Source organism: Massilia frigida (assembly GCF_011682175.1).
Classification (GTDB): domain Bacteria; phylum Pseudomonadota; class Gammaproteobacteria; order Burkholderiales; family Burkholderiaceae_D; genus Telluria_A; species Telluria_A frigida.
The window spans coordinates 1-57671 of sequence record NZ_WHJG01000021.1 but is presented as its reverse complement, the minus strand read 5'-3'; the positions used below and the strand labels follow the sequence as shown (position 1 = coordinate 57671).

34 protein-coding genes and 1 pseudogene (1 of these 35 running past the window's edge) are annotated in these 57671 nt (G+C 65.9%); 14 read left to right on the top strand and 21 right to left on the bottom strand.

Annotated elements, in window-relative coordinates; all coding sequences use genetic code 11:
- On the top strand, positions 1 to 151 hold the end of the coding sequence (locus tag F2P44_RS19680; RefSeq protein ID WP_167088750.1) for a sensor domain-containing diguanylate cyclase. The gene continues 1391 nt to the left of window position 1, outside the view; the window shows 151 of its 1542 coding nt (coding positions 1392–1542); the start codon falls outside the window, past its left edge; its stop codon occupies positions 149 to 151.
- A gap of 62 nt (positions 152 to 213) precedes the next feature.
- Here the strand turns inward: F2P44_RS19680 and F2P44_RS19675 are convergent, their stop codons facing one another.
- From F2P44_RS19675 to F2P44_RS19665, 3 genes are all read right to left on the bottom strand, one after another.
- Entirely contained in the window at positions 214 to 3291 is a 3078-nt protein-coding gene (locus F2P44_RS19675; protein ID WP_167088749.1) for an efflux RND transporter permease subunit, read from the bottom strand.
- A complete protein-coding gene (locus F2P44_RS19670) occupies positions 3288 to 4388 on the bottom strand; it encodes an efflux RND transporter periplasmic adaptor subunit (protein ID WP_167088748.1) in 1101 nt (366 codons plus the stop codon). Before F2P44_RS19670 ends, F2P44_RS19675 begins: the two co-directional genes overlap by 4 nt.
- A gap of 83 nt (positions 4389 to 4471) precedes the next feature.
- The gene (locus tag F2P44_RS19665) at positions 4472 to 5089 is read right to left on the bottom strand and encodes a TetR/AcrR family transcriptional regulator (RefSeq protein WP_167088747.1); all 618 of its coding nucleotides are present in this window, start codon (positions 5087 to 5089) and stop codon (positions 4472 to 4474) included.
- Between the two features lie 110 nt (positions 5090 to 5199).
- Between F2P44_RS19665 and F2P44_RS19660 the strand changes: the two genes are divergently transcribed.
- Positions 5200 to 6648: an efflux transporter outer membrane subunit gene (locus tag F2P44_RS19660; RefSeq protein WP_167088746.1), complete on the top strand. Its 1449-nt coding sequence runs from the start codon at positions 5200 to 5202 to the stop codon at positions 6646 to 6648.
- Positions 6649 to 6695: 47 nt separating this feature from the next.
- Here the strand turns inward: F2P44_RS19660 and F2P44_RS19655 are convergent, their stop codons facing one another.
- From F2P44_RS19655 to F2P44_RS19615, 10 genes and pseudogenes are all read right to left on the bottom strand, one after another.
- On the bottom strand, positions 6696 to 16886 hold the full coding sequence (locus F2P44_RS19655) for a Tc toxin subunit A-related protein (RefSeq protein ID WP_167088745.1): 10191 nt from the start codon (positions 16884 to 16886) through the stop codon (positions 6696 to 6698).
- A 156-nt stretch (positions 16887 to 17042) separates the two neighbouring features.
- Entirely contained in the window at positions 17043 to 17246 is a 204-nt protein-coding gene (locus tag F2P44_RS19650; RefSeq protein ID WP_167088744.1) for a hypothetical protein, read from the bottom strand.
- 24 nt (positions 17247 to 17270) lie between these two features.
- Positions 17271 to 23132 carry a toxin TcdB middle/C-terminal domain-containing protein gene (locus F2P44_RS19645; protein WP_223165062.1) on the bottom strand — a complete coding sequence of 1954 codons (5862 nt, stop codon included), beginning with the start codon at positions 23130 to 23132 and terminating at the stop codon, positions 17271 to 17273.
- 392 nt (positions 23133 to 23524) lie between these two features.
- Positions 23525 to 25153 (bottom strand): annotated as a pseudogene (locus tag F2P44_RS36610) (SpvB/TcaC N-terminal domain-containing protein); the annotation flags it as partial.
- A gap of 571 nt (positions 25154 to 25724) precedes the next feature.
- Positions 25725 to 28184 (bottom strand): apolipoprotein N-acyltransferase, encoded by a 2460-nt coding sequence (gene lnt, locus F2P44_RS19640; RefSeq protein WP_167088743.1) that lies wholly within the window; start codon positions 28182 to 28184, stop codon positions 25725 to 25727.
- Between the two features lie 5 nt (positions 28185 to 28189).
- Positions 28190 to 28879: a hypothetical protein gene (locus F2P44_RS19635; RefSeq protein ID WP_229423633.1), complete on the bottom strand. Its 690-nt coding sequence runs from the start codon at positions 28877 to 28879 to the stop codon at positions 28190 to 28192.
- Between the two features lie 17 nt (positions 28880 to 28896).
- Positions 28897 to 29985, bottom strand: coding sequence for an SGNH/GDSL hydrolase family protein (locus F2P44_RS19630; protein ID WP_167088742.1), 1089 nt, complete (start codon positions 29983 to 29985; stop codon positions 28897 to 28899).
- 211 nt (positions 29986 to 30196) lie between these two features.
- Positions 30197 to 33220 carry a ligand-binding sensor domain-containing diguanylate cyclase gene (locus tag F2P44_RS19625; RefSeq protein WP_167088741.1) on the bottom strand — a complete coding sequence of 1008 codons (3024 nt, stop codon included), beginning with the start codon at positions 33218 to 33220 and terminating at the stop codon, positions 30197 to 30199.
- Between the two features lie 350 nt (positions 33221 to 33570).
- On the bottom strand, positions 33571 to 33882 hold the full coding sequence (locus tag F2P44_RS19620) for a cupin domain-containing protein (protein WP_167088740.1): 312 nt from the start codon (positions 33880 to 33882) through the stop codon (positions 33571 to 33573).
- Positions 33879 to 34481 carry a DJ-1/PfpI family protein gene (locus F2P44_RS19615; protein ID WP_167088739.1) on the bottom strand — a complete coding sequence of 201 codons (603 nt, stop codon included), beginning with the start codon at positions 34479 to 34481 and terminating at the stop codon, positions 33879 to 33881. The genes F2P44_RS19620 and F2P44_RS19615 overlap by 4 nt, the downstream gene beginning before the upstream one ends.
- Before the next feature lie 79 nt (positions 34482 to 34560).
- Here F2P44_RS19615 and F2P44_RS19610 point away from each other — a divergent pair, with 79 nt between their 5' ends.
- A complete protein-coding gene (locus F2P44_RS19610; RefSeq protein WP_167088738.1) occupies positions 34561 to 35538 on the top strand; it encodes a GlxA family transcriptional regulator in 978 nt (325 codons plus the stop codon).
- A 38-nt stretch (positions 35539 to 35576) separates the two neighbouring features.
- Here F2P44_RS19610 and F2P44_RS19605 read toward each other — a convergent pair whose 3' ends face one another.
- From F2P44_RS19605 to vioA, 6 genes are all read right to left on the bottom strand, one after another.
- A complete protein-coding gene (locus F2P44_RS19605) occupies positions 35577 to 36758 on the bottom strand; it encodes an MFS transporter (protein ID WP_167088737.1) in 1182 nt (393 codons plus the stop codon).
- 113 nt (positions 36759 to 36871) lie between these two features.
- A complete protein-coding gene (vioE, locus tag F2P44_RS19600) occupies positions 36872 to 37468 on the bottom strand; it encodes a violacein biosynthesis enzyme VioE (protein WP_167088736.1) in 597 nt (198 codons plus the stop codon).
- Between the two features lie 10 nt (positions 37469 to 37478).
- Positions 37479 to 38594 (bottom strand): flavin-dependent violacein biosynthesis monooxygenase VioD, encoded by a 1116-nt coding sequence (vioD, locus tag F2P44_RS19595; RefSeq protein ID WP_167088735.1) that lies wholly within the window; start codon positions 38592 to 38594, stop codon positions 37479 to 37481.
- Entirely contained in the window at positions 38594 to 39883 is a 1290-nt protein-coding gene (gene vioC, locus F2P44_RS19590; RefSeq protein ID WP_167088734.1) for an NADP-dependent violacein biosynthesis oxygenase VioC, read from the bottom strand. Before vioC ends, vioD begins: the two co-directional genes overlap by 1 nt.
- Positions 39884 to 42901, bottom strand: coding sequence for an iminophenyl-pyruvate dimer synthase VioB (gene vioB / locus F2P44_RS19585; protein WP_167088733.1), 3018 nt, complete (start codon positions 42899 to 42901; stop codon positions 39884 to 39886).
- Entirely contained in the window at positions 42898 to 44205 is a 1308-nt protein-coding gene (vioA, locus tag F2P44_RS19580; protein ID WP_167088732.1) for a flavin-dependent violacein biosynthesis tryptophan-2 monooxygenase VioA, read from the bottom strand. Before vioA ends, vioB begins: the two co-directional genes overlap by 4 nt.
- Positions 44206 to 44794: 589 nt before the next feature.
- On the opposite strand from vioA, the gene F2P44_RS35630 reads away from it, so the two are divergent.
- The 11 genes from F2P44_RS35630 to F2P44_RS19525 all read left to right on the top strand — a co-directional run bounded on the left by F2P44_RS35630 (position 44795) and on the right by F2P44_RS19525 (position 54841).
- Positions 44795 to 45067 carry a hypothetical protein gene (locus F2P44_RS35630; protein WP_229423631.1) on the top strand — a complete coding sequence of 91 codons (273 nt, stop codon included), beginning with the start codon at positions 44795 to 44797 and terminating at the stop codon, positions 45065 to 45067.
- 161 nt (positions 45068 to 45228) lie between these two features.
- Entirely contained in the window at positions 45229 to 45627 is a 399-nt protein-coding gene (locus tag F2P44_RS19570) for an acyl-CoA thioesterase (RefSeq protein WP_370662723.1), read from the top strand.
- A 413-nt stretch (positions 45628 to 46040) separates the two neighbouring features.
- Complete coding sequence (locus tag F2P44_RS19565; RefSeq protein WP_167088730.1) at positions 46041 to 46544, top strand: hypothetical protein; 504 nt, start codon at positions 46041 to 46043, stop codon at positions 46542 to 46544.
- 34 nt (positions 46545 to 46578) lie between these two features.
- Positions 46579 to 47415 carry a S8 family serine peptidase gene (locus F2P44_RS19560; protein ID WP_167088729.1) on the top strand — a complete coding sequence of 279 codons (837 nt, stop codon included), beginning with the start codon at positions 46579 to 46581 and terminating at the stop codon, positions 47413 to 47415.
- Positions 47412 to 48353: a cyanobactin maturation protease PatG family protein gene (locus F2P44_RS19555; RefSeq protein WP_167088728.1), complete on the top strand. Its 942-nt coding sequence runs from the start codon at positions 47412 to 47414 to the stop codon at positions 48351 to 48353. The genes F2P44_RS19560 and F2P44_RS19555 overlap by 4 nt, the downstream gene beginning before the upstream one ends.
- Positions 48354 to 48364: 11 nt before the next feature.
- Positions 48365 to 49267, top strand: coding sequence for a hypothetical protein (locus F2P44_RS19550; protein WP_167088727.1), 903 nt, complete (start codon positions 48365 to 48367; stop codon positions 49265 to 49267).
- Between the two features lie 68 nt (positions 49268 to 49335).
- Positions 49336 to 49602, top strand: coding sequence for a hypothetical protein (locus F2P44_RS19545; RefSeq protein WP_167088726.1), 267 nt, complete (start codon positions 49336 to 49338; stop codon positions 49600 to 49602).
- 11 nt (positions 49603 to 49613) lie between these two features.
- Complete coding sequence (locus tag F2P44_RS19540) at positions 49614 to 50549, top strand: prenyltransferase/squalene oxidase repeat-containing protein (RefSeq protein WP_167088725.1); 936 nt, start codon at positions 49614 to 49616, stop codon at positions 50547 to 50549.
- 205 nt (positions 50550 to 50754) lie between these two features.
- Positions 50755 to 51000: a hypothetical protein gene (locus tag F2P44_RS19535; RefSeq protein ID WP_167088724.1), complete on the top strand. Its 246-nt coding sequence runs from the start codon at positions 50755 to 50757 to the stop codon at positions 50998 to 51000.
- Between the two features lie 236 nt (positions 51001 to 51236).
- Positions 51237 to 54203 (top strand): M12 family metallo-peptidase, encoded by a 2967-nt coding sequence (locus F2P44_RS19530; protein WP_229423630.1) that lies wholly within the window; start codon positions 51237 to 51239, stop codon positions 54201 to 54203.
- Between the two features lie 80 nt (positions 54204 to 54283).
- On the top strand, positions 54284 to 54841 hold the full coding sequence (locus tag F2P44_RS19525; protein ID WP_167088723.1) for a cohesin domain-containing protein: 558 nt from the start codon (positions 54284 to 54286) through the stop codon (positions 54839 to 54841).
- Between the two features lie 301 nt (positions 54842 to 55142).
- Here the strand turns inward: F2P44_RS19525 and F2P44_RS19520 are convergent, their stop codons facing one another.
- Together F2P44_RS19520 and F2P44_RS19515 are read right to left on the bottom strand one after the other, a co-directional pair.
- Entirely contained in the window at positions 55143 to 55820 is a 678-nt protein-coding gene (locus F2P44_RS19520; protein ID WP_167088722.1) for an IS6 family transposase, read from the bottom strand.
- 126 nt (positions 55821 to 55946) lie between these two features.
- Positions 55947 to 56966, bottom strand: a complete 1020-nt coding sequence (locus F2P44_RS19515) for a hypothetical protein (protein ID WP_167088721.1) — start codon at positions 56964 to 56966, stop codon at positions 55947 to 55949.
- Positions 56967 to 57671: the final 705 nt, after the last annotated feature.

Here is a 57671-nt window from a genome sequence, read left to right as displayed (position 1 = left end):
GGACGGCATCACCGCGACGGTGTCGGCCAGTGTTGGCGTTGCAGCCTTTCCAGCGTCTGCCGTCAGTACGGATGCCTTGCTCAATCAGGCCGATCAAGCGATGTACCAAGCCAAGGCTCTGGGGAAACGACGCTGTTGTATGGCTGCGTAGGTCCTCGCACGGTTTCGCTCGTTACATCGGTTGCAACGCAAGCGCAATGCGCTTGCGGCTGCTTACTTACCGCTAGCGCCGGCCACGCCGGGCCAGATCTTGAACCAGATGGCATACATGGCCGGCAAGAACACGAGCGTCAGGATGGTGCCGGCAAAGGTGCCGCCGATCAGCGTGTAGGCCAGCGTGCCCCAGAACACCGAATGGGTCAGCGGAATAAAAGCCAGGATCGCCGCCAGCGCGGTCAGGATCACCGGCCGGGCGCGCTGCACGGTCGCTTCCACCACCGCCCGGAATGGGTCCAGCCCTTCCTGTTCGTTGTGGTGGATTTGGCCGATCAGGATCAGCGTGTTGCGCATCAGGATGCCCGACAGCGCAATCAAGCCGACCAGCGCATTGATCCCGAACGGTTGTCCGAACAGCAGCAGGGTCGGCACCACGCCGATCAGGCCCAGGGGACTGGTCAGGAACACCATGACCATCGCCGAGATCGAGCGCACCTGGAAGATCAGGATGACCAGGGTGACCGCGAGCATGATCGGAAACAGCGGCAGCATGGCGGCCATGGCCTTGCCGGATTCCTCGATCGCGCCGGCCTGGTCGATGCGGTAGCCCGGCGGCAGCTTGTCGACGACGGGCTGGAGCCGGGCCGCGATGGCTGCCGACACGTCCGGCGGCTGCAAGCCCTCGGCAATGTCGCCGCGCACGGTGATGGTGGGCGTGCGGTCGCGCCGGCGCATCACCGGCTCCTCCATGCGCACCTCGACCGTGCCGACCTGCGCCAGCGGCAGGCGCTGCCCGCCGGCGCCGACCAGCGTGAAGTCGGCGATCATGGACGGGTCGAGCCGGGCGCCGCCGCCCGAGCGTGCCACCACCTGCACGGTGCGAATGTCTTCCCGCACCGCCGTGACCGGCACGCCATTGAGGAAGAACTGCAATTGCTGCGCCACCGCGCTGGACGTGAGCCCCACGGCGTGCAAACGGTCTTGCTGCAAGCTCAAGTGCAGGGCGGGCGTGCGCGTGCCCCAGTCGGTATTGACGGTCCGCATCATCGGACTGGCATCCATGACCGCTTGTACCTGGGCGGCGATGGCGCGCAGCTGGTCCGGGTCCGGTCCTGCGATGCGCCAGGCGACCGGGAACGGCGAATACGGGCCGAACACGAGCTGGGTGACCCGCACCCGCGCCCCGCTGGCAAGGCCAGCGGCGACGGCGGTGCGCAGCCGCAGTTTCAACGCGTCGCGCGCCTCCTGGCTGTCGGTGCGGATCACGATCTTGGCGAATGAGGGGTCGGGCAGTTCCGGTCCCATGGCCAGGTAAAAGCGCGGCGCGCCCTGGCCGATGTAGGCCGTGACGATTTTCGCGTCCTGCTGCCTGGCCAGCCATGCTTCGACCTGGGCCGTGGCGGCGCTGGTCGCGCCGATCGAGGTGCCGTACGGCATCTGCACCTCGACCAGCACTTCGGGGCGGTCGGAGATGGGGAAGAATTGCTTCTTGACCAGTGCCATGCCGAGCACGGCCCCGGCGAACAGCAGCACCACCGTGCCGGCCACCAGCCACTTGGCCCCGATCACGCGCGCCAGCACGCCGCGCAAGCGTTGATAGCGCGCCGTAGCGTAGAGCGCATCGTGGCCGCCCTCGACCTGTTTCAGCTCGGGCAGCAGCTTGACGCCCAGGTAAGGCGTAAAGGCCACCGCCACCACCCATGAGGCGATCAGGGCGATGCCGACGATCCAGAACATATTGCTGGTGTATTCGCCGGCGGTGGAACGGGCAAAACCATTCGGCATGAAGCCGACCGCCGTGACCAGGGTGCCCGAGAGCATGGGCGCGGCGGTATTGCTCCACGCATGGGCGGAAGCGGCGATGCGGCTGTAGCCTTGTTCCATCTTCACCACCATCATTTCGATGGCGATGATGGCGTCATCCACCAGCAGGCCCAGCCCCAGGATCAGCGAGCCCAGGGTGATGCGGTCGAAGTTCTTGCCGGTGGCGGCCATCAGCACGAACACCGCCGCCAGGGTCAGCGGCACGGCGGCAGCGACCACGATCCCCACGCGCCAGCCCATGCTCACGAAACACACCAGCATGACCACCAGCAGCGCGGCGAAGAACTTGACCATGAACTCGTCGACCGCCGAACCGATATTGACGGCCTGGTCGGTGACCTTGCTCAGGTCCATGCCCAGCGGCATGGCGGTATTGATCGCGCCGACTTCCTTGTCGAGCGCCTTGCCCAGGTCGAGTCCATTCCAGCCGTCGCGCATGACCACGCCCAGCAGCAGGGCCGGTTCGCCGCCGTTGCGGACCATGAAGGTGGCCGGGTCTTCAGCGCCGCGCCTGACCGTGGCGATGTCCGACAGGGTCACGCTGCGCCCCTGGGCCATGATCGGCGTAGCGCGGATCTTTTGCAGTTCGTCGAAGCCGCCGTCAACGCGGATGAACACCTGCGGTCCCTTGGTGTCCACCGAGCCGGACGGGGTGAGCGCGTTCTGGCTGGCGAGGGCGGCGAACACGTCGGCCGGACTCACGCCCAGCGTCGCCAGGCGCTCGTGCGAGAACTCGATATAAATGCGCTCCGACTGTTCGCCGACGATGTTGACCTTCTTGACGCCCGGTACATGCAGCAGTCGCTGGCGCAGCGTTTCCGCTTCGCGCACCAGCAGGCGCTGCGGTTCGCCCCTGGCCTTGAGCGCGTACAGGGCAAAGGTGACGTCGGCATATTCGTCGTTGACCATCGGCCCGATCACGCCGGCCGGCAGGTTGCCCGCCTCGTCGCCGGCTTTCTTGCGGGCCTGGTAGAACGCCGCCGGCACTTCCGACGGCGGCGTGCTGTCGAGCAAGGTGAGGGTGGTGAAGGCCAGCCCGGGGCGGGTGGTGGTCTCGGTACGGTCGTACCAGCGCAGCTCCTGCATGCGCTTTTCGATCTTTTCGGCCACCTGGTCCTGCATTTCCTTGGCCGTGGCGCCGGGCCAGGCGGTGATGATGGTCATTACCTTGACCGTGAACGCCGGGTCTTCCGCGCGCCCCAGCTTGAAGAACGAGATCAGTCCGGCCAGCGAAATCAGGCAGATCAGGAACAAGGTGACCGAACGCTCGCGCACGGCCAGCGCCGACAGGTTGAAACGGCCAGCGCTCATGGCTGCGCTCCCGCGCCGCCCGGGCCGGCGACCCGCACGGACACGCCTTCGCGCAGCAGGTGCGAGCCGAGCGCGACGATCCGGTCGCCCTGTTTGAGCCCGCCAGAGATGCGCGCGCCATCGTCATCGAGGCGCTGGAGCGCGACCGCCCGCCACGCTACCTTGGCCGGCTCGCCCTCGATGAGCCAGACGCCCGGCCCCTTGCCGGCGTCGGCCAGCGCGCCGAGCGGGATCCACAAGGCGCCCTGTGCGGCCGGGGGCGCGTGCGCGATCCGGATCGTGACCGTGCTGCCCAACGGGATGTTGGCCAGCTCGCCATCGAGCACATAACGCGCCTCGAAGGTGCGGGTCAGGCGGTCGGCGGCGTTGGAGAGCTGGCGCAGCGTGGCCGGCATGGCCGTGCCCTCCCTGCCGAAGATGGTGGCCCGGGCGGCCGAGCCGATCGCGGGCCTCAGCGTCTCGGGCAACTGGACGATCGCTTCGCGCCGTCCCGCCTGGGCCAGGCGGATCACGGGCTGGCCGGCACTGACCACCTGGCCGGGTTCGGCCAGCGTTTCCATGACGACGCCATCGGCATCGGCCACCAGCACGGCATAGCGGCTGGCGTTGGCGGCAAGCCGGGCCTGGGCTTCGGCTGCCCTGAGCTGGGCTTGGGCGGCCTGCGCCGCCGCCTCGGCCTGATCGTAGGCCGAGGCGGAGATGGCGCCGCTGCCGCGCAGGTCGTGATAGCGCGCCTGCTCCTGCGCCGTTTGCTGCGCGTGCGCGCGGGCGGCGGCCACCGCTTCCTGCTGGGCGCTGGCGGCAAGTGCCAGGTCGGCCGGGTCGATGCGCATCAGCGTTTGGCCGCGCTTGACGGTTTGGCCGGCGTCCACCAGCCGTTCCAGCACCTTGCCCGCCACCCGAAAGCCCAGCTCGCCCTGTACGCGGGCGGCGACGATGCCGGTGAAGGCTTGCGCGGCGGCCGGCGCATCCTTGACGATGGCCGCGCGCACCAGCGGCGCCCCGGTGCGTGGATCGGCGGGCGCCTTGTCGCCACAGGCGAGCAAGGCAAGCGGCAATGCGGACAGCAGAGCAGGTAAAACGATGTGGCGGCGCATGGAAATCCCGTGAAGACCCAGAAAGGATTTCATTTTGTGACTAGTGACTATTTTTGTCAAGCGTCACTTTCGACGCCGCGCTGTTACGGCGACAGACTGCGCAGCACCAGGCTCGATAGTTGTGCCGGGGCATCCTCGGTGTGATCGAGACTGTGCTGCAAGAGCAAGGGATTGAGGTAGGGCCGCATGACCAGGTAGATCGCCGTCGCAGCCTCGTCGAGCGGAGTCTTGCGTTCGAAGTCGTCGCTGTCGCGCCCCTGGCGCAGGATGTCTTGCAGCATCGCCTTGATACGCTCCTCGAACGCGCGCACCGTCGCCCAGCGCTCCGTGGCGGCCGTGGCCGCAATGTCATACAGCCTGCGGTCCTCGAAAAACAGGCGCAGGCTGGACTCGACGGCCGCCTTGAACATGCGCCGCAGCTTCTCCGGCGGGCGGTTGGTGCTGGCGATGGCCGCCCTGACATCGGTTTCGATCTCGCGCAGGCAATTGGCGCAAATGCGCTCGCCAATGGCCTGTTTCGATTCGAAGAACTTGTAAATATAGGCCTTGGAAAAGCCGATCGACTTGGCCAGGTCGGACACGGTGGTCTTGCTGTAGCCATACAGACGGAAGTGTTCGGTAGCGGCGGCGACGATCTGGTCGCGCACCTCGTGATCGGCCGGGCCGCGGGCAGGGCCCGGATTGGTGCTTGGTGTATTCATGTCCGACAGCTTACATCGTGTCACCCCAACATACAACGAGTGACTAAATAGTGATATAGTCACTTATAACTGACCCAGTTCCTCTCCCTTCACTTCGCGGAAAGCTGCCCATGCCACGCCAACCTGTTCTCGTCATGCTCCTCCTTGCCAGTCTTTCAGCCGGTTGCGCGGTCGGTCCCGATTACATCCGGCCCGATATCCGCTTGCCGGATCGCTACCTCGCTCAGGCGCACACTGAGCAGCGCCATGCCGGCGCGGGCGTGTGGTGGGATGCTTTCGGCGATGCGCAACTGACCCGCCTGGTCGCGCTTGCGCTGGAGCAAAACCTCGACCTCGCGCAGGCGTCCGCGCGGCTTGCCCAGGCACGCGCGGGATTGGGCGCGGCGCAGGCCGCGCTGCTGCCGTCGGGCGCCATCAATGCCCAGGGTGGGCGCGCTTACCAGTCGCTCGAAACCCCGCTGGGGCAAGTCTTGAATTCAACGCCGGCGTTCGACCGCCACGGCAGTGCCTATGAGGCCAACCTAGGCGCCGCCTGGGAGCTGGACGTGTTCGGCGGCACGCGGCGCGCGCGCGAAGCGGCACTGGCCGAGTACCAGGCCTCGGAAGCGGGCGTAGCGGCGGCACGGCTGGCGCTGGCGGCGCAGGTCGCCGATAGTTATGTCGGCATGCGCGGCCTGCAGGCGCGCCTTGGCATTGCCCGCAGCCAGGTCAAGACGCAAGTCGATCTGTTAAGCAAGATCAATCTGCTGCATGGAAAAGGGCTGGTGGCCGAACTGCAAGTGCGCCAGGCCGAGGGTGCGCTGGCCCAGGTACGGGCATCGGTGCCGATGCTCGAAGCGGGGCTGGACACGGCGATGAACGCGCTCGACGTGATGCTCGGCACGGCGCCCGGCGCGCACCGGAACGAACTGGCGCCCGCCGGCCCCATTCCGGCGGCTCCCCGCATCGCGTCGAGCGGAGCGCCCGGCGATTTGCTCAGGCGCCGGCCCGACCTCATCGTGGCCGAGCGCCGCCTGGTCGCATCGAACGCGCGGATCGGCATGGCGGTTGCCGAATATTATCCGAAGCTCTCGTTGAGCGGCCTGGTCGGCAGCGCGACGTCGGTCTCCGGCGCCAATCTGTTTTCCGGCGGCGCGAGCCAGGCGGCCGGGGTGCTGGGCCTGCGATGGCGCCTGTTCGACTTCGGCCGCATCAACGCGCAAATCGACTTGGCCAAGGGCCAGGAAGCCGAGGCGCTGGCCGCTTACCGGCTGGCCGCGCTGCGTGCCACGGAAGAGGTGGAAAACGCCTTGCTGGCGCTGGCGAAACGCGACGACCAGGCCGCCATGCTCGGGCAGGGCATGGACGCGCTCGCGCGGGCGAGGGGAGCGTCGTTTGCGGCATACGGGAAAGGCAGCGTCAGCCTGATCGAGGTCTTGCAGGCCGACGAACACGTGCTGCGCGCCTTCGACCTGCACGCGCAAGCCCAAACCGAGGCCGCGCGCGCGGCGGTCGCCGCCTTCAAGGCACTCGGCGGCGCGTGGCAGCCGGGCGAACCGGCCGCGCTGGCGGTGAGATAGCGGCCGGACCGCACGCGCCGTGCCGACGGCCGGGAGCGCCCGGCGTGTCAGCAAGCCGTGGTGCACCCGGTGGCGCACGGCTGGCCCGGCGGCAAGCAGCGTCGCGCCGCTCCGGCCTCGTAGGAACATACCAGATAAGCCTTGCGCAGCGGCCCCACATGGTGCGGGAACAGGAACTCGCCGATCTTCACCGGGCATTCGTCGTCCAGCCACGGGAAGGGGTACTCAAGCACGCCGTGATACAGGCAGGGCCAGTCCACACTGGCCACGCAGGTCAGCAGATAGCGCTCGCAGCAAGCCTCGCTATCGTGCTCGCAGGCACAATCGGGGTCGGGCACGAACTCGATTTCGTGGTTGCGCACGCCGTCGCCGCCGCAGGTCTCGAACCAGATATCCAGGCGCCGCATGCGCACCGGGCGCTCTCCTGGAAGATAAGGGAACATGGCGCGGCTCATGCGCAAGCCGAGCGCGCGGCACCCGTGTTCCTGGTCCGGCGGCGCCATCTTGCCCTTGAAGCGCTGCCAGGATTCGGAGAAATCCTGGCGCCAGTCGAAGAAGCGCAGGGCGCCGCCGGGCAGGATGCAGGATGCCGCCGCCCAGCTGGCCTCGCGCAGCAGGCTGCCGCCCTCCCTGGCCGTATAGCTCATCTGGAACAGCACATCGCTGACGCTGTCGACATCGAAGGCGTTGTGTTCCATTGGCAGCTCGATGCGCCAGCGGCTGACGGCGCCGGCAAATTCGAACGGCAGGTAGCGCTCGTCGCGGAAATTGAGCTCGAACAGGCCGGCGTCGTTCTGCCCGCTCGATGTGGCGATCGCCTCGGTCGCGCCGAAGCGCTTGACGATGCGCGGATCGTCCACGCTGGCCCGGTAGCGTTTGCCGCCGCAGCAGCCGCAGGTGCAGGCGCCGGGGCAGCAGTCCTCGATGTCGCTCAGGGCGGGATCGACGCGGGTGGCGCTGCCGAGCAAGGTCAGTTTGCAGTGCACCCCGGTGCCCGGCCCGGTGACGGCGGGGATGGTCAGGTTGAGCGACTTGATCCTGCGCAGATAGTGCCCCGGATACTCGCGATCGAAGCGCCATTCCGGAATCTCGACTTCGCAGGCGCCGGTGGCTTTGAGTTCGAGGAAGGCCAGCGGGAAGTCCATGCGCAAGGACATCCGGGTCACCAGTTCCTGCTCGCGCCGGTTCTGGTCGAAGTACGCCTTTTCCATGGTGCGCAGGGCGGTGCTCAGTCCTTCACCGGCCAGCAATGCCTCGTGCAAGCCATCCCAGGGCTGCGCCGCCAAGAAGTGTTGCGCGCCCAGCTCGCGCTCGAACTGGAAGGCGCGCTGCGCCTGGCGCGCCCAGCACCATGCGATATCGAACATCTGGCGGTGCAGCGCCGCCGTCTCTTGTTGCAGGAACAGATACAGGGCGTGATTGGTGAATTTGTCGCGCAAAAAGTCTTGCACGTCGGCGGCTTGCTGCATTTGCCGTACCTGGCTGTTGAGCTGGCGCAGTGCCGCGTCGCGGCGGCGCTCGGCGGCCAGGATCTGGCGCTCGATCTGCTCGATCTCGACATCGAGCACCGACACCTGGAATACCCAGTCGACTTCGCGCCGCACCCATCCGGCGTCGGTCATGGCCAGCCCGGCCTCGGTGCCGAGCACGTCGCCCACGGTGAGCAGGATGCGCGAGGCTGCCGAAAAGGCGTGCGCCAGCTTGGTTCCGATCGGCATCTGGAACACCGACACCGGCGTGGAGGCAACCCCGGCAACCCCGGTGGTCATGTCCGGAATCAAATTCATGACCTGGGCGATGGCTTCGACCACGTTGCCGGCCGTGCGGCTCGCCATCGAGGCCTGGGTCAGGTTGCGATACGCCTGTTCCTCCCCGATCAAGCCGCCGGCGATGAGGTCGGCGTAGTACTGGCGCCGCGTCTGCGCCGCCTGCAAGGCCTTGCGCAGGCTGTCGCGCGTCATGTCCGCCTCGCGCCATTCCATCTGGCGGATTTCCTCGGCCAGGTTGGCCATCTCGCGCTCGTGCGAGACCCGCATCGCCGCCAGGAACTCGGCATCGCCCTTTTCGTAGGCGGCCAGCAGCGCCGCGCCGAAGGTGCGCACCTCGCCGGCCGTTTCAAGGGCGCGCTGGAGCAGGAAGGGGAAGCGGTACGGGCCGGACGGGCAGCAGCAAGCATCGTCGTCGAGGCAGGAGGTCTCGACTTCCTGCCAGCCGCGCCGCAGCGCCGGGTCGCCCCAATACCGGCGCTCGCGCAGCGCGCCGCCGGCCAGGCGCGCCCGGTCCAGGCAGCGGTGCAGCGCCCCAAGCTGGTCGTCCAGGCGGTCGTAGATGTCCATCAGGCGCGGATTGAGCGGCGCGAAACGCGGCACCAAGGCCGCTACCGTCGGCGCGCCCGGTCCGTCGTCATGGCCGAAGAGGGTACGCGGACGCTCGCCGAGGTAGCGCGCGGCGGTGTCGAGCCGCAGCCGCGCCAGCGCGTATCCTTCGGCGCTGTTGCGGCACAGCGCTACGCCGGCGTGTTCCAGCAGCGTCTCCACGTAAGCCAGCAGGGTGCTGCGGCGGCGCGCGTCGGCGGCGTTGTACGTCAGCGTGTCGCAACACGGGTCTTGCCGCGTGCCGACCGGCTGCAGGCGCGCCGCGCCATCCTGCGTGCCGGCCGTGCGGACGGCGTCGGCACGGGCGCGGCCACGCACCACCGGCGGCTGCGGCAGCGCCGGGTCGTTCGGTCCGCGCCCCGGATTGCGGCAGGTCGACCAGCGCAGGTCCATGCCGGCCGGCGCGTAGTAGCGTTCATACCATTTCAGCGCCGCCTCATGGCGGCAGTTGCTGCGCAAGGCCGCGGCCACGGTCATGCTGGTGGCGTAGAGCGACGGTTCGAGCGGCGCCCCCGGGGCGAAAAAGACGAAGAAGGGATAGGCCGCCAGCCCGGCCGGTCCTCCCGGCAGCGGCGCCGGCGCCAGCACTTGCGGCAGCACCACCGCGGTGTCGGGCGCCATATCGTAGCGGAAGCCCCACGGCGAGGTGTCGGCGTAGCCTTGCGGCGTCGGCCCCGCGTGCGTGATGGTAAAGCGCAGCGTGTCGCCCTCGCGCCCGGTAAATTCGAGTTCAGCCTCGCCGGGGCCGGCCGCCACATGCGCGCCGCCGTCCGAGTAGCGCGGGGTCTGGAACTGGCCGTTATGCACGCGGCACCATGCCAGGCGCACCATTTTCTTGCTTGGCCAGCTGAGCAGCTGCGGCAGCTTGTCGGGGCGATGCCAGTCCGAGGTCGTGTCGGCCGGGGTCGCGCCCCAGGCGGCGTCCTGGGGCAGGTCGGGACGGTCCGGATTGAGGCTGGCCGGGTCGTAGTACTTGCCATCGACCAGCCAGAAATAATATTCGTCCATCACCGGCGGATGCACCTCGCCGCATTGCGCGCAGCAGGCCCCCGGCGCCATGTGCGGCGGCGCGAAGCGGGACCAAGCGGGCGGCTCGCCCGCCGCCGCGATGCGCAGGAAACGCGTCCCCAGGCGCACCGCCGCCTCGATCCAGAGCGGCAAGCGGGGCGGCTGCATGGTCGCCGCCCGCAGGGTGAGCACCGGATCGGTCGCGGGGGGCGGTTCAGGTGTATTTCCGCCTTGGTCCAGCTGGCGCTGCGACGGCGCCAGCCAGGTGGGCCGGGCGTGGCGCTCGGGACGGCCCATCAGACCGAGGTTCTCCGGCTGCGCAAGCTGCGCCAGGTGCGCCGGTTCGCGCTCCTGCGACAGGATCACGTCAGGATGCGCCGGCCAGTGCGGACCGGGCCAGGATTGCATGCCGCCCGGTGCAGGCGCGCTGAACGTCGCGCGCCGCAGTTCCCGCTCCAGCAGGCGGAACGCCTCGGTGCGCACGGCCTCGCCGTGTTCGGCCCATTCGACGTAATTCTCTCGATACAAGGTACGGCGGCGGCATGCCTGCCACACCCGGAAACTGGCGAACAGCTTGTCCCAGGCGCCGGAAAAGGCCGCCGTCACCGGCAGCGTGGGTTCGAGCGACAGGCGGGCCCGCTCCACGAAGGCTTGCAGCGCGCTGAGCGCTTCCTCGATGCGGCTCGATGTCTGGCAAATGCCGGCCTCGACGTCGAGCAGCAGGAGCGCGCTCAGGTCGCCCGGCGTGCGCGCGAAGCTGCCGGGAGCGAACGGCAGGGCGACCCGGTCCTGGCTGGTCAGGTAGGCCAGCAGGGCGCTGCGCGCGCGTTCGCGCAGCGCGTTGTTGAGGCTTTCGATGTCGGCGTAGCGGCGCGGGTCCCCGCGTTCGATCATGCCGTTGCGGTAGAACGCCGTCAGCTCGGCGTTGGCGGTGGCGAGCGAGGCATCGGCGTCGGTGGCCCACAGGCTCGGCCTGGCCGCGCCCAGCTCGAGCGGCACCACATGCCTGAGCAGCTGGCGCACCCACAGCGACGCGTGCCATAGCCGGACCGGCCAGCGCTCGTCGGCCAGCATCTGCCAGCCGGGGGTGACGCCGTTATAAAACTCCAGCAGCAGGGGCGCGTGATCGAGGTCGATGCCCAGGTCGGACAGCAGGGGCAGCACATCGGCCGCTTGCTGGTTGGACGCCTCCACGAACGTCAGCCAGGCCTGGCGCCCGGCCTTGTGCGCCACCGCGCGCCGCATCACGCTGTAGTCGTGCAGGCGCTCGAACCAGTCGAACAGCGCCTGGCGGCGCTGCACCGACGGCGCCGAGCGCGCATCGGGCGCGGCGGCCGGGCTGCGCTCGGGGTCGCCGTTGTAGACGTCACCCACCGGCAGCAGGTTGAGATCGAACCAGGCGCGGTGCGCGCTGTAGGGCGACCCCGGCACATAGCTGACGCCGGCGAACAGCTCGGGCGCGGACAGCAGGTACTGCATCTCGGAGACGCTGGCGCGCGCGAGCAGCCGCGACGACAGGCGCAGCCGGTGCGCCAGCAGCAGCGCCTTGAAGGCGCGCTGGTAGGTGCGCCGTACATCGCGCAGGCTGCCGCTGTATTGCAGCTCCAGATAGGCATGGGCTGCCGGCGCCAGCGTGTCGGGCCCTTGCAGCGGGGCCTCGACCAGGTCGCGATACAGGCGCTCGTTGGGAATGGCCGTGATGCTGCCGCAGGTATCGGCCCCCGCGTACTTGAGCGTGAAACCGCTGCGGGCCGGCGCCAGTTCCAGCTTTTCGTCGAACTCGGGCGCGCTTTCCTCGATATCGATATCGAGGAAATAGGCGCCGCGCTTGAGATGCAGGGGCACCGACGTGTGGTCCGGCGCCTGCTCGCCCTCCCAGCGATAATTGAGCAGCAGCCAGGTCTTCTGGCCGCGCCGCAGGTTGACCCGCCAGCGCTGATGCCCGCATGCTTCGAAGTCCGGCGGCGCGCAATCCGGGCTGGGCGCCCCCGCGAAGAAGGTGTAGGCGCCCGCCTGTTCCACGATCAGCACGCCGCGCCAGCGCACCGTAAAGCCTTCGGCCCCGCCCAGCGCCAGGCCGTCGGACTCGCGCATGGCAAAGCCGTTGCGCAGGATGGCGAACTTGAGCCTGGCGGCCGGCAGGGTCAGGTCGAGGCGCGGGATGACGGTCGGTACCGGGGCGTTCCAGTTTGAGCGCGCCGGCGTGAAGGCGGTCATCGGGCCGCGCGTTTCCTGCCACGTGGCGCCGCTGTCGCTGCGGTACTCGCCAAACAGGCCGGTGCCGGCCAGCGCCGTCAATGCGGCATAGGCGCCGCCGGCCGGCAGCGGCCACAGGAAAGATGCCGGCGGCATGCCATCGTCCGTTTCCCACGGGGTCAAGGCCTGGTTCTCGTCGCCGCGCAGGCTGCGCAGGATGAGCGCCGCCAGGGCGGGTTCCACCTCGTGCCGGTCGGTGGCGTGCGCCACGTGGCAGGCCAGGTGCGCGGCCACGGCGTGCGCGCGCTGCGCAAGCGTGAGGAAGCAGCGCGCGAAATACGCCCAGCGGCACGCCTCGTCCGCTTCCTCGATCAGGGCTTGCTCGGCGCAACCGAGGTCGGGGAACAGGAAGGAGAACTGTGCCAGCGCCGCGCGCGGGCTGAAATACAGTTGCTGGACGGCTTGCATTTCAGCGGGCGTCAACTGCTCGATGGCGTTCAGCTTGGCCAGCACCGCGCAATCGCACAGGGGCAACGCCGCGACCAGCTCGCCGGCGGCCGGATCGTATTGGAACGGCCCGTTGGGCGGCTGGTTCCACATGCCGGGGCTGGTCGCCGCCAGGCTGGTGCGGTACTGCCATCCCGCCGCGCCGGCGTCCAGGCCCAGGCGGGCCATCATGGCGGGGAAGAAGTGATTGGCCAGATCGCGCAGCGGATCGCTGCCGGGAGCGGGATCGTAGCCGAAGTCGGCGCGCATGGCGCTGTCGATGGCGTACCAGTCCAGGCAATCGACCTGCTCGTCGCACACCCGCACCTCCAGCAGGCATTGGCGCAGTCGCCACAGGTCGAACGGGTGGCCTTCTTCCGGATAGTCGAAGGGCTGGTCGAGCGCCTCGTTGCGGTCTTGCTGGAAGAAGGGATCGGCGCCGTCGAGGTGCTGGTCGACCGAAAACAGGAACAGCAGTTCGCCCGTGGTGAAGGACGAGGCGTAGATCTTGGACAGGATTTCGGCAAAGCGCAGCGTGCCGGCCGGCAGGGCGTGCCACGGCGCGCTGGCCGGCGCGAAGCCGGCCAGGACCGACAGCGCATCGAGATTTGCGCGCACGATCTTCATGAATTCCGGCGCGCGGTGGCGATGCCGCTGGCCCGGCCCGGCGCCGTGGGCTTGTTCGCGTTCGGCCCGGTCTTGTATGCGGGCCAGCAAGTGCTCGACGGCCCAGGCGAATGACGGGTGGGCGGGGCCGGCCCACAGGCCGAGCAGGCGGGTGCGGTCCGCGCCCTGCGCGCCGGGCGCCGCGTCCGGGTCCCCGCCCAAGTCCAGGCCCCAGTCGTCGCGCAGGATCTGGAATGCCGCCAGCTGGCGGATGAACTCCGGATTGATGCTGGTGCCGCTGAACAGGCCCAGCACCTGGGCGATGTCGGCCAGTTCGGCAAAGCTGTAGCGCGCGCCCGCCACGCAGCGCAGGCTGCGCCACAGGCGGATGAAGACCATCAGCCGGCGCAGGGCGTCGTCGAGCGAGGCGCGCCCGCGCAAGCCGATCACCAGGTCTTCCGGGCAGCACGGTTCGCAGCGCGGGAAGGCGCTGTCCGGGTCGCGTTCCACGCCGCGCACGACCGGCGGCGGCGCCCGGTCTAAGGCGACGAAGCCGGACTCCCACAGGTCGAGGAAGTCGCAATAGTCGAGACCGGTGCGCTTGAGGAACTGCGGCACGCGCAGCACCACCACCTTCCAGCTGACGCCATCGAGCGTGTCGCCGGTAAAGCCGTACATCGTGCGCAGCGCCGCCGGCGCGATGGTGGCGCGGTAGAGCGTTTCGTACTCGGCCGGGGACAGGCACAGGTATTCCAAAGCCAGTTCGATGCGCACCGGATAGCGCCACAAGTGCTTCTGGAAGTCGGGCGCCTCGGCGCTGGCGTCGAGCGCGAATTCGGTGATGTTCTCGCGAAATGCGCGCATGGTGGCGTAGCGGCTCACGCCCATGGCGCGCAAATAGGTGCGCGAGACGTCCAGGGTTTGCGCATAGGGTAGTGCGGGCGCCGAAAAATCGCTGGCCAGCCTGACGTAAGCGTTCGGCGTCGCGCCTGGCGCTGCCGGGCTGGAATGCTCGGGCAGGGCGGCGAACAGCTGGTCGGCTCGATGGCCATCCACGTGATCCGCCTCCCCGGCCGCGGCGGGACGCAGCGCGTGGCTGCCAAGGGTGGTGCCGCCGCTGTCGTGGACGATGCCGGAGGTGCCGCCGTCGGCGAGATGTTCGAGGTTTTCGTTGACGATGTCGATCAGCGGAATCGGGGTGTGGACGTTGGCAGCGGTTGCCAGCAGCGTGCCAGGCGCGCCGCGCCGGGGCGCGATCAGCGTGGCCAGCGTGGCGCCGCTCGCCAGCGCTTGTTCGCAGGTGGCCCCGATGCCGGTCGCCAGCAGGTCTTGCAGATATTTCACCGGGCCGAAGGGAGACAGGTGCCACGGTGGAATGCAGTTCACGAGCGAGGCGTCGGGATTGACCGGCGCGAACGGACCGGCGGCGCCCGGCTCCGGCAACGGGCTGGCGCCGCCGGCGGCTTTCTGGATTTTCTCCACCCAGCCATAGGCGATGGTGCCGGTCAGCGCATGCGCGAATTCCGGCGCGGCCAGCGCCCGGATCTGGGCGCGCGAGCGGAAACCCCTGGCATACAGCGCTTCCATCAGCGAAAAGCGCAGGCTCGCCGGCGCGAGCGGGAGAGCGGTGGTGCCGGCGGGGACGGTGGTGGCGGCGCTCAACTCATCGAGCGTGCGCAGGGCCTCCAGCAGCCAGGCCTGGGCATCGGCGTCGCCCGGAAATACCGTCGCTAGGGCCGCGGCGATGCCCGGGTCGGACCAGTTTGCGACGGGCACGCCGAAGCCGGGCAGCGCGGCCAGGAAGGCATCGACCGGGTCGCCGGCGTCCCGGCGGATCGATGGCAGTGCCGATGCGGGGCCGGCGAGCGGCGCCAGTGCGCTGGTCTGCACCTCGAAGAATTTGCGCAAGCGGCGCACGAATGCGGCGATGCGCTCCTCCGGCGTGCCGGGCTTGGTGAATTCGGGCAAGAGATGGACCCGGTCGGGCGGAATGGCGCCGGTGGCGGCCAGGAACCATCTGCGCCATTCCGTGGCGTCGATCGCCTTCAGCTGGGCGGCGCTGCGCACCGGGATCGCCTTGATCGCCGCCATCAGGGCGGTCGGGGCGGCCGGGTCGGGAGGGAGCGCCGTTTGCTGGAGCACGACGGCGAGCACCAGGTCGAGGTGGCCGAGCAGCATTGCGTCGGTGAACACGGCCCGCTGCCAGAAGCTGTCGATGGAGGGCTCCATGTACGCCAGCCACGCCGTCACGAGCGCGGCGACCTGGGCGTCGAGGGCGGCCAGCATGGGCCGCTGCGCCCGTCCGCGCCCGATCGCTACAAGGCGCCGCGCCGCATTCTCGGCGGTGGTGCCGGGCAGGGCGATGGTGCCGAGCAGGGCAATGGTGCCCGCTTCGGCGGCTGCCTTGATGGTCGACACCAGATGCGTTTCCTTGTCGTCGGTCGCCATGCGGTAGCGCTCCGCGGGCGCGATGCTGGCTGGAAGCGTCACCGAGAGCGCATACAAGTAGGCCGCCGGGACGGTGAAATCGAGCTCCAGGGGCGGCGTGTCGGCGATCACCACCTCGGCCTCGCGGAAGGTCGCGCCGGGCAGGGGCGGAGCGCCGACGTCGATCGGGAAGCGCAGGCCGATGCGGCCCGGCCTGGCGCTGCGCTGTTCGGCCCACACGGCGGCCGAGGCGGAAAATACATACTGGGCCAGGCGCTCGGCGGTGGCATCCTGCAGCGCATAGTAGCCGAGCAGGCTGGCCTCGTACTGCAGGCGGTCCATGTCGGCCTTGTCGCGCGTGTCCTCGTCCCAGGGGGGAATGGCTGTTTCGGGCCGGGTGTACATGTCTTCGAGCTTGCGATCGTGCGGGCGCGCGGGGGGCGGCGCGGCCTGGCGGTTCCAGGCAATTTCGCGCGCGATGTGGCGCGCCTGGGTCAGCGTGAGCGGTCCGGGTCCGGCGACCCGGCTGGCGAGCGTGGTCCCGCCCGGGTCTTGCGCCAGCACGGCGTCGATGGCGGTGACGAGGGGCAGGAAGCGCGGCGGGCTGCCGTCCTCCGGCAGCAGCACGGCGGTGGCGCCGGCGGCCGGATCGGGCAGCGCGACGACCACGGCTGGCGGATCGATGGCCATGTAGAAGACCGGGTTGGCGACCAGCGGCGCGTCCGGCAGTGTCTGGACGTTGAAATCGAGGCGGTCGTACGCGACCGGCACGCCGGCCTGGAGGATTTCCAGGCGCAGGTCGCTGGTGTTGAATTCGGCGGCGGGGAGCGTCACCGGAATGATCGCGGTGGCGACCGCGTTCAAGCCGATGTAGTAATCGGGCCGCTCCGGCAGGTGCGGCGGGATGATGGTGAAGTGCTGGATGATTTTCTGGGTGGCGGGCGTGAAGGCCGGCCCGCTGGCCGCGTCACCGGTGTTCGGGACCCAGACGCCGCTGGCCTCGCCCAGGTAGGCGCCGTCCGCGGGAGCGCCGAAGGAGAGGTCGTACAGCTTGATCGTCAGGTTGGTCAGGTAGCGGGTGAAATCCGCGCCGCTGGTTGGTTTCGACGGCGTGAGACGGACGATGATCACGTGCGGCATGGTGTGCCTCCTGTGGTTGATCTTGAATATTGATTGGCGATCGTTCAAAAATGGTGCATGCTTCGCGTGTCACTGTCGTTACATTGTTCTTACCAGCTGTAGGTCAGCAAATCGTCGTCTTCGTGGACGACTCCCTTCTGGGCGATGTCTAATTTTTTAGTTGGGAGTCCAACTCACATTGCTCAGGCTGATTACGTTGCGCATCAGTACGACCTTGCGCACTTCCTCCGGCAGCAGAAAGATGAGCAAACCGCGCGGCAGGATGATAGGCAAGGCATCCGTTAGGCCCAAGAAGGATTTATGGGGAGCGGAGTTCATCGACAGTTCCTTCATCGAACAAGGGTTCTTGGATTTCGCCATATTCTTGGTCCGACCGATCTTTATTCAATGTTCAGATGGGAGTGACATTCGCAGCCTGTCTTCAAGCGCTGTCCCGTGTTCAGACGGGAGCGACGCCTGCAGCTTCTCTTCAAGTGCTGTCACGCGCATGCCAGTCGAGAAGGCTGCCGCTCCAACGGCAGCTATTCTTAGCGGACCGACGGCGGAAGGCGCATGCATTGCAGCCGCGACTGCGTTTAACGCCGGAGTTGACACGCGCGGCATTGGCACACCCGCTGCTTGTAATATGCTACATGCGTATGTTGTACAGTCCTGCCGGAAGAGGCCATAGGACCCGACCCTTTCTACTTCGATTTGGGCGTGTGCGACTTGCGCTGCTCGAGCAGCATCGGCTTGAGTGACAGGTATATCGACAGTGATATACCCGGAGCCAGGGGCTCCTCCCCTCGGAACCGTCACAAAGGCATCGCCGCCGGTGACAATGATCGGTCTTCCGGATCCAGAAGTTGGGCCGGCGGGGCTTCCAACGACCAAGTGGGACCATTCGGTACCCGCCCCAGTATTGACGCCGACCATGTTGTGTCCGATTGGTCTCCCAGGCCTAAAGGCCAGGCTTACTGATGAGTTCGCGCCTTCGGCGGCCGCCGCCATGGTGCGAGTTTCCACCGTCATGGCATGCGCTTCAAGAGCGAATGGAAGAACGTCCACCGCTAGCTGCAATGCGGCCCACCCGCGACTCGTATCCAGACCAGTTACGGTGGTACCCGTTACAAGACGGGCGCCGGGATCCAATACCGGAACGAGACCAGCGCCTATTTCCATGCCAGTTAAGCTGCTTGGCGACGGACGCTCCTCGATCGGGACAGCTCGCAAAGTCCCAGCCCGTATGACCCCACCGACAACTCCGCCAACACCTCCAGACGGACCTGAGTAATCGAGCCTATTTCGAGCTGGGTCTACGTAGGCATGCCCGCCAAAGACTCCTTCAATCATCGCCTTAACTTCGCGCCCCATCTGGGACCACATCATTCCTAGCATGAATTCTTGGGGGGCGTTCCCTTGATTTCCAGAAGGATCGTTTCTTTTAACAGGATTACACAAAACGAATTCATATAAGTTTGGCCCGTCGATGAGCCCGGCCCTATCGCACGCGGTCCATCGCCCGAGCCATGCGGCGTAATACCTCGCCCCATGGTAGTACAACCCACTTTCCGCATCCCGCTCTTTGCCTGTATACCGATACCGCTTCGCCGTCTCCATCTGGCAGCGCACAGACTGATAGGTCGAACTGCCGTATGGAGCATATTCTTCATAGGAAATAATCTGCGCGTGCTCATCCAACTCCAGGCTGGACGAGCTGAGATGGTTGCCGAACTGATTGCGAATCAGTTGCCGTGGCGCCGCGTCGTTTCCCGCTGTATCGCGTGTGCGTGTTTCTACCAGGGCGATGCTCTGCTTGCCGGCCATCAAATGCAGCGTTTCGCGTTCCAGCGTGGCGGTAGTGGCGCCAATTGCGCCGTTGTTGCGGCGGTAGATCTCGAAGCCGCCGAGGTAGATGCGCTCTTCGGTGAGGCCGGGCGCCTTCTTCCACACCTTGCGCACGCGCTGGCCGGAGGCGTCATAAACGTAGTGGGCCACACCGCCGCCCAAGTCGGTCTGGTGCAACTGGTCCTTGTAATCCCAGTGCATGTTCGGCCCCGGCAGGTGACCGCCCAAGTGGGGCATGCGCATCATATTACCGTGAGTGTCGAACTGGTAAGGCTCGATCCGGGGCGGGTGGGTGCCATTCGGTTTTAGCCGGGTAGCGGTCAGGCGGTTGCTGGTTTTTAGCGTCAAGCCAACAGCGCTCTCGATCGCGTTCGGTTCAAGGTAGTCGTAAGCCCGCGTCCAGCCCGCATGTGACGGGGCGCTGCCGCGATGCTGCATCTGCAGGAAATTGCCTACGGCGTCGTACACGTAGCGCTCCGTGTACGCTCCCATCGCGTTGCCGTCGCTGGGGTGACTGAGCCGGGTGTGGAAAGCGTTATGCGCGCCGGGCGCAGTCGGCGGATTGGGTTCGCCCCCGGTCTGCCCGAGGTGCTCGCGGCCGCAGGCCTGAATCACGCGGTACAGCGCATCGTAAACATAGTCGTTGCTCGGTTCGACGCGCCGATTCCTGAAGTAGACGGCCTGCTGCGCATCGTCCTGCAGGTGGGTGATATTGCCGGCTGGATCGTAGGTGTAGTGCAGGTTCTGCAACTGCCTGCCCGGCCAGCCGCAGACACTTTGCGCCTCATCGGCAGGAAAGTCGACCGCGCTGCGTCGCGTAACCAGTTGCGTGAGCCGGAAGGTGAGCGTGTCGTACTTATAGCGGGTAGCGGCACCGTTCTTGTAGTAGATGCATTGACGCTGTCCTTTTGCATCGTAGTCGATGTTTGCCACGCCCACCGGTGACGGGGCTACGCATTCCGGGTCCAGTAGCGCCAGGGGTTCAGCCCCGTGTTCCAGCCATACATCCATCCGCTCCAGCAGGTTGGCGTCGTTGAACACCGACTGAATCACATTGAGTCCCGTATGGGCCAAGCTGCTGTGTGGCGCGATGGACTGGATTGGCCGGTTGAGTGCGTCGTAACGGGTGCTGCTTTCGAAGCTTTCGGTGTCCAGTTGCGGAGCGAGTCCCCAGTCGGGAATGCAGGTATAGTCGCCAGCCAGCCGACGCGTGCCACGCAACAGGTTACCTTTGAAGTCGTAAGCCTCGACCGGAGTACCCGCAGTATCGACACCCGCATTGATGGCTACCCCAGCCGAGTCGAAGTGCCGCAGGACACGGGTGCGCAGGTTGAGCGCTTCGGCGTTGGGCATGCTTTCGCCGTAGTCGATCTTGTCGACCACGATGGTACGGTGCAATGTGCATGGGTCGCTATCTGCAGTGCTGCCGGCCACGGTCTGCCGGATCGGGCGGCGCAGCGCATCGTAGGCGGTGGTGAAATTGTGGCCGCGACTGTCCCACGCGCGGATGGGCTTGCCCACGACGTCGTTCAGCATCCAGCGCGCGCCGGCGTCCATGCTGAGCTGGTGGATGCGGTTGCCGAGCATATCGTAGACGTAGCGCATGACGACGCGCTGCTCGGTGGGCCCCACCGGTACGTAATCGATAGGCAGCTTGCGTTCGTCGAGCACAGCGCGCTGGTTGCCTTCGATATCCAGTTCGACCCGAGTGGCAACCCACTCTTCGGTGCCGTCCAAAACGTGGCCGCTACACACCACCCGGTTGTGCGTGACCGTCAGCACGGTGCGGCCAAGGGCATCGGCATGGGCCGTTGTCGGCGTGTCGGCATGGGCGGCGGCGCGCTCGGCCGCCACCCGTTCGTGGGGACCGAGCGCGCCGCCGATGCGTTCGGCGTGCCAGGTGCGCCAGTCCTGCGCGTCGGTCCCCATGGCCGCGAAATGCCGCTCCACATAGCCGGCGATGTCGGGGTCGGTGCGCGGATCGCCGCTCTGGGCGTTGCGCGGGGCGCAGGTGTCGTTGACGTCGTAGCTGGTTTGCCGCCACGGGTCGAACAGCACCTTGTCGTAGGTGTGGTTCGGGTATAGCGTGGCCACCACGCGCCCGGCCGGGTCGTAGAACAGGACCGGGCTGACGCCCGCCTGCACCCCGTATTCGAAGGCGTGGGTGGCGCTGAAAAACGGCTCGTACTGGCGTACCGGCTTGCCCTTGTTGTTGAAGATGGTCCAGCCGCTGCCGACCCAGCGCGGATTGACCGTGCAGCCGCCCGCAAGCAGCGGCCCGGGTTCGGCCTGGTTTTTCTTCTGGATCTCGCGCCCGAAACCGTCGGAGTAGGAAAAGCCGAGCTGTATTCTCAGCCCATGGGGCGGCAGCGGCGCGCTGGCGTGGGTCTCGCGCATCAGCGTCGCGGCCCAGGCCGGCTGCCAGCGGGTTGGGTCGCCCGGATCGGCCTCGCGGCTGCGGCGGAAACGATGCAGGTCGTACACGACGCGGGTGGTGGCGTCGCGCAGCAGGATCGGCGTCATCGCGCGCGGGTCGGCGGCGGTGAAGAAGGCGTCGCGCTCCGCGTCGCTCAGGTCGGCAACGAAGCCGGCCAGGCTGTCGCCTTCGACCGGGCAGGGCAGCGGCTTGCCCATGACGGCGCTGCCGGCGACCAGGCCGAGCGTGTCGTAAGCCACTTCGCTTTGGTTGCGATTCGGGTCGCTCACCAGGCGCGGCTTGAGAACCCGGTAATCGTTGGCTTCCACCGTGATGCGGTTGCCGAGCGCGTCGCGCGTTTCGCGCGTCAGCAGGTCGTACTTGTCGTAATCGACGAAGGTGTCCTGGCCAAAGGCATCGCGGTAGCGCCGCGGCAAATAGAAATGCTGGCGGGCGTGCGCCATTTCGTCCGTTGCGCCGGCGCCGGCATCGCCGCCGAAGAAAGAGCGGCCCGACGGTATCCACCAGTGGTCGTCCGCATCGCAGGCGGGGAACAGGCCGTCCGCCTTGAGCGTCTGGCTTGCCACGTAGCCGCCCTGGTCGCCGCCCTGGCCCCCGAGCACCGAAGCCGGATCGGGCAGCAGGGCTCGGCCCGCTTGCCCCGCGCAGGGACGCTGGAACACGCTTGCCAGCAGGCCCGGGGTGAACGCCAGCTTGTAGCTCTCGCCGGGCAAGGCGCGCGCTTGCAGTTCGCCGAGCGGCAGCAGGCCGCACAGGTCGTCGCGCCGGTAGAGCGTGCGCAGCGCCTCGATGGCACGGCGGCGCCGGCAACCGGTGGCAAGGTCTTCGTAGGCCACTTGCGGCGCCGTGAAACGGTGGCGCAGGCCGCCGGGACAAGCGGGGTCGGCATCAACGAAGTCCGCTGCCTGGTAGCGTCCGGCTGGCCCGCTGGCCGGGTAGCCGGTCAGCTCGAAGGTAATCGACTCGCTGGGCTGTGGCAGACGCCGCATGTCGGTCGATTCGACGGCGTTGGTGAAGCGGTTCTCGGTATAGGTGAGCAGCGCGGTGGTCTGCCTGGCCTGGTCGGCCGCGTCGAGCCCGGCGAAGCCGGGGTTGGCGATGTCGCAGACCTTGCCGTGGCGGTCGATGGCGCGCACCTCGCGGCGGCGTCCGTAGCCGATCGCGGCTTGCTTGAGCACGTTGCCCCAGGCATCCACTTCCAGCGTCAGCGCGTGCCCGATGCGCGGATCGGCCGGATTGCGTTCGTAGTGGTAGTTGAGCGCTTCATTGGCATGCGTGAGGAACACCGCGTGCCGGTTGCAGCCCCCGCCTTGCAGCAGCCGGACATGGAAATTCTGTTCGGTGACGGTGTACGGCGTGCAGGCGCGCGCCGCTTGCCATGGCGCGGCGCCGGGACCGGCGTCGTCGGCGTAAACTTCCTGGCGCAGCATCGCGCCAGCCAGGGCGCGGCTCGCTTCGCGCTCCTCGTCCAGGGTCAGGCCGGCCGGCAGTGGCGTGTCCGGCAGCAGCAGGGCGCGCGCCTCGCGCTCGCTCAGTCCTGGTTCGCGGAAGTACTCGCCACGGCCGCGCGTGTTCGGCGGGTCGTCGAAGCAGTCCGCTATCCGATCGCGCCCCAGCCAGGCGCCGGTATGGAACCAGGTCTTGGTATGGATTGGCGGCACATGCGATGCCTCGGCAACGTTGTCGGCCGCGACCGCGCAGTCCGCCAGCGTGCCGAATTCCTCCGTGTCCCACTGTTCCACCATGCCGAAGCCGCGAAATTCGCGCTCTTCACCATCGAAGTAGCCGTGGTGGTAGGCGTAGCGGCTGACGAAGCGGCTGCGGCTGATATGGTCCCAGGTTTCGACGCGCTCGACCACATGCACCGGAAACGGCAGGCGGGTGAGCCAGGGCTTGCCGTCGCGCTTGTCCTGGAGGTAGAAGCGGGTCGACGTGGCGTAGTCGAGGATGGTTTCGGCGCCCAGGTTGTTGTCGGTCCGCACCAGCAGGGCGAGGACCAGACCAGGCAGATGGTGCCGTTGCCGAGCAGGTCGACCGCCGCGATGTTGACCAGGTCGTCGACGCGCGGGAATACCCGCATGTGATGCGCCTGGCTCCAGGCGTTGCCCGACTGGTTGAAATACAGGCGCACGCCCTCGCTGTGCAGGTAGATGATGTCGGCGGTGCCGCTGCCATCGATATCGGCCAGGCGGACGCGCCGGTGGTCGAACTGGCCCGCATGGTCGAACCATGGCGGATTGTCCATGGTGACCTTGGCGCCGAAACGGCCGAAGCCGAGGTTCGGCCAATAGCACACCTCGCCGCTGCGCAAGCGTACGATGTCCGCCAGGCCGTCGCCGGACAGGTCGGCCAGGTGGATCGATTCGCTGGCATCGGCGAAGACCACGCGCGGGCCTTTTTCCTCGTCCAGCGCCGGGAACACGCGGCGCGCCGGGCCGAAGCCGTCCTCGCCCAGGGAAGGGTGCCAGACCAGGGCGTCGTCTTCGGCGATCATCACATCGGCGCGGCCGTCGCCGTCAAGGTCGATAAAGCGCAGGTTGGGATCGCGCGATGACAGGTTCAGGGGCGCGCGGAAGGGTTTGAAGGCTTGCCAGCCTTCGCCATCGTCGTGCTCGTACAAACCCGGCATGGGGCCTTCCATGACCACCACGTCGGTGCGGCCGTCGCCGGCCAGGTCGAGCAATTCCACGCCGCCGGCGAGCGACACATTCGGCCGCAGCCTGACCGCTTCGAGCGGCGCAAACCGCGCGCGCCCGGCCAGGGGGCTGATGTTGCGTGTGTAGTACCACAATCCACCCTGCTCGGTGAGGATGCCCGGCACGCCTTCGCCATGCAGGTCGGCCCAGCGATAGGCGCTGCCATCGACACCAGCCGGCAAATTGGCCAGGCTGTCGGCATCGACTTCTTCCACCGTCTCCTGGACCACGGGCCTGGTATATCCGAACTCGACCGGCGGCACGCTGCTGCGCGCATAGCCGTCGCCGCAGCGCCGGTAGCCGCTCTGGGTGACCGCTTGCAGGAAGCTGTAGGCCGCGCCGGCATGCCGGTCCGGTGCGCGCGCGTGGCACAAGTCGGTGGAGCGCACCAGGCAATCGCGCCCGACCTCCGGCTCGCACGGAAAATGGTGGAACATCAGCACCCGCCGGCACAGGCGCGCGGTGCGCACCTCGAACCCGGCGCGATAGCTGGAGAAGGGATCGGGACGCGCCGGCCACGGGTGGAGCAGGGCGCCGCCCGGATCCCTGGCGCTGTCGTCGCGCGGCCCGGGGGCGTCGGCGTCATGCTCGCCATAGTCGAACACCACCTCGAACATCCAGTCCGGATCGATGTCGGGCAGCGCGGCCGGGCGGGCACCGGCGACCAGCAGCGGGCTGCGGTTGCCGTAGAGGATGCGTTTCAGGTAGCGGTTGGCGCTCCGGTCAGCGCCTTCGCGCGGGCCGCGATTGCGTTCGTGCGCCTGGTCGAGGTCGATGCCGGTGCCGTCTTCAGCCTTGTATTCGTGGACGATGGCGTTGCCCTTGTCGTCGCGCGTCTGGCAAAGCAGCCAGCTGAACACGCGTTGCGGGCCGCCGCAGGGGGAATCGGCGATGCGGGAGTCGTCGTCCAGGCCGTAGATGGTGAGGATGTTGTCCTTGGACCAGATGCGCCAGTGCATGTCGCCGTCGGCGCGCCGGGTCCAGCGTTCGATGCGCGCGAACAAGCCCTCGACGCGCGGCCGGTAGCTCTGCAGGGTATAGCCGGGGACGCTGTCGCAGTCCTGCTGGCGGCGGCCGTCGGACCCGAGTAGCGGCACCAGGTCCTCGGCGCCGGCGAGGATGAACACGTCCGACTCGTCGGCGTCGTCGTAGCGGGGCAAGCCTTTGCTGGTCTTGCGGGTGATGGCGGACAGGGACAGGTTCCAGCCGAAACCGAAGGCGCTGTTGCCGCTGCCGGAGTCGTACCCGAGCGAGAGCTGGGGACCGAAACCGCTGCGCCCCGGGCTGGTGGCCACCGGCACCGACATCGATCCGGTGCCAGTGGCGGGATTGGCGGAGAACTTCTCGCCGATCCCGCTGATTGCGCCGCCGCCTTTGGGCAGGGAAATGGACGGCGGTCCGGACTGGCTCTGCCCGGGTGAAGTTTGCCCCGACGGGCTTGTGGTTTCGCCTTGCACACTTGCTGAACGGCTTGTTTCACGAGGGTTTTGCACCATCGCCTCCGATCGCGTTTGTACTCGTTAATGGTGGCCCGATCTGGCGCCGGGATCGCATGCCGCTGTGCGTGCCGTGGCAGGATCGCAAGCCAAGATTAGTAGCGTGCAGCGCGCGAAAACACGCACATTGTCACTGCGGCGTCCTTGTCACAATATGGTCGGTATCCGGCCCTTGGATGCACGAAAAACGCAAGGCTGGTGATCGGCGGACGACGCGGTCAATGCCGATGTGCCGTTAACCACACAGCCAGGCGCTTGCGGTCCTTTACGCACGATAAGACCGGCGATGTTCCGCTGCGTGGGTGCCAGGCGGGCAGCATCGTGGACGCGCGAACGCGGCGCACGATGTTATTAACGATGGGAAGCGAAACAGGATGTTTCTTTATGCGCGGAGGATGGTCAGCAGCAGCCATGCCGGCAGGCCGAGAAAAAGGGCAAAGTGGCCACCGCGTTCGAGCCGTTGCCGGACATCGATGGCGCGCGCTGGGCGCAAGCACGCCGCCAGCAGCGTTCCGGCTTCAATCGCCGAGCGCAGCAGCGCCTCGCTCAGGACCACACCGATCGACCATGCGGCCCACCACAGCGCGAAGGCGGTGAGGTAAGCCTTCAGGCCAAAACTGTAGTATTCGCCGAAAGCGCTGCCATAGGAAATATGCTGATGCAGGTGGAACGCGGGCAGCGCCAGCGCGAGCGGGAGCAGGACGAACTTGGCAAACGGATGATCGAGGCGCGAGCGCCGGATTGCCAGGCCGGCTCGGGCATAAGCCTGCATCGCCGCGCGCGTGCGCGTGGTCTCCTGAAGCGGCGAGCAGCCGGCGGCTCCCAGCGCGCCTGCAAGCACGCCTGGATTGGCCAGCGCAAGGGCGTAGCGCCGGCCGCATGCGAGCTGCAAGGAAATCCCCGGGCAGGGAATCGGCAGGCGCCACGGCCTTACCCCGGCGACGTCGCGCAGCGCGATGTCGATGCGGTGCGCGTCGCGTTTCAAGACCAGGCTGCCATGGGCAATCGATGCCTTCGCCGAAAAGAGGAACAGCACGCACCACGAGGCGGCGCAAGGGGCAAGGAAGAATGCGGTGAATAGTCGGACTTGCGCCAGCGTATTGGTCCGCAGCGCGTCGTCGAGCAGCATCGCCATCCCCATCCAGAGCAGGCTGGCGCGCGCGAACACATGCAGGGCGCCGGCCACGAGCCGGGCGTTGGGCGGCAACACGGCGACATCGACCGGCTCCAGCATGGCCACGCCCGCCGATGCCGGAACCTGCACGGCGCCGGGGCGCCACGATGGCAGGGCCGACCATGCCGCCAGCAGCACCAGGAAGGCGCCGGCGGCGAGCCCGACCCAGTCGCCCCAGATTACCATCAGGGTGCGCCCCGGGATGCGCACCGGCACGTCGGCGATCACCAGGGTGCGTTCGCCCATGCGCGTGCCTGCCAGCACGCTGCCGGTGGCGTCGATGGCGGCGCTGAAGCCGTTGGTGGTGGCGCGAAATTGCGGCAGGCGCGTTTCAATGCTGCGAAATGCCGCCGCGATCTGGTGCATTTCCGCACCCAGCGGGCTGACCGTAAACCAGGAATCGTTCGACATGGTGAGGATGGCTTGCGCGCCCAGCCGCGCGCCGTCGATGGCCAGGCCGGTATCGACATCGTCGAGGCAGATCAGGGGCAGCACCGGGATCTCGCGCCCGTCGCCCAGGCGCAATGGGAACACACGTGCGCCATTGCCTGGCCGCCAGTCGCCGGTCCACGGCAGCAGGCGCCGCAAGAGCGGTCCGTCCAGCCATTCCGGAACGTACTCGGTGAGTGGAAACAGGCGCGTCTTGCGATAGAAGCCCATCAGGCCGCTGCCGGGCTGCACGAACGCGGCCGCGTTGTATTCGCCAGCGCTGTCGCGATCGTAGGTGCCGAAGATGAACGGCACGCCGGCTGCATTGACGATGGACAAGATTTCACGGTCGAATTCGGCACCGGCGTCGCTCTTGGGATGGCCGAAGGTGGTGGGGTAAGCCGTCTCCGGCCACATCACCGCATCCGCATGCTGGCGTACGACAGCGTCGTAGCTCATTGCGAAGTGCGTATCGAGCACCTCGCGCACCACCGCGTGCGTGCCCTTTTCCTGGCGCTGGCGGTCGTAGGCGACGATGTTCGACTGTATCAATCCCATGCGCAGCGGCTTGCCCGCCGGGCCGGGGCTGGCGGACAGCACCGCCAGGCCGTAGCCGGCCAGGAGCACGGGCACCAGCGCGGCCAGGGCGAGTGGCCTGGCAATCGCACGCATGCCGCCGGCGCGCCGCGCCAGCGCCGCCGCAAGACCTTCGTTGGCTAGCAGTAGCAGAACGGTCAAGCCGGCCGTGCCGCCCACATCGGCGCCCTGGCGCAGCAAGCGGGAGGGATAGAGGCCGTGACCTAGTGTGTCGCCGAGCAGACCGGGCATCAGCCGCTGTGTCGCTGCCCACGCCGCCGCGCCCGCCAGCGCGCCCAGCACGGCGCCGTAGCGATGCGTCGTGATGTGGCGGACCAGCGCGAAGACCAGAAATTGTGGCTGGAACAGCGGCGCGGCGAGCAGCAGCAGCGCCACCCCGGTGGCCGCACCGACCTGCGCATACAGCCCGAGCGCGATGCCGAACCAGGCGAAAGCGGCCGCCGTGAAGGCCAGCGTCATGAGGTAGGCGCGCAGCAGCGTCGCGGCCAGCGTGGGGCTGCTGTCGAGGGTGCGCAGCCACGGCACCAGCAGCACGAAACTTAGCAGCCAGGCGGCGCCGCCGCGCGCATACAGCGCCACCATGGCGCCACTGGCGAGGATGGCCCCCGCGGTGCGTACTGTCGCGTTGGAAAATAGGATCATGGTGTTCAGCGGCCTTGCCGCGTCTGTTCGATTGCCGGGGGGATGACGATACGCCGGATCGGCAAGCCGGGCGGCGCCAGTTCGGGCGGCACGATGCCGTTTTTGGGCATGGCGACGGGCTTGCCGGCGGCGTCCAGCAATTCGAAGCCGGGAGCGAACATCAGGACCGCTTCGATGCGCTGGCCGTCATCGGTCGCCTGGTGGTGGCGCACATAGCCCTTCGGCAAAACAAAGTCCTCGGGCACCGCGAGCCCGACCAGGGGCGGACTGGTTCCCGGCGGCGAAAAGGCGCCCAGGCCGGAGTGGATGCCGCGCTCGTGAAGACGCTTGATGACCTCGGCCATGCTGGGATTCTCGCCGCGCGCCACGTAGCTTTTGAGGTCGGGCGTGGGATCGGCGTCGCCCTCGGGCGCACGCGCCTGCTCTTTGCGCAGGAGATTGTCCGGCGTGGCGGGCACGGTGGCCGGGGTAGCGGCCTGCGCCGGCGGGATTGCCTGCGCAGGCGGCGGCGCCGGCGTGGCGGCGACGTCGGTCCCGGTGCGCGATGGCATCCACAGCAGCGCCAGCAGGGCGCCGCCGGCGATGCAGAGCAGCACCGCGATGACAATGCGGCCCCGGGATGGCCCCCAGGCATGGCCGGCGGCGCTCTTCTCGCTGCCGGCCGCTGCCGGCCTGGAACGCGGAGGCGTATCCAAGGATCGGCGCCTGGCCGTTACGGCGTGGCCGGATTGTAGGTCGATACCGCCCAGCCGATGCGCTCATGGCCGTACTGATTCCAGATCGGGCTCTTGCCGCCGCTAAAAGTGGTGTAGCGCGGCGCGCCGCTGCCGGTGGTGCTGCCGAACAGGCCGGAGCTGAAGGTGCTGCCGTTGTAGGTCGGGTGGGTGTCGTCCGACTGGATGTAGTCGTAGCTGCTGCTGGACGACACGAAGTGCGTGTTGGCGTCGCGGATGGTCGAGCGCAGTGCCGATGTGAGGCGGGTGACATAGCTTGTTTCGCTCTCGCCGGTCACATAGCGTAGCGCCACGGCGTCGATCTGGCCGTCGCCGTTGCTATCGTAGTCGGCTCCCATGTACTGGGCGAAGTTGTCGGCGCACTGGAAACCCTTTTGGCGCGCGACGTCGCACATCATGAAGTTCATCCTGGCGAGGGCGGGCAGGAACTTGTCTTGCATTTTCACGGTAGCACCGGTGGTCGCATCCTTGCAGGTGCTCTGCACATCATCCACCGTATAGCCCGGGTAGTGCAGGTTGGAAACTACCTTCAGCTTGACGCCGGCATAGGCGTTGGCATTGATGTAGTCCATCGCCGCCGTGACATACTTCTTGCAGCTGTTTTCCGCCGCAGTCAGTAGGCTGTAATTGCAGGTGCCGGTCTGGCTCTTGAAGCTGGCGCGCGCCTGCAAGCCATCGTTTCCGCACATCTCGAAGGTGACGACGCGCGTGTTGCTCGCTTGCATGTACGAGCGTTCAGCCACAATTTTATTGTTGTACACGTCTTCGGCGATCGCACCGGACTTGGTGCGGCGCACGCTCTCGATGTCCGTGCCCCACTGCGCTGACAGATATTCCGCGTTCACCGTCGGTGCCGCGTATTTGGCGGCGCTGGTGACGGAGCCGTTGAAGCCGGCATAAATCGAGTCCCCATAGGCCACCGAGCGGTACTTGGTGGACGTGCCAGCCCGGTCGATGGTCCATGAAGCGTTCTGGTTGATGGTGCTGGCGGCCGCCTCGGAAAACGAGGCGAAGAGGGCGATGGTAGGTAGCAGTGCGTACAAGGAACGACGAAAGCGAATGCTCATGTAGTGTCTCCTTTATAGTGGGTCCCAGCTGTCAGGTTAGCGATTTCGTTAAGCCCGAGCTCGGTCTCTCAATGTATTTCAAATCCTGAGAACAGTGCTAATTAAGCATGCATATCGTGGGTCAAACGTTAAAAATATGCTAATTTGTTGTAAATGCGCAGTGAAGCACGGCGTTTGTCGAGCCGTACAAAGCGGGCTCTGCACTAGCCTTTTAATGCCACTTGACCTGCCTGTTGTCGTTCCATGAACTGAGCACGATGCAAGGGCCGAACAGGGGCAGCGTTTGCATGGGCTCACCGCCAAGCGCCTGCTGCGGCAAGCAGCCTACCCAGCCATCGCGGCCGCTGTTCTTTGCCGCGTACAGGCATTGATCGGCCAGTTCCAGTGCTTGCTCCCAGTCAAAACGCTCCGGCGCGCCGGGCAGCAGCGGGTAGGCGGTGAATCCCACCGAGCAGCTCTTGTGCAGCACGACCCCATTGCCCAGGTCGAACTGGTGGGAGCGCACCGCCTGGCATACCTGGCTGGCCAGCAGATGCGCATGGTCGCGGTCGGTATTGCGGGCCACGATCAGAAATTCCTCGCCGCCCCAGCGTACCACCACGTCGGAGGCACGGCAGGCATGCCGCATCACCTCGGCCACCTGGCGCAGCACGTTGTCGCCGGCGGCGTGGCCATGTTCGTCGTTGACCATTTTGAAATGATCGAGGTCGACGATGAACACGCACAGGTCGATATTGCGCGCGGCGCCGGCATCGGCCGCATGCTCCCGAGAGCGCTGCTGGCGCATGGTGTGCGCCAGTTCTTCCGGCATCAGCACGCTCAGGAAGCGCCGGTTCTTCAAGCCCGTCAGCGGGTCCAGCATGCTTGATTCCTGCAACGCGGCGTTGGCTTGCTGCAGGGCCTCAGTGCGGGCCGCCACCAGCTTTTCGAGGCGCACATTTTCGTCCCGCATGCGGCCGACACGCCAGCGATAGCCGAGCATCAGCAGCAGCAGCGTGCCGATCGCAGCGATGCCGCGCAGCCACCATGTCTGCCACCAGGCGGGCAGCACCTGGAAGGCGAAACTGGTGGCCGGACCCCAGGCACCGTTCGGCCCGATGCGTGCCGACACGTCGAAGCGGTAGTTGCCGTGCGCCAGTCCGGAGTAGCGTGCGTCACGGCTGTCGGTGATATTAAAAGCGGTTTCGCGGCCCAGCAGGCGTTCCCGGTACTGGATTTTTCCTTCGCCCACGAAGCTCAGGCCCGTGTACCGCACTTCAAAGGTATTGTCCGCCGTCACGCGCACCTCTCGGGCGGCCGCCGGGTAGTCGATGCCGCCGATTCTGGTACGCAGCAAGGTCGTGCGCAATGGCTGGTCGGCGGGCAGGGCGGCAAACGCCTTCTGGTCGAAGCGTACCAGGCCCTTCGTGGTGCCGAACCAGGTATCGCCATCTTTGTCGGCAAGAAATGCCATGGCGGCCGTATCTTCGCCGATCAGTCCCTCGGTCGCGCCGAAGTGGCGGCTGCCTTGCGGGGTCAGCAGGTCGATGCCCTGGCCGCCGCCCAGCCAGATGCGGCCGAGCGCATCCTCGCCTGCCAGGTAGACCTTGTCGGGCGACTGGGCCGATGCAGCGTCATAGTGCTCCAGGACGTGCAGCTTGCCGTTCTCGTAGCGCACCCTGGCCATGCCCAGCGGATCGAAGTAGGGCAGCAGGAAATCGCCATTGCGCAGCGCGACGATATAGCTTACCGAACTGTCCCTGAGCCCGTCGCTGCTTGTAAAACGGCGCCATGTGCCGTTTTCCAGCACGGCCGGGCCGTTCTGGGCGGCGACCCAGACGCGGCCGCGCGTATCTTCGCGCACGTCGCTGATGTATTCGCTGGCGCTGCCGCCCGGGAGCACGACTTGTTCAAAATGCAGCTGCGCAGCGCCGCTATCGGCACGCCACAGGCCGGCACCATCGGTACTGGCCCACACGCTGCCGTCACGCGCGGCGAGCAGGCGGAAGGTCCGCTTGGCGGGCGTGCCCGCGCTGATGACCTGGCGCGTCAGGGCGCCGCTCGACGGGGAGTAGCGCAGGATTTCGTTGCCGGGCACGCCGGCGAGGAAGATGCTGCCGTCGGGCCCCTGGACGATCGAGCGGATCATGTTGTCTTCCGTTCCCTTGATGGTGCGGAACTGCGCGCCATCGCTCACTGCCAGGCCGTGGCTGGTACCGACCGTCAAACGCTGGTCGCGGTCGCGGAAGACGTTCCACACCACGTCGTAAGGCAAACCTTCGCTGGTGGTGTAGGCATGCAAGATGCCGCGTCCGAGCAGGCGATGCAAGCCCACCGAGCCAATCCATAGCGACCCTTCGCGGTCTTCCAGCACCGGCCAGGGGGCGCCCGGCAAGCCATTTTTGCCCGTCGTGATCTCCCATTGCTCACCTGTGCGATGCAGCAAGCCGTGATCGGTCGACACATACAGATCGCCCCGTTTTCCCGTGGCGAGGTAGCCGCGGCTGCTGACCAGGGGAATCGGGGTGGCGGCCAGGTCGAAGCGGGAGCCGTCGGCGCGCAGCAGCCACAGGCTGGTGGGAGTGCGGGCCCAGATCCGGCCCTCGCCATCTTCAGCCAGGGCGTCGACCCGCTCGTCGGGTTTGCCTTCCGGGACCGGGATGTCATGCCACCGGCCATCGCGCCATGCCAGCATGTGCGCTTCGCCGTTCCAGCGTCCGATCCACAGGGATGGCGATGCTCTCGATTGCAGGATGGCGGTGGCTTCTCCTCCGGGCCAGTTCGCCAGCGGGCTGAAGCCGGACCGGATGTCGCCCCGGTACGGACCTTGCGCCGTGGCGGCGAACAAGCCGGCCTTGCCGTGGGCAAGAGCGCTGATCGACACCGCCGGCAAGCCCGAGCTGGCCTTGACGGGCATGAAACGGTGCCCATCGTAGCGGGCCAGGCCGCCGTGCGTGCCGGCCCACAGCACCCCGGACCCGTCTTCCAGCAGGGCCGTCATCACGGTGGACGGCAAACCCTCCTTGAGGCCGAAGGCATCGAAGCGGTAACCGTCGTAGCGGTACAGGCCGTCTTCGGTGCCGGCCCAGATAAAGCCTTGACGATCCTGTATCAGGCGCAGCACGCCCACGTTGTTCAGGCCGTGCTCGGCTCCGTAGCTGCGATAGCTGAACCGGGCCTTGGGCAATATTCCGGCAACGCCCGTGCTGGTGGCGGACGCCTGCACCGGCGGCACGCCAGCTTGAGCGGGCGCCATCGTCAGCCACAGGACGCACAGCCCCGCCAGGAGGCGCGCGCGATGGAAAAGGGAGGCACCGGCGAGGCCGGACCTTGCTGTTGGTAGGATCGCCATTCCCCTTGACTGCTGCGCATCGGTCTGGACCCGGAGTATCTGCCTTGCGCGAGTCAACCGCAGTAGGGGCAAAATGTGTTTCTCCAGTATCAGGGACCGGGTTGCCAGTGTCAAATAGTTGCACCATCCAAACGTGCGGATGTCACCCTGGAGAGACGGTATGCATAAACGGCTACCTTGCTTGAAAATCCAGTACGCCGGCGCCCGGGGCATGCGGGCGCGGCGAGGCCGCGCCGATGATCGCCGCCCGGCGCTTAAACGCTGCCGGCGCGCTCGATGACGAGAATGCGCGCCTGTCCCTGCGGGTGCGCGCTGTGAGCGTCGCCCGCAGCGGCGTGGAAGATGTCGCCGGCGCGCAGGTGCGCCGCCAGTTCGCGGCCAGCCTCCCGATAGTGCATTGTCACTTCGCCATCGAGCACCGCGAAGACTTCCTCGCCATCGTTGACATGCCAGGGGTAGGGCTGGTCGGTCCAGTGCAGCCGCACGGTGGCGTCTTGCATGGCGGCGATCAGCTGCGCCTCCCAGGCGCGCGAGCCCGTGTAGTCCTTGCCGCGTACGATCCTCATCCCTCGTTCCAGTCGTAGTCCATCTGGCGCGCGGTGCGCACGGCCAGCTCGCGCCCCGCCAGCCGTTCGACCAGGTGCAGCGACATGTCGATGCCGGCCGAAATGCCGCCGGAGGTGACGATGGCGCCGTTGTCGATCCAGCGCCGTTCGGCCAGGACCCGCACCTGCGGGAAGGCTGCGCGCAGTTCGGCCACGTCCTCCCAGTGGGTGGTCGCCTCCTGCCCGTCGAGCAGGCCGGCCTGCGCCAGCAGGATGGCGCCGGTGCAGACCGACGCCGTCAGTTCCGACGCTTTGGCGGTGGCGGCGATCCACGCGATCACGTCCGGCTTCGACATTTCGGCCGTGACCACGCCGCCCGGCACGATCAGCACATCGATCTTGCCGGCGCCGGCGAAATCGGCTTCCGGCAGCACGCTCAGTCCAGCCCGGGCGCGCAGCATCGCGGCCGTGGCGCCGACGGTGCGCACCCGGAACGGTGCTTCGGCGTCCGGCATCATCTTCGCGGCGACGCGGGTGGCGCAGGTGAACACTTCGTAGGGACCGGTGAAATCGAGTACTTCGACGTCGTCAAATACATAGATACCGATGGTGCGTGTCATATTGCCTCCTTGAACAAGAGGCCCATCATGGCACGATGCGGATTGACATAAATGACATTCATAGTGGAATATCTGCCAAATGAAACCAATCGATATCTGGCTGCTGGTGTTTCCCGGCTTCGTACTCCTGGACGCGACCGGCCCCGCGCAGGTCTTCGCCAGCGCCAACGACGAGGCACGCGACGCGGGCTTGCCGCAGCCTTACCGGATCGGCATGATCGCGCCCGGCGGCGGTCCGGTGGCGTCGTCGTGCGGCGTGACGGTGCTGGCCGCGCCGCTGCCGGCGGCAGGGCGCAACCTGGCCGGGGCGACGCTGATCGTCTCCGGTGGACGCGGCGTGGCGCAGGCGGGCGGCGCGCATGACGCAGCCATGGTGCGCTGGGTGGCACGCGCGGCGGGCCGGGTGGCGCGCTGCTGCGCGGTGTGTACCGGCGCCTTCGTGCTGGCGCGCGCCGGCCTGCTCGACGGCCGCCGCGCCGTGACGCACTGGATGGACGCGGCCTTGCTGCAAGCGCAATTTCCGTCAATCGAGGTGCACGACGACGCGATCCATATCAAGGATGGCCCGGTATACACCTCGGCCGGCATCGCCGCCGGCATGGACCTGGCGCTCAGTCTGGTGGAGGAAGACCAGGGCCGCGCGGCCAGCCTGGCGGTGGCGAAGCGGATGGTGGTGTTCTTCAAGCGGCCGGGCGGCCAGCGCCAGTTCAGCTCCCAACTGTTGGCGCAGGCCGATCCGCAGGACGTGCATGGCCAGCTGGTCGCCTGGCTGCGGCCGCGCCTGGGGCAGCAGATCGACGTCGACCAGATGGCGGCCGCGTGCGCGCTGTCGGTGCGGACCCTGCACCGCCGGCTGCGCCAGGCGGCCGGCCTGTCGCCGGCGCAGCTGCTGCTGCGGCTGCGCATGGAAGCCGCATGCGGCCTGCTGGAACGCCCCGGCATGACGGTCAAGCGCGCCGCCAGCCAGAGCGGCTTCGGCAACGAGTACAATCTGCGCCGCGCCTTCGCCGCACAGCTGGGCGTGGTGCCGAGCGACTACCAGGCGCGCTTCGGCTGAAGCTTGACCATGGGGTGGCCATGGTCAATCCCAGGTCCTTAGTTCCTTCCAGCCGTCAACGCGACCCTGCCCGCATCACGCGACTTTTGCCCGAGGTAAGGCAGCAAGCTGAGCAGTGCAAGGAGTGACAGCGCAACACCGACCCACAGCGGCGAGCGCAAGCCCCAGCCTGCGGCGATACCCAGGCCGCCGATCCACGACCCGACGCCCAGCCCGATGTTGATGACCGATGTGTGAACGGTGTTGACCAGTGGCCCGGGATGCACGGTCTTCATCACGCGCGCGATGATGGCGGGATTCATGGACATGCCAACCAGGCCGGTGACCACCAGCATCGCAACGCTGATCGTTTGATTGTCGGCGAAGAGGGCGAACAGCGCCAGGCTGACGCCCAGGAGCATCATGCCGCCGACCATGATGGGAATGGTGTACTGGTCCGCAAAACGGCCCACCAAGCCATTGCCCACCACGTTGGCGATGCCGTAGACACCCAGCAGCCACGGAATCGAGGAAGACGGAAAACCGGCAATCCCGGTCAGGATTGGCGTGTAGTAGCTGAAGGCCGCAAAGGTCGCGCCGATGATCAGTCCACTGCTGGCATAGGCCGTCCAGAGATGGGGATTCCTGAGCTCCCCCAGTTCGTCGCCGAGGCTGACCGCGTCGGCGGGCTTCGAGCGCGGCACCAGGATGGCGATGAGCGCCATGCACACTGCCGCCAGCACCACCACCAGCCAGAAGCTGGCGCGCCACCCCATGTGCTGGTCGATGAGCGTGGCCATTGGCAGGCCCAGGACGGAGGCCAGCATCAGCCCCCCGATCACGACCGCCGCGGCGCGGCCGCGCGATTCAGGGCGGACCTGGTCGGCACAGATTGCCAGCGACATCCCAAAGCAGGCCGAGCCGGCTACGCCCGTGGCAACCCGTGCGATGGCCATGATGTCGTAGTTGGCGGCCGAGGCCGCGATGGATTGGGCAATGGCGTACAAACCCAGCATCCACAGCAAGGCTTGTTTATTCGGTATGCGCAGCTTGAGCAAAGCGACGGTGGTCAGTGGGCCACCGATGACCATGCCAATGGCGTACAGCGAGATCAGATAGCCGATCTGCGTCAACGACACGCCCATCGCCCGGGCCAGCGACGGCATCATGCCCGCCACCATGAATTCGGATGTCGTGATCGAAAAAATCGTCAACCCGAGAATATAGACAAGCAACGGCATAGGGGATTCCTTTGAGAGTAATTGCTGGAACTGGAATGAGGGGCGAGGATGGCGAACGAGGCCATCCCCGGAAAGCCGGCGGCGCACGTCGATGCGCCGGGCTGATTCGCCGCTTATCGGGACGACACGTCGTTTTTTTCCGACATGAATACGCTGTCCGCGATGTCCCCGGCAACAAAGTTTGGAAAGTCGCGTACCGACTGATGCTGCGCATCGTTGCCGGTGACCATGCGCAGCAAGCCGTTGCCGCCGGCCTGGAGGTAAAACACCGAACGCGCCTTGCCTGGCCGCTCCACCACCCAGGCGTCAGCCGCCTGGCCCAGCACGGTGTGGCGGCCGTCGTGACGCGCTGCGCCGTCGACCAGGATCGCCTGCGGCAGGAACAGCGCCTGGAACGGCGTTACCTCGTCGGCCAGCACGGTGTCGCGCAGTTCCACCCCGCTGGCCGACGCTTCCCTGGCATACGCGACCTTCTGCTTGCGGCTGCGCTGGCGGCCGGCATCGCCGATTTCCGACATCCACAGCCGGTGCCCTGTCTCCTGTTCCGACCAGGGATTGAACAGGCCGTCGATGCGGCAAATGTTGCGGGCATAGTCGAACCAGCAATAGCCGGAGGTGACCTCGTCTTCTTGCTGCATCGGCAACCAGTAGGAGATGTAGGCGCTGCTCCATTGCATCGGCAGCAGCGGCGGGGTGGCGTGTGGCGGCATGGCGGCTCCTTTAGCGACCGAGGGCGTAGCCGAGGCTGGCCATCAGCGCATCCTGCAGCGGCGGCAAGTGATTGCGGCGGGCGTCGAAGCTGGCGGTCAGGTCCGCGTTGCTCAGAGCGGCACGCTCGCCCGCGGTTTCAAACCACAGGCGGCTGGCGTTGGCATGTTCCTTGAACAGCTGCACCAGCGGCACCGCGCGCGCGTTGAAGCTGGCCAGGGCCGCGGCCGTGTCGGCTTCGGCGCTGAGCGTTTTCACCAGCAGCTGGGCCACCACCACCGCCATGGTGGTGCCATGGCCGATCGAGAAGTGGCCCGATTGCAGCGCATCGCCGATCAGGACGAACTTGCCGTCGCTGGCCAGGTCGTGGCTGAGGGTCATGAAGTTGCGCCAGCCCTGGCCCGGCTGGCTGACCAGCGTGTGCTGACCCAGTTCCGGGGCGAACGCCTTGGCGATATAGGCGGCGTCGCGCTCGGCATCGAATCCCAGCTCGGCTTTGGCATACGTCTCTTCGCTGCACTCGACGATAAAGGTGCTCATCGTGTCCGAGTATTTATAGGCATGGCCGATGAAAAGACCGTGCTTGTTCTCGCGGAACACCAGGTTCATCTGGTCGAACAGCTGGGTGGTGCCGTACCAGATATATTTGTTGCGCCCGAAATCGACCTGCGCCGCCAGCGCTGGCGGCAGTTCCAGCGATGTGTGGTTGATGCCATTCGACACCACCACCAGATCGTACCCGGCTTCCAGTTGCGCCACGCTGGCCAGCGGGGTTTCGTAACTGATCGTGATGCCGGCCGCCACGCATTTGGCGCGCAGCGCCTGCACCAGGACCTGGCGTTCGACGCCGCACAGCGTCACGCCGGTGCTCATCAGGTTCGGCTGGTCGTGGTGGACCAGCTTGAATTCCTCCAGGAATTGCGGATGCAGCAGTTCCGGCTGCGCCAGGTAAGACAGCGGATTGGCGGGATGGCGCGGCGGGCGTCCCGGCAGCACCACGCCCCAGCCCAACACCTCTTCCTGGGTATTCTTTTCCGCAATACTGATATTCCAGGCGGGTTGGGCCTGTTTCATTTGACTGGCAAAGATCAGTCCGGCTGGTCCGGCGCCGATGACGAGAATGTTCATTAGTTTACCCTTCCAAGTTTGTACCAAACGTTTTGCTTCTTCTGGATCTGCTGCAGCACATCGTAGGGAACCGATGTGAAGTACAGTTTCTCCGCCATGTCGGGCGGATAAACACGGGGAAATTTCTTGTGCATGTAACGGGTGTACCGGGTCTGCAGGAAGAAAATAAAATTCGGGTTGCTCAGCACTTCGTAGTTGGCGATCGCCATATCCTGCATGGCGTCCGCCTGCACCTTGCGCTGCTGCGTGAACTCGGACAGGGCGCGCGCCAGGTCGTCGCCGTAGCGGTCGAGCAAGGTGACGAGGACCTGGACATCTTCGAGCGCCATGTTCATGCCCTGCCCGAGGAAGGGGGCGGTGGCGTGCGCCGCATCGCCGATCAGGACCACATTGCCCTTGTAATGAAAGGTGCTGGAGCGGACATTAATGAGGTCGTTGCTGGGCAGCGCCAGGAACTGTTCCAGCAGCGCGTCCCGGCTGGCCTGCGGCAGGCGGCCGAAGTAGCGGCTGAAGAAGCCTGACATGGCTTCCCGGTCGTGCGTGGTCAGGCTTGGGGTGCCGGAGTAGGGCAGGCAAATGGCGAAGCTGATGCTGCCGTTCGGGATGGTGGCCGCGCGGCCGGCAAACGTGCCTTTCGAATCCATGCCGAAGAAATACAGCAGATCCTTCCTGAAGCCGAGTTCAGCCGCGTTCGGCAGCACCAGGGTCTTGTAGCCGTGGCGGAAAAAGCTCTGCGTGAACTCGAAGCGCCGCATGCTGCTTTGCATGGCGCGCCGCACCGCGGAGTGCGCACCGTCGGCGCCGATGATCAGGTCGCCCTGCAACTGCTGCAACACGCCATCCTCGCCCTGGATCAGCACGGTTTTGTTTTCCAGGTCGACATCCAGGCACTTATGCCCGAAATAGTATTTCACCTTGTGCCTGGCGGCGCATCTGTTCAGCAGGCGCTGGAAGGCGGTGCGGTCCAGCGATAAGGGATACAAGCCTTCGAGCGCAGCCAGCTCGCGCACCCGGTATTGACCACCGACCGAAAATGCCATGCCGACGATGGGTTCGCCGCACTGGTCCAGGTCGTGTTTGCTGATCCCGGCTCCCAGCACCGCCTTGATGCCGCGCACGGTCATGCTCACGCCGATGGCACGCGAGCTGACCGGATCGGCGTTTGCCGCGGTTTCCAGCAGCGGATCGCTGCGCTTTTCGACAACGTGGACTTGGTGTCCGCGTTGCGCCAGATAGATGGCGCTCAGGCTACCCGCCAGGCCGCCGCCTACGATGATGATTTTGTGCATTTAGGCCTCTCTTGACATCTTTCCCCGAGATAAATCGGTCAATTGCTGATTAAAGAACTCCAACATGGCGATTTGCGCCATGCCGACCACATCGGCTTCAAGGCTGCGGGCGTACTGGGCCAGCGCCAGGCATTTCTGCGCCAACATTTGGCAGCCGAGGCTGTAGTCGCTGTCGATGGTGGTGGTGACCGGTTCGGGTACCGGCGGTCCGGCGTTGCGGCCGGGCACGCCGGACGGCATGTTCATCAGCGCGGCCGACAGCGGCCGCAACAAACCGGTCATGATGTCGATGGATGCATTCATCAGGCGCGAGCGGCGCAGGCTGCCCAGCGGCTTTTGCGCGAAATGGTGCGCCATCAGCTGGAAGGTCAGCTCATAGCAGCCTTGATACAGCTGCATCAGCGAGCGCGCCTTGCGGTCGGTGACCACGGTGCAGTCGGCGCGTGCTTCCAGCACCGGGTTTTTCAGCGCCGGCACTGCCGGCTCGAACGGTTTGCCGCGTGCCGAAAAGCGGCCGGCCAGCTCGCGCAGCCGCTGGAAATGCGATACGGTGAAATGCGGTGAATCGACAGCGACGCCTTCCCCCTGCTCGGTGACGAAGTCGATCGCAAACAGCGCGCTGTCGCGGTCGCCAACTTCCAGCTGATACGCGGGATAGGCGCGGTTGGTGAGCTCCTTGAGGAACAGGTGGTGTTCGCCGCCGCGTTTGCCGCCGTCGGGGTCGAACAGGTCCGGCAGGTCGGCCAGGGCCTGGCGGATCGCCGCATACAAGGTGGCGATCGATTTGCCCGGCGTGGGAAGATAGTCGGGCCACTCGAAACGCACGAACCGGGCGAGGACATGCTCCGAAAAAGGTTCGAATGCAAATTCCGTGTCCAGGCCGAAGCGCTGCCGCGCCTGCTCGCCGAGCGCCGGGGCGCCGGCGTAAAACGGCTCGCCCAGCGCCATCAGCACATTGTTGACCATCAGGTAATGAATCATTTCCTCATGGGCGATGTCGAGCAAGGCGCCGCGCGCGCCGCTGTTGCGGCGCCGGTCTTCGGTGCCGCAGGCCAGTTCCAGCTCGTCCGGCAGCCAGCGGCCGGCGTCGACCAGTTTCACGCCCTGCGCATGGTTGGGAATGGCATAGGCGGCATACAGGTACTGCAGCATGAGCGACAGTTCCAGGTCGATCGCCTTTTTCAGCTCGGCGATCAGTTCGCCCTTGCAGCCGATGACATGCCGTACGCCCGCCTGGGGAAGCGTGGTCTTGGCGGCGGCTTCGACCTGGGTCAGGTATTTCAGGAACAGGCGCGCTTTCGGCTGCGACAGTTCGCGCGTGCTCGGCATGTAGTAGCTCTTGTCGCGGTTTTGCGGATCGCACATTTGCCACATCAGGCGCGAATAGGTTTCGCACTTGCAGTGATCCGCCAGGCTGAACACCTTGTCCGACATGAAGGGATACACCAGCTCGTAATAGCTCATCACGTGCTGGTAGAGGAAGGCATAATCGACCTGTTCGGCCGCTACCTCGTCCAGGTCCCAGTCGTCGGGCAGGACCCGGGCGCCGATGAACTGCTGCCCCTTTGCCTCGCCCAGCATGATGCGGGTCGCGCCCGGATGGCGGCCGGTGAGGGTCAGCTGCGCGTAGCCCTCGCCCAGCGCCGATGCTGCCACCTGCGCGCTGACGAGCGCGCCGTCTTGCGCCTGCGCCGTCAACCCCGGATGCGCGGCCAGCTCGCCGCGCAAACGGCTTTGTACCGTGATTGTCTGCGGAAAGTCCTGCTGCTTGTGGCGGTTGGGCGCTTCCAGATACAGGTGATTGCTGTCCGATTGCAGCACCCAGTCGGCTTCGTCCCACTGCGCCTGGGGGCTGGACAGGCTCAGCGAACCGGAGGCCGTGGCGGGGTGCAGCAGCGGCACATCGACGACACCATGATGGCGCCAGTAATCCAGGTACAGCTGCTCGGGGATGCGGGCGATCAGCCTGCCGGTGGCGCCGTGCAGCAGGAGATCGCCCAGCGCCCGCTTGCCGCCCAGGGCATGGGTCGGATGCTGTTCGGACACGGCGCCTGCCTCGCGCGTGGTGAAGGGAACGGCGGTCGGCATATTCAGCGAGACCCGGTCCGCATGCACCTTCACCAGCACCGGCCCCAGGCTGCCCTGGCGCGGCAGCAGCAGGCGCCCGGCCGGATAGGTGGCCAGCTCGTCGCGGCGCCACAGGCCGATGCTGCCGGCCAGGTCGTAGAAGACCGGCGAGTCGGGCTTCTGCGGCGTCGACATATTGAATAAGGCATACTGGATCGTCAGCCCCAGCACGTCCTCGTCGGCCAGTGCCTGCTGCAATGCGCGCATGCTGTCCGGCAGCGGTGTGTCCGGATTGAACAGGAAATGGGGATCCTGCTTCGCCACCGAAAACTGGAACAGCCTGGAACGGCCGAATTCATCGTCGAGAAAATGCCCCTGGCGTTCGGTGATATGGCCATTGCCGACCCAGCGTACCGAGTGCGCCTGCCCGATGTCGGCACTGAACAGGCTGGGCGTATTGGGCGTGGCGTGCTTGCCGCTCAGCGTGAACTGGCCGGCGTAAATGAGCGTGCTATCCGGCTCGGCCGGATTGCTGTCGACCCATCGGGCGCGGTTGACCGTGGTGCGCAGATAGTCGTTGTAATGTCCCCACAGGGCCAGCTTGGCACCGACCAGCGCGTCCTGGGTGTCGACCTCGCCATCGCGCAGCTGGACGCCGGTGATCCTGGCGTTTTCCCAGGAAAAATGGTTGTTGCCGCAAAAATTGTAGCCTGCCGCCTCGCTGAAGATGCCTTCCGGATCGGGCTTGCCCGCGGCATTGAACCTCGGGGCAAGCTGTTTCAGGTGCTCATGGAATTCGGACGGCGGGCGGCGCAGATCGACTGGTTCACCCGCGATCGATACCGCATTGGTGGCGATATCGATATGACCGTGCGTATTGCGGTTAGCGGTCGGCACATTGGCGCGAGCAAACCCTCGAAAATGAAAACGGGGAAAGTCGAGAATACTCATGCGCGCTCTGTCAGGGAGGTGGCGCGCGTCACACCGTCGCCGGATTGGTCAGCCGGGTGGTTGAGCCGCTCCAGCAACAGGCGGGTGGCGTGCCCGGCGCTGATCAGGCTTCCTTCCATCCAGCCGCAATGCGCGGTATAGGCGTCCGAGCAGGAAATGATGCCGTTGCGGTGGAGCAGGGTGGCCGGATGCTCGGCTTCCGGCTCCAGGCTGAACTCGACGCCATGGGGCCAGTGCTTGTAAAAATGCGCCTTGATCTGCGGCAGCGGCTGGCCATTCAGCGGCAGCACTTCCTTCAGATGGTGGCGCACCCGGTCCAGGTAAACGTCTTCCCCTTGCTCCAGGTATTCGCGCCAATAGGTGGCGCTGGCGCTGTCGGTGTAGAACACCAGATATTTGTCGCTCTTGAAGTAGATTTTCCGAAGTGGATTATCGGCCATCAGCACTTTGTCGGTCAGCCCGAGCGCGTCCCACCACGCCGTATCGAAGGTCAGGAAGCCCTTGAACAAAGGCAGGGAATCGTACTGGAAGGGACTGAAGGAAGCCGGGAAGTCGACGTTCAGGCGCTTCATGGCGCTCGGCGGAAGGGTCATGATCACATGGCGCGCCCTGTGCATCTGGGTATCGCCCATATGGCGGAAGGCGAGCACATGGTCGGCGCCGCATTTTTCAACCGACAGCAAGCGATGCCCCAGCCGGAATTCCACGCCGGCCTCCTGTGCCTGGCGCTGCAGCTGGCGCAGCAGTTCGCTGTAGCCATCGGTGGCATAGCGCCATTCGTTGGCGGCGTTTTCGGTAAAGCTTTGGGTTTCCGGGTGCTTTTTGAGGATGTCGTACGCCATGGCGGCCGAGATGACCGGCATGAGCAAGGCGTCATAGCCAGTGGCCTTGATCATGCGGGTCGCTTCGGCGGCGCCCAGGTACTGGCTGACGAAATCAAGGAAAGAATCATTCGGGTGTTCGTTCAGCATCGCACTCAGGCTCACCAGGGTGGCCTTCAGCTTTTCCTGTGCGCGATCGAGCGACACGACCTGGGTGAAAGGGTAGGTCGCATGCGCCAGTCCGCATTCCCGCATGAGCTGCTCGACATGCGGATGGAGCTGCGGCGAGTAGCGGGCGGCACCGAGTTCGGCGATTTCCTCCTCGTCTATCTTGCGCGACTGGATGCGCCCGCCCACGCTGGTATCCATATCGAACACCCGCACCCGCAAATTCTTGCCAGCGGCGGCGTTGATCAATTGGGCCGCACAACTCAATCCCCCTATACCCGCGCCAACTATGCAAATGTCAGAATAATTTGTCATCCAGAATTCCTTTTAGTTAATCAATAACCGGAAGCAACGGTGCTCCCGCCATGTTTTGACATATCGAAAGGCGCAGGGTGCAGCCCGCTCGCCGGGCGGTACCGGCGGTGGGATGACGCGCGTCTGTCGACCAGCTGCGTGGTTCAAGAAGGGCGATGTTGGTCAGCGTGTTTTCTGTTTCCAGGCCAACGGCCCGCCGCCTTTGTAGTAAGCGGGTAATGCTCAAGAGAAAGTATTTTTTGCGAATTCAACTGCGTGTTTCTCATTGCCGCACTGCCGGAGCCGCACGACAACAGATAGTTACCTATTCCGAATTCTTGCCAAATTGCAAAGTCAGTGCGACTTTACATATACCTGTTTATGGACGTAGCTATCATTTCGTATAGGTAGGCTGCGGCGCTCGCAAGCTGATACATACGCGGATAAAAAAGCGCTACGCCGCCCCGGCGTAGCGCCAGGCAGGGCGGGTTTGCATCCGGCGACGGTAAGGGGAATGTCAACCAGGGGCGAAGCCCGGGCTCAGCCTGCGGCGGATCAGCGTCGCGTTTCGGCGGGATGAGACGAGAAAGCGGCATAAGGCGGGAAGCTCATGCACGTCGGACGAAGCGCGCCTTTCTTCACGTTTCTTTTGTCATCCGTCCCGGCAGATGGTGGCCGCTTGGCGCTGTCGGCCCTGACCCTGCACCGCCGGCTGCGGCTGCGGCTGCACAGGCAGGCCGCGTGCCGCCTGCTCGCGTGCCCCGCCATGACAGTCAAGCGCGCCGCCAGCCAGAGCGGCTTCGGCACGGAGTACAATCTGCGCCGCGCCTTAGCCGCGCAACTGGGCGTGGTGCCGGGCGACGACCAGGTGCGCTTCGGCTGAGACCGGGAACGCGGAATGATGCGGGCGCTTGGAAGCGCGTATGCCGAGAGGCCGGTGGCGCATGCGGGGGCTGGTAAACAAAATTGCATCGGATAAGGTGTGCAATCGCACAAATCTAGTGAAAAGGGACTGTTTTGGACTGGGACCATGTAAATCCATTCGTGCAGACGATCACGCCTCAGCCAGGGGATATCGACGGGCTCAATCACACCAACAATGCCGTGTATGTCCAATGGTGCGAACAGATCGGCTGGGCACATTCGCACAAGCTTGGTTTGCACCTGGACGATTACCGCCGCCTGGACCGGGCGATGGCGATTCGCCGCGGCGAGTACGACTACCTGCTTCCCACCGCGTTGGGTGAGTCCCTGACGCTGGCCACCTGGCTGACCGGTGGCGATGGCAAGATCGCGATGGAGCGCCGTTTTCAATTGATCAGGGACCGCGATGGCATGACTGTCCTGCGTGGGCGATGGGACCTGGTGTGCATTGAAATCAGCAGCGGCCGGGTGCGCCGCATGCCAGCCGAGTTTCTTGCCGCATATGTGCCTGCCGGGTAACTGTAGCGGGGCGCGATGCACTGCGCGATCGCACAAAGCGATGCCGGACCGGCCCTGAGCATTTATCGCAAGTACGAGGACATGCGATCGATCGCCATGGGCCGCCAGCCGTCGGCCGACACGGAACAACTGACGAGCCGGCCGGGCTTGCGCACCCCCTTACAGCGCGGCGCCGGCCTGTGCGCTGTCGCGCCCCGGCGATCCTTGTCGCCCCTGGCAGAGTGACGAGGTTGGCAATCAACCATTGATATTTCTCAATGCCGCAGCATAAGAAGGGCAACAGACTTTACCAAGACGTCCCCTCGCTGTGCTACCAGGGCCGGGCATGTTTCAGCGGTGGGCGCTACCTATCCTCCTGCCAGGTTTTGCTGCGACGAACCGATGTGCTCCGTGCCCCTTGAAGGAGAGAATCAATGAACTCGCTCCGCATGACCTCGGCTTGCCTTGCCTTCACCTTTGGCTTGTCCGCTTGTACCACGCCGCTGGACCCGATCGCGGTCATTTACTATCGGCAACTAGGCGTGTGCACGCACGCGCAGACGGGCAGCGGGGCCATCACGGCGCCCGCCGGCCACGCGATTGTCGTCTTCAAGGTATTTCGTATCGATAACACCAAAGTCGGCAAGAGCTGGTCGTTCGACCCGGCGACCATGGAGCTCGCGTCGCCCCCGATGAAGCAGAACCTGGGCGGCACCGGCCCGGTACCGGTCGCTGCCGGGCAAAACGTGACGCTCAATGCCCGGGTCGGCATCCTGGTGGAGACGGACAAGCCGGATGGATCGGACGCCGCCGCGACCAACTACTTCCTCGTGTATCCGATGGTGGCGCCGGCCCCGGGCACCCTGGGGGCGAAGGAAAATTCGTCGCAGGTGTCCTACCCCTTCGCCGCCGACTGCAACGCCATTGCCGGCGGCTGACCCGGCCATGGATGGCGTGTCGAGAAGCCTCCTGTTGCGACAAGCGGGCATTGGCGTATCCCCTGGCCATGTTCGCGCGAGCGCCGCATCCGCCCGCATCGCGCTGCTGGACGGTGGCGCCGACCTCGCTCATCCGGCATTGGCCGGCGAGCGCATCGTGGCATCGGCCGGCGCGGCGCCGGGCCGCGCTGGCGCGCACGCGACGTTTTGCGTCTCACTGCTTGTGGGCAGTGACGCCGCCGCGCGCGAGGGGCGCGTGCTGGCCCTGTGCGCGGGGGCGACCATTTTTAACTTCGCCGTCATCGACGACGCCATGCTGGAGGGACGCGCATCGATCGCGGCCACGGCCGACGCGCTCGCGCGGGCGCTGCGGCAAGCCGTCGATGCCGGCTGCCGCACCATCGTCTTTTCCAGCGAGCTGCTGCAAGCCGATTCGCCCCAGTGGCGCAGCCTGCGCGATGCCGTGCAATGGGCGCGCGCGCAAGGCGCCATTGTCGTGGTCCCGGCGGGCAATCACGGTGCCGGCTGGGGCCAGGTGCCTTGCCCGTGGCCCGGCATCCTGGTGGTCGGCTCGATTGGTCCATCGGGAAACATCTCTGCATTTTCCGCCCATGCTCGACGCCTGCCGAATGTCGTCTACGCGCCCGGCGAGCTGGTTCCCGGCGCCGCAGCGGGCCACGGCTACGAGTTGCGCTCCGGGACCAGTTTCGCGGCGGTGCTTGCCGCCGGCGCGCTGGAATTGCTGCGCGTGACGCGTCCCGCCGATGCCTGGCCCGATCTTGTCGCTACGCTGTTCAGACCACCATGGCGTTGTTTGGACGCCTCCGTACTTTTCCCACCAACTTGCCTTGCCCAGGAGATCCCGATATGAATGCGATGCAGCCTGAGACGTCCCCACTCCCCGCCAACGTTCCCGGAGCGCCACCGGCCCCGGCATCGGCCGCGCCGTGTCCCGACTGTGCCGGCAAGGCCCGCACCAGCGTGTCGGAGCAGTATGTCTACGCGATCGGGCAACTGGAAGTGCGCTTCCCCTCGCTGGGCATCGAGCGCGAGTACCAGCAGCGCGAGTGCGCGCTGCGCGAGCCGGGCGCTCGCGCGCGTGGAGCCCGCATCTGTTCGGTTCTTGAGCGCAACCCCCATCTGGCGATGCGCATGAGCTACATCTTCCTGATCGACGGCATGCCCGCGTATGCCATCAATCCGGCCGGGGGCTTCATGAAGGACGCGCTGTTCGAGGCCGTGGCCGGCTGCGACGAGCAGGCCCATTTCTGCGTGCTGGTCGGGCGTACCGGCACGTTTGCGGCGGCGCCCGCGCATGGCGGTTTGCTGTTGACGACGGTATCGGCCGACCAGCTTTACAACTTCTCCCTGTCCGAATGGGTCGAGGGGCTCACCCGCAGCGCGCAGCCGGTGCTCGAATCGCGCAAGATCGACGCGGCGCACTTCGACGCCGTGGCCCGCAACCTGTTCCGCGACACCTCGCGCACCCCGGAGAACCTGGGCGCCACCGAGGGCCACCGGGCGCTGAACTATCTGCTGGTGCAGCACCCCGGCATCTTCCTGGCGGCTGCGGAACGGCCCGGACACCACCTGGCGGGCGTCGAGACGCGCGTACACCAGACCGTGGGCGGACGGCGCCACGTGATCGTCATCCTGGCGTTTGTCGACCGCGCGACCGGCGTCGCCGAGCGCCTGTATTGCACCGTGGACGTGACCGAGGAATGGCCGTTCGTGGTGGGCACGGAGGCGTCGACCTCGGCACTCGGCCTGGCCCCCTTCGTCGACAGCGCGATGTACGCGGTCGGCTGAGGCGGCACAGCATGGGTGCCGCTGCGACTTTCCAGCAACTCTTTCGTGGCGCGCTCAGCCGTCAGGTGGAGTACAGCTACAGCGACGACCAACATCGCTTCAGCAGCATGATCCCGCTGAGCGCGAGCCAGTTGCCCGACCTGGAGGTGCTGGCCGCCGAGATCCCGTTCGCCGGCGACTGGGCCTGGTCGGTGCGCCGCTTCGCGCAGGCGGTCCGTCCCGACGCGTTCCTGCTGCGCCTCGATTGGGAGGGGAACACGGCGAGCGCGCTCACCTTGTATTGCCGTTTTCCGGGCGAGCCGGACGAGGCCGCGTTTCGGGCGGCGCTGGCGCATGCCCGGCCATTCGACTGGAGCGGCCCGAGCCCGGATGGTGTCGCGCGCGCCCTGGGCGTGAACGGTCCGCGCGGGATCGCCTTTCGATCCAGCGGCAAGGGGATGAACAACACGGCCTTGTACTTCAAAAGCGGGGAACACGCGGGCAGGGCGCTCGGAGAAAGGATGCCCGCCTTGCTGGCCGCCTGCGGCTACCCGGCAGGGCTGCAATCCCTGCTGGAGAAAGACTTGCACGCGCTGTACCGGCCCGGCCCTGTGGGCGTGATCGGTGTGGACGACGGACAAGAGGGACAGGCGCGCGCCTTGAAGTTCGATCCCGCCAACGTTGCGCTGGACATCGCCTTCGACTTTTTGGCCCGTGCGCAGGTCCCGGCGCAGCGCATTGACGCTCTGCGCCGGACCGCGCGCGATCTCAGGGCCGACGCGGCGAGCTACCTGAGCGCGCAATACGGCCCCGATGGCCTGCGGGGCTGGCGCATTTATTTTGCTTGCGAACCTTGCAGCACCAGCGCACCGTCCCGGCCCCTGATCGACACCCAGAGAAACCTGCGGGAACTGCGGCGCTTGCCGCACTACTAGCACCAGGCCGGGCCGTGATCGTGCGGCCCGGATGTACTGCCCATCACCAACGATTCAAGGAGAATAAAATGTTACCAGGATTCACAGCATTGCAAGCTTCGCAACCGGCCGTCGCGCTGGCCGGTCCGTGGGATTCGGCCCAGGCGTGCAGGCCGCTCGGGACCGATACCTTTTGCACGGCCTTGGTCCAGTGGTGCAAGGATGTCTATTTCTGCCCCGGCGGATCGGCGCCCGTCAGCTGGAACGGCGTCTTCGTCGGCTATGGCACCCTGGACACCCACACGCCCTATCCCTGCGGCGTGTGCGTCGGTATCGACGGCCCGGACGACTGGTGAGTCGGGGTCCCGTGCCAGCGCCATTCGAGCGCGCCATCCGCGCTGCCATTGCGGGCGGTATCGATTACCTGTTGTCGCAGCAGGATGGCGACGGGTTCTGGCGCGAGTTCGACCTTGCGCCCGGTCCGTCCGAAGCATGGACGACGGCGTGGGTGGGCTGGTGCCTGACCGGTGCCGCCGAGCGTGGCCCGGCGGCGCGCGTGCGGGTGCAGGCGGCGCTGGCACGCGCCTGCCGCGCGGTCATGTCCGCCAAGGGTGACGCGGGCTGGGGCTACAACCGCCGTACAGGTGCCGACGCCGATTCCACGGCGTGGGCACTGCGCTTTTGCGCGGCCCAGGGCATGGCACTCGATGGCGCCGGCCTGCTGGCGCCCTACATCGATGCGGGCGGGGGTGTCCATACCTTTGTCGAGCCAGGATGGGGGCGCTGGACCGACGCGCACGATGACGTTGCGGCGAACGCCGGCCTGGCATTGCTCGCCATGCCGAAGGCGGGTGCCACGCTGCAAAGGATCGTGCGCAGAGTGATCGAGCGCTGTCCCGGCCACACCTTCTGGTGGTCGACCCAGGCCTACTGCATCGCCTGGGGCCTGCGATTGGTAAGTGCCTGTCCAGCGCAGGCGCCGGGCGGCCTGCCGCCCGGGTTTCGGCGGGCGCTCGATGCATTAGCCGGGCCCGCGTCGTGTTTCGACGTCGCCCACCGGCTTCTCGCCGCACTGGCCCTGCACGATGCCGGCGCGGCCAACAGCTGGTGTGCCGTGCTGCTCGACCAGTGGCAGGCGCCTGCATGGCCGGGATCGCCGGTACTTCTCGTGCCGGATCGAACGACGGCGACGCCGCTCGATCCGCAAGCGGAGATGAAGGCCTTGTTGACGACTTCGATATGCGTGCGCGCACTGTCCGAATTTCTTCGGCTTCCGGACCACATCGCGTCGTCCGCCACCTGAGGGGCTCAAGCGCAGTTTTTCGGAGCGCGCCGGGATCGCTGTAAAAAGCGCATCCCGGCGTGCGTGCCGATAGTGCGCTCCCCTTGCGTCAAAAAGCGCATATTCTGCAAGCTCAACGATTCACTCCCGATGTCGATCAAGACAGTGTGATCGTGTAGCGCCGTGCTGCGGGTCGATTATCTGCGCGGTCGAGGGCGTGGCGGTCTTGCTGTTCAACTATTTTCCCGATTCGCAGGAAAGCGTGAGCCTGTTTCTCAGCCCGATGTCCAGGCCGGGTCGCCTGGCGCTGCCCGCGCGTGGCGCGCTGGCGTTCGAGGACCGCCAGCCGGACCACCGAGGCTGGCCGCCGGGCGTCAAGTTTGACCGGCGCGGCGGCTGTTTTCGGCGCCTTTCATGCCATGCGCATACCGACCGCGCGCTTTGCGCCGCGCGGGCCACCTTCCTTCGTTGACTTTACAACAGGAAATTAGTTATTCTTGTGCAAAGTGGAAATATGACAATATTATTACTCCAGTCTTGTTGCCTTAGTTGCAGCAAGACGAGGGCAGTGCTTGCCTGAAGAAAAAGCACGCCCGTACTGCCGGAAAAAAGCACAGGAAGAAATCTCACCGACGAATCGAAGCTCACCACGCCGCGAAAGGGCACCGCATGACAATGAAGCCTTGGAATCCGTTAGACAACGGCGGATTGCAACATCCGCGTAGCGCCGCATGCAAGAAATCCTCGCTTGCCCTCTGTATTGCCCTTGCCTTTGCCGCCGCGCCGTTCGCGCAGGCTGGCGCGGCCGGCCCATCCGCCGCAGCGGCATCGACCCAGCGCGCCGCGCCGTACTGGCAGGACGTGGCCGTCTCCGCTGGACGGATGAGCGCCACCAGCGCCCGCACGCCGTCCCTGAACCTGCGGCGCTTCCGTGGCGCCACGCTGGATGCGGCCGGCATGCAGTCGTACGTTGCCGACGCCCCGCTCGAACGCGGCAGCAGCGCCCTGGCCAGCACCCAGACCATTTCGCTGCCGCATCCGGACGGCGGCTACCAGCGCTTCACCCTGGTCGAGTCGCCCATCATGGAAGCCGGCCTGGCCGCCAAGCACCCTGAAATCAAGACCTACAAGGGGCGCGGCATCGACGATCCTAGCGCCACCCTGCGCATGGACATCACGCCGCTCGGCCTGCACGCCTCGGTTCGTTCGGCCAATGGCGGCTGGTATGTGGACCCGTACTACCACCTCGATACGAGCGTGTACGCCAGCTACAACCGCGTCGACCTGATCAACTCGCACGGCCCGCTGATCGAAGGCGCGCTGGCCGAGCCGCAGCTGGCGCTGTCGCATTCTTTTTATAAAGAGGGCAGCGCGGTCGAAGTACGCGGTTTCGGCTTCGCGCCGGGGGCGAGCGTCAACCTGAGCGTGCGCGGCGAAGGCGACACGGCCACCTTGCATAGCGTGGTGGCCACGGCCGACGCCAAGGGTGCGGTCGCGGCCAGCCTGCCCGCCGGCCGCAGCGGCGCGTTCGAAGTCAGCGCCACCGACGGCAAGGCCACCAGTGCCGCCCCGTTCCGGGTGGTGGACGGCGACATGGCGCCGAACGCGGTCGTCAGCGACCAGTTGCGCACCTACCGGCTGGCGCTGGTCACCGACCCGAGCTATGCCACCCACTTCGGCGGCCCGGCCAACGTCACGGCCGCCAAGGTCACGCTGATCAACCGCGTCAGCCAGGTCTACGAGGATGAAACGGCGATCCGCCTGGTGCTGATCGACGCCACCGACGCCCTGAACCTCGACAGCGCCGCCCAGATGACCGGCACCGACGGCCCTTGCGGCGCGGCGGCATGCTACACCGTCACCCAGTCGGAAGGCTGCGGCAGTTCGACCCTGTCGCGCACGCGCGTCGTCACGGGCTTGCTGGCCGGCGCCAGCAACTTCGACGTCGGCCACATTGCGCTGGGCTTGAACGGCGGCGGCATTGCCAGCCTCGGCGTGGTTGGCGGCAATTCCAAGGCACAGGGTTGCACCGGCCTGCCGAAGCCGGTCGGCGACTCGTTCGCGGTCGACTACGTGGCGCACGAACTCGGTCACCAGTTTGCCGGCAACCACACCTTCAACGGCATCACCTCCAATTGCAGCGGCGGCAACCGCAATGGCGGCACCTCGGTGGAAGTGGGCAGCGGCTCGTCGATCATGGCGTATGCCGGCATTTGCGGCAGCGACAATCTGCAGCCGCACAGCGACCCGTACTGGTCGCAGCGCAGCCTCGACGAAATCGTGACCTACACCTCCAGCGCCGAGTCGATCCTGAACGAAGTCCAGGTCGTGGCATTGCGGGGTTTCAATACGGCAGGCCAGCAATTCCGGATCGACGTGAACGGCAACCTGTCGGCGCCGATCGTGCGCGGCACCAACTACACCACCAGCGGGGTCAAGGCCGCCCTGGAAGGCAGTCCGGGCTGGCCAGCGGGCGCCACGGTGTCGGTCAGCGCGCTGTCCGACACGGCGTTCACCGTGACCTTCAATGGTGCGCTCGCCGGCGTCAATGTCGCGACGCTCAAGCTGGCCGATTGCACGGGCGGCTGCAGCGGCCTGGTCGGTGAAGTCGCCAAGGGCGGACCGACCACGCGCGGCGGCGCCGTGTCGGCATCGGGCAACATCGCCCCTGTCGTGACGGTGCCGACCGGCTACACGATCCCGCTGCGCACGCCGTTCGCCCTGACCGGCAGCGCGACCGATGCCGATGGCGACCTGATCACCTACATGTGGGAGCAGAACGACCGTGGCGCGGCCAGCGGCACCGGCTTGACCAGCAACGTCAAGCTCAACGGCCCGCTGTTCCGCCAGTTCGGCACGCGCGCCGTCGTGAGCAACGCCGATTCGCTCGAATACAACTCGGCGGGCGAGAACCACACTACGGCCGACCCGACGCGGGTGTTCCCTGACATGGTGCAAATTCTGGCCAACAACACGAATGCGGTCACGGGCGCCTGTGCCGTTGCCGCCACGCCGCCGAGCGTGGCCGACGTCGACTGCTACTCGGAGTTCCTGCCGACCGCCGATTACGTGGGCCTGGCTGGCACCAACGCCTCGCCGGCATCGCTAACCTTCAAGCTGACGGCGCGCGATGGCAGGGGTGGCGTCAACAGCGCCAGCACCAGCCTGGTGCTGGCCGCCAATGCCGGGCCGTTCCTGGTGACCTCGTTCGACACGGCGCTGACGCTCGATTCGGGCTCGGTGCAGAAAGTCAGCTGGAACGTCGCCAACACCAATGTGGCGCCGGTGAACACGGCCAGCGTGAACATTGCGCTGTCGATTGACGGCGGCAAAACCTGGCCTTACCTGCTGGCCGAGGGCGTGCCGAACAACGGTAGCGCCAGCGTGACCTTGCCGTCGGTGACGACCAAAGCCGCACGGATCAAGGTGGAAGCGGTCGGCAACGTGTTCTTCGACGTGTCGAACGCGGACGTCGCGATCCGCCTGGCGGGTGACCTGAACAGCGATGGCACTGCCGATTGCGCCGACCTGGCGATCGTCAAGGCCTCGTTCGGCAAGCGCACCGGCCAGGCGGGCTTTGACTCCCGCGCCGACGTGGTGGTCGACGGCGTTGTCAATGCGCGCGACCTGGCTTACGTAGCGCAGCGCCTGTCGCAAGGCACTTCCTGCAACTGACCAAATGCGGCCGGCCGGGTGCGTGCATCCGGCTGGCCGTTACCGTACAACACGCCCCTTGGGGCAATAGGATAAACACGATGACGATTTTGAAGAAATGCCTGGCTGCCATGCTGCTGGCCGCCAGTACCCAGGCTTTTGCTATTCCAACGCTGTCGCTGAGCGCGGCGCCGGCCACGGTGGGCTCGACGGTGGACCTCGCCGTGAAGATCTCCGATATTTCGGACCTGTACAGCTATCAGTTCACGCTGACGTTCGACTCGGCTTTGCTCAAGGCGAACAGTGTCGTCGAGGGCGGCTTCCTGGGCACAGCCGGTCCGACCTACAGCGACGGCGGCGTGATCAACAACGCGACCGGCTTGATTTCGTACGTGTTCAACACGCGCCTCGGCGCGGGCGCCGGTGCCTTCGGCAGCGGCGACCTGGCGCACATCAGCCTGGACGCGCTCGCTTTGGGCAGTGCGGCGCTGACGTTCTCCGACGTGCTGTTCCTCGACTCCCGTCTGAACGAGATCGCGGTCACGGCCGATAACGGTTCGGTGCAGGTCGTGCCGGAGCCGGCTACCTACATGATGATGGGTGTCGGTCTGGCGGCGCTGGGCGTGATGCGGCGCAGGCAGCTGGGCGCGCGCGCCTGATCGGTGGTGCCGGCGGGGTGACCGCCGGCATGCGGCCAGTTGGCGATGGCGTCAACTGGCCTGCGCAAGCAGTCACAATCAGATTGTGCGCCTGAAACCGAGAATCATGGCCGGACGCTGACGATTGCAGGGTCGCCCATTGAGGCAGCAAATAGCGTGGGAATTGCAAGCTGACAGAAGCCTTGAGCGCCGGCGCCAGGGAATAGTCGAGGCGGCAGACTTTTCCGGCCGGCCGTTTGCAACGGTTCTGTCGCGTTGTTGATCAAACGACGGAATTTTCCCTGGAACGGCACTGTGCGCCTCAAACTGGACGGACCATCCCTGCCAGCGTAAAAAATTGCTCGGCGAACGACATCGCATCGGCGCCGTCGATTTCGAACTGACCCTTGCGGATCATGTGCATCAGCTCGATTCCAGCGAGCACCGAGCCGGCGGACCGGAACGATTTGAAGTTGAGCATGGGCTTGGTCACCCGCTTGATGGCGCGATGGTCCTGCTCGACAATGTTGTTGAGGTATTTGACCTGGCGTACTACGATCGGGACGTCGCGGCTGGTGTTGATCGCATCGATCGCCGCCTTGTCCATCGCGATCTTATCCGGATAGCCGTTCGCCACGATGGCCTTGTCGAAGAAGCGCTTCGCTGCGGCCATGTCGCGCTTGGCCGTCAGCAAGAAGTCGACTGTCTTGCCCTGCTTGTCGACGGCACGGTAGAGGTATTTCCAGACGCCCTTGACCTTGATGTAGGTCTCATCCATGCGCCAGCTGCAGCCGACCGGGCGCTTGTGTTTCCGGGCCATCTTCTCGATGAGCGGCAGGAAGCGAATCGCCCACCGGTTAATTGACGAATGGTCGACCGACACGCTGCACTCTTCCATCATTTCCTCGAGGTGCCGGTAGCTCAGTGGATAGCCGGCATACCACCGGATGCAGACGAGGATCACATCGATAGGGAAGCGCATCCCTTTGAAGTTGAGCATGTCGATTCGTCCTGGGTTCGGGCGCCGCAGTTTACATGATTGCCCCGCCGACGTTCGCTAATGCGACAGAACCCTTCGCGCCTATGACGGAAATTTCCAGGGTTCCGGCTTACGACACCGCAAACGTCATCGAGGGCAAAGTGGCAAGCTCAAATCTACATTCGGGCCCACCACTTCAGGAGATCGACACGTCGCTTTGTATGGCGGCAAAGGTTTTACATCTACCACAACTCCAAGAATACGTGATGTGGCAACAGCAATCTTTGATGCAATTTCGGCCGATATAAAGGATTTAGTGGTATCCACGGCGAAAGCGTAAAGCCTGCTCCCGGGCCCGGTCAGCAGCTCCTTGGAACCGAAGTTTTTAGCGAGTACGTTTTCAGTAAAATTGCTGAGTAACTGCTCGCCGTAGAACTTCGCGGTCTTGCCCCACTCGATTTGCTTTGCTGTGCCATTGCCAGCAAAGTTGATGGCATTGTCAAAAACAAAACCCTCAGCCATGCCGAACATCAGCCCAGCACCAATAGCTGCGGCACCGCCAACGATCAACCCCCCTCCAAGGGCGGTGCCCGCTGCCACCGTAAGACCTACGGCTACAGCAACACCGCCGGCAGTGATCAGCTTACCAGCTGACTCGCGCGCTTTGCTGGCCAGTGCGTTCGTCATCGCCGCAAGGTCGTCGAAAAGCGAGATGTCTGTGCTCGACGCTCCGCCAAAGATGTCTGGTGGCGCCATGTGCCGAAGACTGGCTTGGCTCTTGAACTTGGGCGATGCGGTGATATCGAGGCCTAGCGCGAGAAGCCAAGATAACAAGAGACGGTCCAGAACCTTGAGTTGATCGATATTCATGTCCGTCATCGCAGGCGGGCTGCCGCTACCGAATGTTTGCGCGATGTTCGCCCTGTAGATCGATGCCGAGGTCGATTGCAACAGCGATGAGCTAGCTTGTGTCATGATACTTTGAGCGATTCTGGCGACAACAAGAGCTACAGTCCCCGGCTTATAGATGCTCGCCGGCATTGCTGTGACATTAATGCTTACCGTCGATTTTTCCGTCACGCCGGCGAGGTCGCGAGTGAGCTCCAATTTAACCAAACCTTCCTTGCCAATCCAGTAAGAATCGAAGGCTCCCGCAGGAGCGAGCACGACAATGCTGGACCCGGATGATCTAGGTTGGAAGACGACCGGTATCGAAATCGCATCTGACAAGATCCAGCGTCCGGAGTAACGCGCTGCGCTCGAGTCTGGAATCGTTACAGTTATATCCGAGAAGGGCGCCACTGACGAGGGAGCCCCTTTGATTGAAAATGCTTCACCCGCCGGCGAAGTCGGTACGGAACTGCTAGGCGGAGTTGGTAAGGAACTGCTAGGCGAGGTATTGGCAGAATCCGCGCCTCCTCCGCCACAGCCCACTAGTCCCAGAGCGACAGTCGTTGCAGCGGCGTGAACGCCAGACAGTATGAGGCGCCTTTTCGGATCGAAAGTTGTGGAACTTTGGAGCGTCATTGGACGAACGCAAAACAATTTTATGAGCGGAGAGCCGGTTTGGAATTTGTTTTTCATGGTGATCTCACTTTAATTGAATTTTAAACCTGCATTGTCTACGCAAAGGGCTTGTCCGCTTCCTGGTAATTACAGTAGGCAGGAAGCGCGTTGCGTAGCCGTCGTGCGCCGGGCACCCAGATTCCGCAACCGCTTATTAATACTGTGCATAGAAACAGTACAGCCCATCTCGTTATACACAACTCAGGCGCCTTCCTCCCGTAGTGCCTGCAATGTTTGAGCTGCGGTCATTACTTGGTCCAATCCTCGCCAGATGGTCTTGACGCCGGGCTCGCCATCGCTTTTGCG

Excerpts from the sequence above, each read along its gene's own strand:
- F2P44_RS19675 (WP_167088749.1), bottom strand. The coding sequence starts at position 3,291 with ATGAGCGCTGGCCGTTTCAACCTGTCGGCGCTGGCCGTGCGCGAGCGT.
- F2P44_RS19670 (WP_167088748.1), bottom strand. The coding sequence starts at position 4,388 with ATGCGCCGCCACATCGTTTTACCTGCTCTGCTGTCCGCATTGCCGCTT.
- F2P44_RS19665 (WP_167088747.1), bottom strand. The coding sequence starts at position 5,089 with ATGAATACACCAAGCACCAATCCGGGCCCTGCCCGCGGCCCGGCCGAT.
- F2P44_RS19660 (WP_167088746.1), top strand. The coding sequence starts at position 5,200 with ATGCCACGCCAACCTGTTCTCGTCATGCTCCTCCTTGCCAGTCTTTCA.
- F2P44_RS19655 (WP_167088745.1), bottom strand. The coding sequence starts at position 16,886 with ATGCCGCACGTGATCATCGTCCGTCTCACGCCGTCGAAACCAACCAGC.
- F2P44_RS19650 (WP_167088744.1), bottom strand. The coding sequence starts at position 17,246 with ATGGCGAAATCCAAGAACCCTTGTTCGATGAAGGAACTGTCGATGAAC.
- lnt (WP_167088743.1), bottom strand. The coding sequence starts at position 28,184 with ATGATCCTATTTTCCAACGCGACAGTACGCACCGCGGGGGCCATCCTC.
- F2P44_RS19630 (WP_167088742.1), bottom strand. The coding sequence starts at position 29,985 with ATGAGCATTCGCTTTCGTCGTTCCTTGTACGCACTGCTACCTACCATC.
- F2P44_RS19625 (WP_167088741.1), bottom strand. The coding sequence starts at position 33,220 with ATGGCGCCCGCTCAAGCTGGCGTGCCGCCGGTGCAGGCGTCCGCCACC.
- F2P44_RS19620 (WP_167088740.1), bottom strand. The coding sequence starts at position 33,882 with ATGAGGATCGTACGCGGCAAGGACTACACGGGCTCGCGCGCCTGGGAG.
- F2P44_RS19615 (WP_167088739.1), bottom strand. The coding sequence starts at position 34,481 with ATGACACGCACCATCGGTATCTATGTATTTGACGACGTCGAAGTACTC.
- F2P44_RS19610 (WP_167088738.1), top strand. The coding sequence starts at position 34,561 with ATGAAACCAATCGATATCTGGCTGCTGGTGTTTCCCGGCTTCGTACTC.
- F2P44_RS19605 (WP_167088737.1), bottom strand. The coding sequence starts at position 36,758 with ATGCCGTTGCTTGTCTATATTCTCGGGTTGACGATTTTTTCGATCACG.
- vioE (WP_167088736.1), bottom strand. The coding sequence starts at position 37,468 with ATGCCGCCACACGCCACCCCGCCGCTGCTGCCGATGCAATGGAGCAGC.
- vioD (WP_167088735.1), bottom strand. The coding sequence starts at position 38,594 with ATGAACATTCTCGTCATCGGCGCCGGACCAGCCGGACTGATCTTTGCC.
- vioC (WP_167088734.1), bottom strand. The coding sequence starts at position 39,883 with ATGCACAAAATCATCATCGTAGGCGGCGGCCTGGCGGGTAGCCTGAGC.
- vioB (WP_167088733.1), bottom strand. The coding sequence starts at position 42,901 with ATGAGTATTCTCGACTTTCCCCGTTTTCATTTTCGAGGGTTTGCTCGC.
- vioA (WP_167088732.1), bottom strand. The coding sequence starts at position 44,205 with ATGACAAATTATTCTGACATTTGCATAGTTGGCGCGGGTATAGGGGGA.
- F2P44_RS35630 (WP_229423631.1), top strand. The coding sequence starts at position 44,795 with ATGCACGTCGGACGAAGCGCGCCTTTCTTCACGTTTCTTTTGTCATCC.
- F2P44_RS19565 (WP_167088730.1), top strand. The coding sequence starts at position 46,041 with ATGAACTCGCTCCGCATGACCTCGGCTTGCCTTGCCTTCACCTTTGGC.
- F2P44_RS19555 (WP_167088728.1), top strand. The coding sequence starts at position 47,412 with ATGAATGCGATGCAGCCTGAGACGTCCCCACTCCCCGCCAACGTTCCC.
- F2P44_RS19550 (WP_167088727.1), top strand. The coding sequence starts at position 48,365 with ATGGGTGCCGCTGCGACTTTCCAGCAACTCTTTCGTGGCGCGCTCAGC.
- F2P44_RS19545 (WP_167088726.1), top strand. The coding sequence starts at position 49,336 with ATGTTACCAGGATTCACAGCATTGCAAGCTTCGCAACCGGCCGTCGCG.
- F2P44_RS19525 (WP_167088723.1), top strand. The coding sequence starts at position 54,284 with ATGACGATTTTGAAGAAATGCCTGGCTGCCATGCTGCTGGCCGCCAGT.
- F2P44_RS19520 (WP_167088722.1), bottom strand. The coding sequence starts at position 55,820 with ATGCTCAACTTCAAAGGGATGCGCTTCCCTATCGATGTGATCCTCGTC.